Here is a 42,597-nt window from a genome sequence, read left to right as displayed (position 1 = left end):
TATTATCTTCCCCGGCATGGCGCCGATATACGTACGGCGATGGCCTTTTATCTCCGCCTCATCGCGCATGCCGCCGAGCGAGAAACGGAAGAATTTGCGGTTAAGCGATCCCGCTATCGATTTCCCCATCGAAGTCTTCCCCACGCCGGGGGGGCCGACGAGACAGATGATGGAACCCTTTGTCCCCGGCTTGAGCTTGCGGACGGCGAGGAATTCCAGGATGCGTTCTTTCACATCATCGAGGCCGTAATGGTCGGCGTCAAGTATCTTTTTCGCTTTTTTGAGATCGATGGATTCCGTGCTTTCCGTATTCCACGGCAAGGTGAGCGCCGTTTCGAGATAATTGCGCGTGATGGCGAATTCCGGCGAGTGACTGTCGGTCATCTCGAATTTCTCTATTTCCTGCGTCATCTTCTCGAGCACTTCCTCGTTGACCTTGAGCTCGGAGATTATCTTCTTGAAGCGTTCGAGCGTTTTTGTGCGTTCGTCGGTGGCCACCCCGAGCTCTTTCTGTATCTCCTTCAGCTGTTCGCGGAGAAAATAATCGCGCTGCTGCTTCTGCACCGTCTCGTTTATCTTGCCCTGAATCTTGTGCTGTATCTTGACTATCTCTTTCTCTTTTCTGACAAGGTCAAGCACTTTGTGCATGCGTTCGCGCACGTCGTATGTCTCAAGTATCTCCTGCTGCTTCGAGCGCTCGACATTGAGCATGGAAGTGATGAAGTCGGCGAGCTTGCCCGGCTCGTCCACATTCACCATGGTCAATCGCATCTCCTCGGTAAAGAGCGGGTTGTCCTCGGATACTTCCTTCACCTCGGCGATGAGCGCGCGGGTGAACGCTTTCATTTCAAGCGCATCGTCATCGGTCTTGATCGTGGTCACATCCGGGATGTAGAGCGGTTCGACGCGTATGAAGGGGGAGAACGATTCGAATTTAAGTATCTTGTAGCGGCGTATCGAATTGATAAGTATGTTGACGCCATTGTCGGGAAGATTGAGCTTCTTGAATATCTTGGCTACAACCCCGGTCTTGTAGAGCGACGATTCGGCGAGATCGGTCTCTTCGTTGGTGCTCTCGTCCATAAGGAGATTGAGCCCGAGGAAACCGTGATTATTATCGATGGCATCGTTGATCGCTTCGATGTACCGCCCCGGGCCGACGACGAGCGGGGTGTAAAGCCCGGGGAATATCGGCTTCGTTTTTATGGGGATGACGTTTATCCGCGCCGGCAGCCTCTCCTCAACGAGCACGAGGGGCTGGGGTTCATCTTGCTTTTCTTCCATGGAAAGGGCCGACCTCAATAGAGTGATTCGTATCTCACACGATACAGTAACCGTGCCGCTCAAGCCATAGTCAAAACCGGCGTTTCGAGCGGTTTTGGTACTATATTATAAATACGGCCTTTGTCAATAAATCCAGGCGCCCCAAATCCATGCAAAAGGATGAAGAGAAACCACGAAGTTCACGGAGAAAAGGCAGAGAAAGAGCAGAAGGGGAGCCGAACATTTTCATTCGAAATGTGAAATCTGCGTATCATCCTCCGCGCAAATGGAAAGAGAAAACCACGAAACACACGAAAAGTACGAAAGCGGATACGATTTTCGGTATTCGATTTCCTTGCATTTTTTCGTGTCTTTCGTGATTTTCGCGGTTCGTTATTTCTCCCGCTCGGTATTTGTTTTTGATCCCGTACACGCGAATGCATGCCGTATGATTATACGTTCGCTTTCTGTTCTATCTCGATTTGAAAGGGAGGGGCTCCTTCCTCCACAGATAAAAACAATTCCTTTTCAGGCAATGGAATCCCGATAAAGCGGCATTATCATAGTGCAAGGAGATACCAATGATGACCATTTCGGAAAAGTTCCCGCGATATACCGAGCATGACCCGCTTGTGCCGACCTGGTGCGTAACCCCGGATGCCGGCGGGTCGATACACCGCTTTTTTGATACATCGCCGATAAGCCCATCGGGGCGATATCTCGCGGTGTTCCGCATGCCCTTCGAGGACAGGCAGCCGGGGCCGGGCGACGCGGGCGAGGTGTGCATCATCGATCTCGCCGAGGGAACGGAGAAGATAGTCGCGAAGAGTTGCGGTTGGGAGCCGCAGATGGGTGCAAATATCAATTGGGGCGCCGATGACCATACGCTTTTTTTCAACGATGTCGATACGACGACCTGGAAGCCGTTCGCATGGAAGCTCGATCCCGTGAGCGGAAGCCGTGTGCGGATGGATGGAACGGTATACCACGCATCACCGGACGGACGCTGGCTCATATCGGCGAACATGTCCACCATGCGGAAGACCCAGCCCGGCTACGGCGTCCGCATACCCGATGAGCAGGTACGGTGGAACAAAGGGCCTTCGGCCGATGATGGGTTTTTTATCACGGACACATCGAGCGGCCGCTCACGGCTCCTTATCTCGATACGCGATATGCTTGAGCGCGCAGCACCGCGCGTGAACATCGGTGATGCATCGCAGTATGAGATATACGGCTTTCACAGTAAATTCAATCCGCAGGGGACGAGGCTCATGCTGAGCCTCCGCTGGTTCCCGTTCCACGACACACCGCGTTTCAATATGTTCGCAGAGGCGTACAAAGAAGTTCGTTATGCCTGGGTGACCATCGGTGTTGACGGCAGTGAGCCGCATTGTGCTGTCGGTCCCGAGCAGTGGGAGAAGGGAGGGCATCATGCCACTTGGTTCCCGGACGGCAGACATATTTCCATGAACTTGAACATCGACCGCGATGTGCTCCGATTTGTGCAGGTCCATGAGGACGGGACGGCTCTCAGGAAGATACGCGATGACCTGATCGGATCGGGGCATCCCACGATACATCCGAACGGACGCCACCTGCTTACCGATACTTACACGAAGGAAAAGACGGCATTCGGCGACGGTACGATACCCCTGCGCTGGATAGAGCTTGCCACGGGAAATGAGGTATGCGCGGTTCGTATCAATGCCGCACAGCCGTGTCCCGATGCGGTGATGCGCATCGACCCGCACCCGGCCTGGGACCGCACGTGGCGATATGTGACGTTCAATGCATTCGTCGGCGGAACGAGGCGTGTGTTCGTGGCGGACTTCGGCGATATGCTGAAACAGTAAGCGCGGTTCTGTTCGCTTGCTTTCCGGCATGCTTTGGGATATTATGTATACATGGAGATATCGCTCAATCGACTGCGGTTGACCTCCGCACCGGATAATGGCCGCCCGCGGCAAGCGGTGCGCGAGAAGGAGTTCACGCTTACCGGTGTCGATAAACAGCTCCTTGAGAAACTGAACCGCGAAGAGATAGCGCGTGTGGAGAAAAGCGCCGATGAGCAGCGGAGCTATCTCAAGTCGCTCGGGTTCGATACGTATCTTGTCGGTTATGTGAACGGCTACGGCGCCGTTACCGTCGATCTGAGTTCCACAAGCTACGGCTTTGTCAATGTGAACAAACAGGCGTAACGTGCGTTCGCGATGTTACCGCGGCCGCGCGATGACGACACGGAATCCGTTCTCGAAACTAGCCGTGCTCGGTGCTACATAATTCCTCGCAGCAGTACGCAGCGTATTGTTCTGTTCGGATATGCATCCGCCGCGCATGACGCGGTATTCTCCGGCGAAAGGGCCGCTCGGGTCCTTTATAGTTTTCGCATCATAATATCCGTAAAAGTCGAAGCACCATTCATAGACATTGCCGGCCGTATCATACAGTCCGAACGGATTGGGCTTTTTCGTACCGACGGGATGCGTGCGTCCCGTGCAGTTCGCATAATTCCAGGCATAGTCGCCGTTGATAGCGGCGCCCCAGAAGAAGTGCGTTGTCGTTCCGGCGCGTGCGGCATATTCCCATTCCGCCTCGAAGGGAAGGCGATATCCGCCCGCCCGCGGCAGCACTGAGGTGCCGGTAAGTTCGATGCGTCCCGTGCGGTAGATGGTACTCCGCGCACTCGTCGTATAATAGCATACCGGTCGCTTTTCCATTTCAGACGCGGCATTGCACCACTTTATCGCATCGTACCAGCTGACGCCGGTCACCGGTTCGTTGTCCGTGTGTTCGCTCGTGTCGAGGAAGTGGCCGCCCTTAGTGCCGGTATTGTCAAAACGATAGCCGCGGGAGAGTGCCCAGGAGTATACGCGCTGCCACTCGCTGTATGTCACCTCATGCGCACCGATGGAAAATGGACCGACCGTTACCGTACGTATCGGTTTCTCAGTGTACTCGATGGGAGAGCCCATGGTGAATGTACCGCCCGGCAATGGTATCATGATCATTTCGTTCGACGCGGGCGTAAGGAGCGTTGGAACGATGATGCATGCGGTCACGAAGCGGCGCATCGTCGTCATAGAAGCTTGCCCGATATGTATTTTGCCAGACGCGCCCGCGCCACGAGCGTGAACCGCGATGAACGCACTGCCGGTATGTTCACATCGAACGGCAGGAACTCGAATTCCTTCGCCAGATTGACGGTGAAGCCGTAGAAGATATGTTCATGCGTCTGCAGCACCGATACGGTACCGTCCTTCCGGAGCGGCTTCATGCGCATCGGTGTCCCTTCGCTGAACGTGAACTCTTCATCGCGCAGGCGGTCGTAATCGAGCCATATGAAATCGAACGGCCTGTCCTTCGGCGCACGGCGCAGCGCATAGAGGGCGGTGATGACGTCCATGGCCCGCGGCGGCAGATGTATCTTCTTGCCGCTCGGATTGCGGCGATCGGTATAGACGCCGATGCGTTTCTCGACATCGATATCGAAGGTGATGTCGTTCGACCATTTCCCCTGACGCACCTGGTAGACCACGCGATGCGGCGTGAACGTGGATGCATCGAACCAGGATTGAAAGACATTATTGAACGGGAATATCGGCCGTATGATGTCGGCTGCCCTGATGCGGACGACGGCATGATGGAGGAGCGTGCCGCGCATATTGGTCGTGCCGATCATCTCAAGTTCTATGGTGCCGACCTTGCCGGAAAGGCCGAATTCAGGAAGCTCTATGGCCAGGTCATAGAAGCATTTTTCACCGGGGGTGAAGGCAGCGAGCGTGAACGATGCCACTGCGAAGAGCACAATGGTTCTCTGCATCACTCCCTCCGGAACATCACTTCGGGAATACGCCGCTGTCAGACCACTTCTTCCTGAGCGCGTTCATGAATGCATCGCCGCGCGCAAGTTTGTCGGGGTATTCGCGGACGTCGGCCTCGTTCTTCCATTTCCGCGTGGCGTCGACGCCGAGCTTTCCGCCCACTGCGGCGCGCGGGGCTGCGTGATCAAGCTCGTCAAGCGGTCCCTCGCCGAACACAAGATCGCGTTTCGGGTCTATGTTGTTCAGCATCACCCAAAGCGCTTCGCGATCGTTCTCCACATCCACATCCGAATCGACGACGACGATGACCTTTGTGAGCATCATCATCCCGAGGCCCCAGAGGCCGTAGATGACCTTCTTTGCATGCGAGGGGAATTCCTTTTTTATCGATACGAACACGAAGTTGTGGAACACGCCCCACGACGGCATCGAATAGTTCACTATCTCCGGGAGCATCATCTGTATCACCGGAAGGAAAATGCGCTCGGTCATGTAGCCGAGATAGTAATCCTCCATCGGCGGTACGCCCACGACCGTGGCGGGGTATATCGGTTTTTTGCAGGATGTTATCGCTTCGAGATGGAAGACGGGATAGTCGTCGGCGAGTGAGTAATAGCCGGTGTGATCGCCGAACGGGCCTTCGCGTCGGAGCGGCTCTGTCGTGTCGACATAGCCTTCGAGAATGATCTCGCAATCAGCGGGGATGAGGAGGTCGTTCGTCACGGCTTTTGTGACACGGACGTTCTCGCTGCGGAGGAATCCGGTGAACGCGTATTCATCTATCTGCGGGGGGAGCGGGGCAGTGGATGCGTATACGAGCGCGGGCGAGCCTCCCAAGGCGACGCAGACGGGCATTTTCTGTATGCCCATTTCCTGATGTTCGCGATAATGACGCGCGCCGACCTTATGTCGATGCCAATGCATGCCCGTAGTACGCGCATCGAATTTCTGCATGCGGTACATGCCGATGTTGTACGTCCCATCCTTGGGGCTTTTTGTTATCACCATGGGGAGCGTTATGAACGGTCCACCGTCGCCCTCCCAGCAATGGAGTATCGGGAGCGTATCGAGCGAGGCCTCCTTCGTATGGACGACTTCCTGCGCATAACCGCCGTTCACTTTCTTCGGGGGGAGCGCAAGGAGGTCCTTCGCCTCACCGATGAGGGAGAGCATGTTCGAGAGGCCGCCGCGCATTTTCACGATATCAAAAAGCGAGCGTATGCGTGCCGGTATCGCGGCGAGATCGTCGACGCCGAAGGCGAGTTTCAGGCGCTCGAACGAACCGAAGAGATTGACCGCGAGTGGCTGTGATGAGCCTTCGACATGTGTGAAAAGCATCGCCTTTCCGCCGTTGGGCTCTTTCATCATGCGTTCAGCGAGCGCAGGTATCTCAAGGCGGGCGGAGGCCTCTTTCTCGATGGTGATAAGTTCGTTCCTGTCCCGAAGGAGCTCGATGAATTCTCGTATCGTCTGGGGAGAAGTGCTCATGACCTGTCCAATAATTACTGTTCGCCAAGTATACTATGCCCCGTGGGCGTGTCAATAAATAGGAACGCCGCGGTCGCCCGCGGCGTTCCAAGCGGCATGCGCCTATTTCTTTTTCGCTTCTTTCGTAAGGTCTATCTCACCCGCGCATTTTATCTCACCGAGATTATACTCTTTGCGGTTCCCATAGAACTCTTCGAATATCCCTTTCTCTGTGACCAATTCGAATGCATCGGCAGAAAAGAGTCTCGGCCGAACGACAACGAAGGCGTCCTCGCTCGCATTGACCGTTATTTCCTTCGTGAATTCAAGCGTCTTGTCCGCCTGTTTCGTCTTTATCGTGTATTTGTGCGCGCCTGCTTTCAGGTATATGGCACCGTACTGCAGCTTGTATGTTGCGACCTCTTTGCCGTCGACCTCGATCTTTGAGCCAAGTGCGGTGAGCGTCATGATGTAGATGGCGGCGCTTTCCTTCGGGCGATTGCTGAAATCGTCCTTGAAATTGTCGCCGAACAATCCCGCCATGAGAAGTGCACTCGATACAAAGCACAGTGCCGACACGATCACGATCGATCTTCCAGGGTTCTTCATCGTCAGTCCTCCTGCCATTCGAATGGGCATGGAATGCGGTCTTCCATGGTCACGAGCACGAAGCGATATCTGTCGGTACATAACCATTGGCCCGTGGTAGAGTGATATTACCATTCTGCGCCGAATTTGCAATGTATCGGCGTGCTTTGGTCCGTCGCTGCCTTATATTGATGCGAGCACTCGTACGCCGAACGGCTCAAGATCGAGCGTCCCGCGAACGGTGCCGCCGGCGAGCATATCGGTGAATTCCTTGCCGAGAGCGACCTGCTTGTTCGTATCGGTGAAATTCATGACGAACACGAAGCGGCTCTTTCCGTCGGTGCGATAATGCGCGGTCACCCCCTCTGGAAGCTCGGTGTCGAGCGAGCGTGTGAGCGATGATCCATCGCTTATGCCGCGGTAGAAGTCGTCGAGGAAGCGCTGCTCCATGCGTGCGGCGAGATAATATGCTTTCCCTTTGCCGATCGAGTTCACGGTAAGCGCCGGGTTGCCCGCATAGAAGTCCTTTTCGTAGGTGCCGATCACCTGTGCGCCTTCGGCATGGACTTGATCGCAGAAGAGGCGCGCTTCGTAGGTGCCGGAGAGACCAAGATCGTTCTTTCCCATGACGATGCCGTTCTTCTCGCCGGCGCTTATCGCATCGATCTCCTCGCTCCAGATGCCGAGCGTCTTTCTGAGCGGTCCGGGCCAGCCGCCGAGAAAGCACAGGTCATGCTCATCGACGATGCCGGAGAGATACGTCGTTACGAAGGCGCCTCCCTTCTCGACGAATGAAGCGATGCGTTCGCCGACGCCGGGCTTCACCATGTAGAGCATAGGCGCGATGATGAGCTTGTATCTGCCGAGGTCTTCGTTCATATCGATGACGTCGACGGGAATGCCGCGGCGCCAGAACGAGCGATAGTGATCGACGCATTCATCGGGATATTTCCGTTCGCCGTCATTGCGCACGCCGCAGAAGTCGTCGATGGCCCAGCGATTCTCCCAATCGTAGATGATGGCGGTCTCCGCCGGTGTTGTCGTGCCGACGACAGCATCGAGTTTCGTGAGCGCCTCGCCGACCGATGTCACATCGCGGAATACTCGTGTGTTCTCGTGTCCGACATGGTCGACCACGGCGCCGTGGAATTTCTCCCACGAACCGCGGCTCTTCCGGTATTGGAAATACTGTACCGTATCGGACCCGTGCGCTACCGCCTGGAGCGATGCAAGCTTGTGCATGCCGGGCCTGCGGAGCTTCGCCGCACGCTGACCGTTCGTCGGACTTGGTGCGCTTTCCATGAGCATGAAGGGTTTTCCCTGCTTGAGAGAGCGATTGAGATTGTGCACGAAAGCGAAATATTCAGCGATCGTCTGTTCGCTCTGCCCGCTCTCATGCCACGGCGGATACTCGTCCCAGGAAACGATGTCCAGATGCGGCGCGAGCTTCCAGTAGTCCAGACCGGTGTAGAACCCCATGAGATTCGTCGTCACCGGGACGTCAGTGGTTATGCCCTTCAGCGAGTCTATCTCCATCTTCATGAAATCGACGGTCTGATGCGTCACGAAGCGTTTCCAGTCGAGATTATGGCAGTGTACGGACTTTTCGCCGATCGGCGAGGGCGATTCTATCTGCGACCAGTCCGTATAGATGTGGCTCCAGAACGTTGTCCACCACGCTTTGTTGAGTGCATCAATATCGTTATGGTAGCGCGTCTTAAGCCAGGAACGAAATGCTTCCTGGCAGAGCTCGCAATGGCATTCACCGCCGTATTCGTTGGACAGATGCCAGACAAGGAGCGCCTTGTGATCCTTATATCGCTTTGCCATGCGCGTATTCATCTCGCGCACCTTTTTTCGGTATATCGGCGAGGTGTAGCAGTGATTATGCCTGAGCCCGTGCAGATTGCGCCTGCGCTCGCCCGTTACGCGGAGCACTTCGGGGTATTTCTGCGAGAGCCACGCGGGGCGCGCGCCGGACGGCGTGGCGAGCACGGCGTACATGCCGTTCTTCTCGAGCGTGTCCATGATGCGGTCAAGCCAGTCGAACGTGTACTTGCCATCGCTCGGTTCAAGCGCCGTCCAGGCGAATATGGCTATGCTCATCGCATTGATATGAGCGAGTTTCGCCAGCCGGAAGTCCTCGTGTATTATCTCCGGCAGGTGAAGCCATTGGTCGGGATTGTAATCCCCGCCATGCAGCATGTGCGGATAGCGCGGGTTTATAGACGGGTAACGGTCCATGGGGAACTCCTTGGCGGATATTGTAGTGATGGTTCGGACAAAAGACAAGAAGCGGCGTTCGTTTTTTTTCTGGACAATAGTGCGCAGAACAGGGACAATCGTGCGATTACTTGCGCTTGCCCCGTGCATCATATTTTGTGCGGATGCTGTGGTAGTCCTTGGTGGGGTCGTAGGTGCAGAACCGGTCCTTGCCGGCGAGCTTTGCGTCGTAGAGGGCGTCATCGACCTCGCGCTGCAGCGTGAGGTATTTTTCCTTCATAGTGCTGTCGCTTATTTCCTTGAGGCTCATCGACGGTATCTTCATCATACTGACACCGCCGCTTATCGTCGGGCGTATCGTGTCGCCGTTGAAATCGTACTTGAGCTGACGCATGGCGCCGTAGATACGGTCGAGGTAGACGCCGGCACCGGCGAGATCGGTGGCGGGGAGGAGCACATCGAATTCCTCGCCGCCGAAACGGATGGGATAATCCGTCGGGCGCGACGCGGTGCGCAGTATCTTCGCCACATCGATGAGGACGATATCGCCTTTATCGTGGCCGTACTTGTTGTTGAGGTGCGAGAAGTTATCGATGTCGAAGCGTATGTACGATATCTTGAAATCATCGTTGAGGGTAGGGCGGTCGAGCACACGCGATGCGGTCTTGACGATCATCGTGATGTAATCGTCCTTGTATTTGAGCAGGTTGGTCTTTTCATCGATGTTCACGCGCTCTTCGAGCACGGCGATCTTATCGAGCAAAGAGTAGTATTCGAGTTCCATGACGCGAAGAGCATCGATCGTGGTCTCTTCGACGACATCGTGCTCAAGCAGATGCCGCATGACCTCGATCGCTTTCAGACTGAATTTACTTAATTCCTTCATGCGTCCGTTCCCCGCTGTATAACCGGTCCGGTATTATGTTAATGATGATGGTATATTATTTTCATATTTTTGCAATCCCCTTGCGGAAACGGCGGCATCCGCTATAATATCGCCGCTTCATCGATGCAAGGATACAATGATATGCTCATCGTCCGGTGCGCGGCACTTCTTTTCGTCATCCAATCCTGTTTTGCGGCAAGCAATACGGTGTTCATCCTCTGCTATCATTCATTCATAGGGCAGGCGAGCAAGTCCTATACCGATATACCGCTTGCGGACTTTCGGGCGCAGATGAACGAGATCGCATCCGCTGGTTTCCGATTCGTATCGTATCCTGATATCACCAACGGTTCGGTCTCCGGCAGGACGAATGTGCTTATCACGATAGACGACGGCTACCGTACGCTCATTACGGCATATACCAATGTGCTTCGGCCGCTCGGCGTCCGCCCGGTGCTGGCCATATACCCGGGGATAATCGGTGTCGGGAGCGCGTTCCTCACCTGGGGCGAGCTCAAAGCGCTCGCTGACGATGGGTGTACCATAGCGTCGCATGGTTATGATCATGAGCGCGTGAACAATGACCTCTTCATCACGCTCCCGCAGGTGTTCTCGAACGAGATATTCCGCTCAAAACGCGTGCTTGAAAAGCGTCTCGGCGTCCCCGTGGAGCTCTTCGTCTACCCCTACGGCATACGATCGCCGGTGACCGTATCGCATGTGCGCGCCGCCGGATATAAGAACGCCTTCACCATCATCCGCGGCCCGGTGAAGATACCGCTCAGCAGCAATCCGGATAATCTGCAGATATACCGCTACATGATAATCCGCGACAAGAAGGACTGGGCGTGGATAATGTCGTTCATGAAAGGCTATTCATACGAGCAGCAGCAAAGGAAAGAAGCATGATATCCCATTCACGGCCGACCATTCAGAAAAAGGACCTTGAGGAGGCGCTCGCCGTCCTTATCAGCGATAAGCTCGCCACCGGCGATGTTATCTATGACTTCGAGCGCGCGTTCGCGAACTATTTCGGGAAATCGTATTCGGCGGTGTTCGTATCGACCGGTACCGCCGCGCTCACTCTCATACTCGATCAGCTCGGTATTGCGGAGGGCGATGAGATAATCCTCTCGGCGTACCTCAATGCGTCGCCGCTCTCGGCGATACTGCAGTGCAAGGCGAAACCGGTGCTCGTCGACATCGGCGATAATACCTACAATATGGATATGGACGAGGTGCATGCGAAGATCACCGATCGCACCAAGGCGATAATCGTATCGCATATGTTCGGGAGTGTGGCCCTCATCGATGAGCTCTCCGAAGTGAAGGTGCCCATCATCGAGGACTGCGGTCATTCCCTCGGGGCGCGCTTCAAGGATACGCAGCCGGGCAGCTTCGGGGATTTCGCCTACTTTTCGTTCGCGGCGACCCGCATGATAACGAGCGGCGGCGCCGGCGGGATGATACTCACGCGCAAGAAAGGCGTTGAGGGCATCCGCGACATGCGCCATTATGACAAGAAGGACGATTTCAAGAAGCGATACAATTTCTTCCCGACGGACCTGCAGGCCGCCATCGGTCTTGCGGAGCTTCGCGAGCTTGACAAGGACAACCCCGTGCGCAACAAGGGCATGCTTCAGCTCCGAAAAGAGATCGCCGCTATCTATACCGCCTCGGCCATGCAGGCGAAATGTTCGCGCCCTATCGTGCATGATGCCGAAGTGCCCAACAATTACCGCTATGTGGTCAAGTTGAACGGCGAGATGAGCGTGCAGGAGACCATCGATATGTTCAAGCGGCAGGAAGTGGAGGTCGCGCGCCCCGTCTACAAGCCCCTCTATCATTATCTCGGCATATCACGGAGCGAATTCCCCAAGGCCGAGGATGCGCATCGAAAGTCGGTGTCGCTGCCGATATATCCCTCGCTCCTGAAAAAGCAGGTCGAGCTCATATCCAAACTGATAAAGCGGATACGCTGACATGTTCCGGCTGACGATCATGGGCGAATTCGAGAGCGCGCACTATCTGCGCGGATACAAGGGCAAATGCGAGAACATGCACGGGCATAACTATAAGGTGGAGATAGCCGTGACCGCCGAGGATGTGATGAGCGACGGGCTTGCCATTGATTTTGTCGAGTTGAAGAAACATCTCCGCGAGGTGACCGAAAGTCTCGACCACAAAATGCTGAACGATATCCCCTATTTCAAGACGATAAATCCGTCAGCGGAAATGCTCGCTCGTTACGTGTTCGGCAGACTGAAGGAACTGCTGCCGGCGCACATCACCCTCGAGCGTGTGCGCATATGGGAGAATGACCGCCAGTGGGCGGAATATTTCGTCTAAGTCCGTTCCTGCAGGATCACTTCGCCGATTTTTTCTCGGCCTTTTTTTCAGCCGGCGCAGGAGCTGCCGCTTCAACCGGTTTTTCGGCAGGTTTTTCAGCCGGTGCAGGAGCCGTTGCTTCTGTTTCGGCGTTCTCGACCGCGGTGACCTTTAATCCGAGCTTCTCGACGAGACGCGATTTCTTGCCGGATTTGTTGCGCAGGAAGTAGAGTTTCGCGCGGCGTACTTTCCCGCTGCGTACGATCTCTATCTTCTCGATGCGCGGCGAGTGTAGAAGGAACGTGCGCTCAACGCCGATGCCGTATGAGATCTTCCGCACTTTTACCGTGCGTCCGGGGCCGCTGCCCTTCAGCGACATGACAACACCTTCGAAGGGCTGCACGCGCTCTTTGTCGCCTTCGATGATCTTTACGTGCATACGCACCGTGTCCCCGGGGCTTACCGCAGGGACTTCCTTCTTCTGTGCGTTGTTCACTACCATCATTTTATCCATTGTCTTTCTCCTTTATCTTCAAATGTTCGAATATATACCGTATATCTTCCGCGGTAAGCTTCGCTTTCGCCAGAAGATCGCTTCGGTACTCAAATGTGCGCAGGACGCTCCTTCTGCGCCGCCACGCTTCAATGTCCCGGTGATTCCCGCCCTTAAGCACCGCATCCACGTCGCCGCTTTCGCATGACGGGGGACGCGTGTACTGCTCGTGCTCTAAAAGGCCATGCATGCGTTCTTCGAACGTATCGCCGGGCACTGACGCATCGTTGCCGATAACGCCGAAATAGCGCACCATCGCATCCACGATGACAAGGGCCGCCGCTTCTCCGCCGGAAAGGACATAATCGCCGATAGATATCGCCTCGTCGGCATACCGCGATTCGACACGCCCATCGACGCCCTCGTAGTGTCCGCAGATGAACGTCAGCCGTTCTTTCTCCGCCAATCGCTTTACGATCGGCTGCGTGAGGGGTGTTCCGGTCGGCGTCAACAGTACGACATGCTCGCCCTTCTTTTTCGGGTTCGCACGGTAGTACTTCTCGAACGGCTCTACGCTCATCACCATGCCGGGTCCGCCGCCGTACGGGTAATCGTCGCATTTTCTGTGACGGGTAAGGCCGTACTCACGCAGATTCACCAGGTCAGTCTGTAAAAGATCGCCTTCCCGTGCTCCGTCTATCACGCCCGTCGCGAACGGCGAGGTGAAGAAGTCCGGGAACAATGTCAGTATCGTCAGGTGCATCCTCATGCGAAGAACCCCGAAGCGCGCACCGTCATGCGCCTCGCGGCCGTATCGACCGTGACTATCGCCTTCACGAACGGTATGTTCACCGTTCTTTCCGGCCCTGTCACCTCAAGCACATCATGCGCTTTCGTGCGGATGATACCCGCCACCGTTCCGCGCACAATGCCCTTTTCATCGACCACCGTCATTCCGATGAGATCATCGATATGATAGCTGTCCGCCGGGAGGGGAGGGAAATCTCCTTCTCCTACCGAGACCGTGCTGCCGGTCAGTTTTCCGGCGGCATTCATATCGTCGATGCCCGTTACTTTGATAACCGCTGCATCAGTGAGGAATTTCACCGATACAACGTCGTACGCGTTCGATCGCTCATCGCGTACCAGGTATATCCTCCGCACATTCGCCAGAAAACGTATATCGTCAAGCGAGCCGTACGGCGTTACCTTCAGTTCACCGCGGACCCCTTGCGGCCGCACCACGGTGCCGACCGCAACAAAGCCGTCCATCGTCAATTGTCGATGATATCGAGCGCCACGCGCCGCCCGGTCTTAATGCCCGAGGCGGAGAGCAGTGTTCTAAGCGCATGTGCAATGCGCCCGCGCTTTCCGATGACCTTGCCCACATCGTCCGGGGCTACCGTTAGTTCGAGCACGGTACCCTTGTCATCCTCGACAACGTTCACCGAAACGGCATCCGGTTTATCGACAAGCCGTTTCGCAAGGTATTCTACCAGTTCTTTCTCTTCCATCGATTTCTCCATGCGCACACGGACCGGACATTCCCGAGCGCGTTATGCCTTTACTTCTTCTTTCTTTTCTTCTGCCGCTGGCGCTGCAGGTGCCGCTTCCGGCGATGCTGCTGCCGCGGCGGCCTCTTTCGGGCGCGTCGAGCGGCGCTTTTCCGGTTTGCGCACCTTGAGCGGCGGGCGAGTGGATGTCTGCGGCGTTTTTTCTATGACGCCGGCAGTGGCCAGTATGCCCCATACCGTGTCGCTCGGCTGTGCGCCTTTGGCTATCCACGACTTGGCGAGTTCGCCGTCGATCTTGATCTGTTCCGTTGCCGAGCGCGGGTCGAACCAGCCGAGTTCCGCGATGAAGCGTCCGTCCCGAGGGCTCCGGGAGTCGGTCACTACGATGCGGTAATGCGGCTGATGTTTGCGCCCGATGCGTTTGAGTCTGATTCTTACCACGAAAGTTCCTCCGTTGGAATATCTCTATGAAAAATCACTTCATAGTCCTTTCAAATGCGTTCGCGTCCATGCTGTTCATATCGACGCCCATGCGCTCGAGCCCCGCCATCATGCGGTCCATTTTCTTCCTGCTGCCCATCATGCTGCGCATGGTGTTGAATTGCTTGAGCAGGCGGTTCACTTCATACACCGATGTGCCGCTTCCCTTGGCGATGCGTACGACGCGGGAATTGTTGAGCGGAAAAATGGCAAGCCGCTCTTTTTTCGTCATCGATTGTATTATCGCCTTGAAACGGCGTATCTGCTTTTCCTGTTCGCCCATCATGTCGTCGGGGAGGTCATGCGTGCCGGGGAGCATGGCCATTATCTTCGAAAGTCCGCCCATGGACATCGTCGAATCGATCTGTGTGAGATAATCATTGAAGCTGAAATTGTTCTCGATGATGTTCTTCATCATCTCTTCGGCTTTTTTCTGATCGATGGCCGCTTCCGCTTTCTTCACGAGCTTGACGACGTCGCCCATGCCGAGCATGCGCGATGCGACACGTTCGGCGTCGAATTCGTCGAAGTCCTCGAGGTGCTCGCCGGTGCCGATGAATTTCACACGCGTGCCGGCGGCATATTTAAGCGAGAGCGCGCTCCCGCCCCTGGCATCCGAATCGTATTTTGTCATAATGACGCCGGTAATGCCGACCGCATCGCGGAACGCTTTCGCGGTATTGAATACGCTCTGTCCTGCCGTCGAATCGACGACGAGGAGCTTTTCCGTGCTTTCCACGGTGTTCGCCACGCGTTTCAGTTCCTGCATCATCGCATCGTCAAGTTCGAGGCGTCCGGCGGTATCGACGATGAGCAGATTGATAGTTTCTTTCTTTGCGACAAAGAGCGATTTTTTCAATATCTTATGTGCCTTGTCTTCCTGCTTTTCAATATGACAGCGGACGCCCGCCTGTTCTGCGAGCGTGGCAAGCTGTTCCATGGCGGCGGGGCGATGCACATCGAGACCGACGAGCATGACGCGTTTGCTTTTCTTATAGTGTGCGGCGAGCTTTGCCGCCGTCGTTGTTTTCCCTGAGCCCTGCAGCCCGAAAAGGAGCACTATGGAAAGTTTTTCATCGGGAAGGAGCGAGAGGCCGGGCTTTTCTTCGGAGCCGCCTATCATTGCAGCAAGCTCTTCGTGGACAATGGCGATGAACTGCTCGCTCGGGTTGACGCCTTCGAGCACATCGGTGCCGACAGCACGCTTGAGCACGGATGCGGTGAACTTTTCGGCCACTTCGGTGTTCACGTCGGAGGCGATGAGCGCGTCCTTTATGAGCGCGACAGCATCAGTAAGCTGCTTCTCAGTCAGCCTTTTCCTGCCGCCGAGCGCGGAAAGCGCGCCGGTTATACTTTTTGTCAGTCCTTCAAGCATGCGTTCTTCTAATGCACCTGAGAGTATTTAGGCCTGCGATTATATGCGGAAATAGGCGAAAAGTCAAGCGAATTTCCTAACCCACATCCTTACGTAAGGGTAAAGAAAAGCCACAGAGATCACCGAGAAAAAGCTGAGAAAAGACAGAGAGAAGATAAAAAGACACCCGTTGGGTGAAAACCAATTCCCGCTCTATCTCTGTGTTCTCCTGCTTTTTCTCTGTGGTTGCATTTCTCTTGCATGATGAATTCGACCCGGCTATTCGTTTCTCCGCCTTTTTGATTGTGACGGGCTAAGATCGGTGAACACGGCATCAATCCATGATAATACCTGCGTGAGCGCGTTGATGGATGGGTCGGCGAGTCCGGCGCGAACGGTCGATGCGACCGTTCGGTCCTGTGTCATCGCGGCGCTTATGGCAAGTGTCATGAGCTTGCCGCGCGCCGCCTGCGCCCCGAGCGCTGCATCGACGGTGCCGCCGCTGATGAACGCATCCAGCAGGGCATCGATATTCAGTGCGATGTGGACGCTGTTCTCCGTCATGGCATGCATCGATCCCGGGGAGGGGAGGTCCTTCGGTTCTGCTCCGAAGAGAACGTCCTTTCTGCCCGGTGTGGAGATGAAAAGGATGTCGCCGCGGACGATGAAATACACGAGCTCGAAACCCGGCTCCTCGGATACGAGCATGTAGTAGCCGGTGTTGTTCGTCGTCATGTGTTCCAGCACGCCCTTATCCGCGATGAGGTTAAGGAGCTTTGTCATGCCAGGAGCATCACAGGTGAATGCTGCAAAAAATTCGTAGTGTTTCCTGTCAAGATCGAGCTTGGTGATGGATGCGAGGCAGTCGCCTTTGAGGAGCTTTACTGCATCCGTGAAAGGGTAGTTGAGATCGTGGTCAAAACGTTCGGCGATGCCGTTCAGGGTGTTATTTGATATTTTTCGGACCATCTGCGAAGCGGCGGTGCTGTCGAAAGCGGCTGTTACGAGCGCCAGTGGTTTTTCGCCGGCATAGCGGGCGATGCGCGCATCGAGCTTTCTTGGAAGTTTTCGGAGCTCCTCGTCCGCCTTGATGCGGTAGATGTCGATCGAACACTCCACGCGTCCGGGGAAGAACTCAAATCCCGCGCTGACAAAGCGCTTGCTTTCCGGACGAATGTTCGGCATCGCCTTGCCGGGACTGAACAAGAGCTGCGTGACGAAGGCAAGGTGTGAATAGATGGCGATATCCGTTCTTCGATCCGCTGCTGTTCGGAAACGCTGATCGGCGAGCAGGGAATTTTTCTCCGAAGCTGCCGCGATGTGGGCATCGAGCGTGAACGCGAGTTCGACCTCGAGCGCCCGGTCGGAGTACAGAAGAATGAAGGCATCGTCGGTGAATCCCGCGGCGATCCCCTTTCCCGTGCCTGCGATGAGCGAATATCCGCGGCGCGGCAGTATGCGCATGCCGTTCTGCCCGGCGAACGAAGCGAACGCCATTTTTGCCCGGGCACTGTCTGCCAATCGCAGGACGAGCCCGACCTCGGCGACCTTTGCCGCATTGGTTGCGACGGTGATAAAGATATATGCATTCGCATGGGCATCGATGCCGTATGCCGCGGGATTGGTGACAATGGAAATGATGCGAAGCTTTTCGATCTCCTCGAACGCTTTTCGAATGAAGTTATTGGTAAGGGCGCTTTCCCCCGCTTTCTCGGCGCATCGTGAGGGGGAGAACATCGCGACAAGGGGCGCATCGATCGGGATGAAACGCTCGTGACGCATCTCCCCAAAGAGCGTGGCGGAGAGAATAACGAACGATAGTATGATGCCGATCGGGAACGATCTCATCTGCCGTAACCGCCTGTGCATGGAGTATATAATCCATCGGGCATCTGTCAATCGTCCGGTTCGGAAAGAGGGGAAGCGGCGATAGAACAGAAAGCGAACGCAAAGCGATCAGGGTGCGAAGCTTTTTTGGCCGCCGTGCCATCGTTACGGGTGGCCGTGTGTGCTTGATGGCGGAAGCGCAGAGAACAAGCATGCATTGTCATCTGTCTTATTTGCGATTCTGACGGGTGTATGAGTCGGCATATGGTCGATTTTGTTGAATACTTGACGTCATCATTGACTTTTATGCCCCCTGTGCTAGAATAGCCTGCCTTAAAAAACATGCACGGGAGCGATTTGACTTGTGAAAAAAGAATGCTATTGTTGCTCTCCGATGAAATTTGTATTTCTTCTTTGTGCGGCGTCCGCGCTTTTCGCCCAGAATTACGGCAATGATTCGTCCTATCAGCGCATGGTGGATGAGAAGGGCGTGCGTTTGACGAAAGAGCAGGAAATGCTCTCCCGTGCCGACATAACCAATTGGGCCATGAAGGTGAAGGGGATGAACCCCGCGTATCAGCAGTCGATACGTCTTCCGCATCCGAAGAAAAAGGACCTTGTCACGTATTCCATCGACTGCTCGGGGTATACGCTCGCCGCCTATACTTCGGCGAATGTCATGGTGTTCGAGAAGCAGGCGAAGATAATTTCGGGGACCACGGGCGTGAAGATAATGTACGACACGCTTAAGGGGTACAAGAAGATATACCGTCGCACACGCCCGAAGACCGGGGACATCGTGTTCTTCGATAACACCTGGGATGCGAACGGCAACGGCGCATATGATGATCCGCTCACGCATACGGGCATCGTGCTCGATGTTGACAGCATGGGCGTGATACGGTATCTTCACAGCTATGCGAAGGGCGTCGTGATAAGCCATGCGAATCTCTATTATAAAGATAAATACATGATGGAAGGCCGCGAGTTCAATACCTTTCTGAGGCGCAAGCTCTCCGGCGATTCGTCATCGGTAAAATATCTTTCCGGGGAATTGATCCGTGCGTTCGGTACGGTGTTCGACATCCCCGCCGACGGCGAAGAATTCTAAGTATCATACGGAGAAGTAGATGAGTCAGAAGAACGGGATGAAAAAACTGCTGCCGAAGAAAAAGCCTATCGGCCCCGGGGACGGGAGCGGCGGCAGTCAGATACTGCTCCTCCTTGTCGTCCTCGTCGTCCTTCTCTGGTTCATCGTGCCGAGCATCTGGAAATCCACGACGCATGAACCCAAGGTCTGGACGTACTCGCAGTTCATTGAGAATATCACGAACGACCGTGTCGTCGAAGTGAAGATCGTCGACAATGACATCAACGGCGTCTTCGCCGAATCGTTCAACGGTTCGGCCACCAATTTCCCTTTCAAGACGTATATACCGTATACCGACCCCGAGCTCATACCGCTTCTCACCAAACATCGGGTGAAATTCAGCGGCGAGGCGAAGAAGCAGGACTGGCTGCTCCTCCTTATCATGAACGTGGCCCCTATCCTTGTGCTTGCGTTCATCTTCTGGTTCTTCATGTTCAGGAATATCCAGGGCGCAAATAATCGCGCCATGTCGTTCGGCAAGAGCCGTGCCCGCATGCTCCGGAAAGAGGACGTCAATATCACGTTCAAGGATGTCGAGGGCTGCGAAGAGGCGAAGGTGGAACTGCAGGAAGTCGTCGAATTCCTGAAAGAGCCCGGCAAATTCACCAAGCTCGGGGCGAAGATACCGAAGGGCGTTCTCCTTGTAGGGCCTCCGGGCACCGGGAAAACGCTCCTTGCGAAAGCGGTGGCGGGCGAAGCGAGCCGGCCGTTTTTCAGCATGAGCGGCAGCGAATTCGTTGAGATGTTCGTCGGCGTCGGCGCGAGCCGCGTACGCGATCTCTTTGAACAGGGCAAGCGCAACGCACCGTGCATCATCTTCATCGATGAGCTCGATGCCGTCGGGCGCACACGCGGCGCCGGTTACGGCGGCGGTCACGACGAGCGCGAACAGACGCTCAATCAGATGCTCGTAGAGATGGACGGATTCTCCACCGATCTCGGCGTCATTATCCTCGCGGCGACCAACAGACCGGACGTTCTCGATCCCGCATTGCTCCGCCCCGGCCGATTCGACAGGCAGGTCGTCGTCGATATCCCCGACGTGCGGGGGCGCGAGGGCATTCTGCGCATCCATGCTGCGAAAGTGCAGATGGAGCCGGATGTCGATCTCAAGATCATCGCAAAAGCGACGCCCGGATTTTCCGGTGCCGATCTGGCGAATCTCATCAACGAAGCGGCACTCCTTGCGGCGAGACGGAACAAGAAACTTGTTTCGACCTCCGAGCTTGAGGAAGCGAAAGACAAAGTGATGATGGGCCCCGAGCGGCGCAGCCTTGTCATAAGCGAACGCGAGAAGGAAAATACCGCATATCACGAGTCGGGCCATACGCTTGTGGCGATAATGCTCCGAGAACACGCGGACTCGCTTCACAAGGTGACCATCATCCCGCGCGGGAGATCGCTCGGTTCGACATGGAAGCTTCCCACGGACGGCCGATACACCGCCGATGTACTGAAGATACGTGCCGAGATAGCCATGCTCCTCGGCGGCCGTGCGGCGGAAGAGCATAAGTACGGTAATTTCACGACGGGTGCATCGAACGATATCGAGCGCGCTACCGATCTCGCACGGCGCATGGTCTGCGAATGGGGCATGAGCTCGCTCGGACCGCTCTCCTTCGGGCAGAAGGAGATGCCGATATTCCTCGGTAAAGAAATAGCGCGCCATAAGGACTACAGCGAACAGACGGCGCAGAAAATAGATGCCGAGATAGAGAAGATCGTGATGGAGCAGTACGCGCTCGCCAAGCGCTTCATCGCGGAGCATAACGATAAGCTCGAACTGCTCGCCAAGGCGCTTCTTGAACGCGAGGTGCTCGATCTCGAGGACATGGAAAAACTGCTCGGCATGACGATACGCAAGGAAGAGGAAAAGCTTACCTCGGTATCCTCGTCCGGCAAGCCGGCACCGGCTGAGAACGAGGCGGGCGGTACGGAAGAAAAGAAGCCGCCGCGGAAGAAGAAATAGGGGGATCCCATGGGTCCGCTCGACACTATACGATCATTGTTCGTCGGCATCGACCGCGATGCACGGAAACGCAACCGCGCGATACTTTTCGTCGTGTTCGTAGCCGGCGTGGCGCTATTCTTCCTGTGGATGCTCATGCGTTCCGTGTTCACGCCGTATTCCGTACGGACGATATATTTCTATGACGAGCGCGCCCGGCGCGTGAAAAGCGAACGGCAGGAAGTGCTGAATGCGTCCACGGATGCCGGCCGCATACAGGCGGTCATTGAGGCGATGCGTAACGGTCCCGTGAGCCCGTCGCTCATGCGGCTTATCCCCTATGAGACGGATGTGCGCAATATTTTCTACACGGATCATTCGCTCATCATCGATCTCAGCGAGGGGTTCTTTCTCAAGCTCGAGGAAGGCCGCGAGGTGTCAGCCGTGGAAAGCGTGCTCTCTACCGTGTTCGCGAATTTTCCCTCCGTGCATGAGATACGCATCGTCGTGAACGGCACGCCGATAGGCGTTCTGGGCGGCACGGTCAACTGCAATCGTTCTTTCATCAGGGAAGACCTGAAGAAAGAGCCGTTCAGGCCTGCGAGAAAGTAGCGTGCGTTATTTCAATCTCGGGCTGGAACTCGCCGTTGCGGTCGCATTGTTCACGGTCGGGGGCGTATTCCTTGACCGATGGATGAAGACGCTGCCGCTTTTCACTGTCATCGGTTCATGTATCGGAATCGTCGTGGGCGGCTATCTTGTCTATAAAGAAACGATGCGGCTTATCAGGGGGAGCAATGGGCGACGCGATAATAAAAAGACTGATACCTTATAGCATTGCGCTCGGGGCCGCCGCCGTTGCGGCGTTCGTCGTCAATGCCGTGTTCATACCGCCGATGCTCCGCGTGTCGGTCGCAGCCGCGGTGGCGTACAGCATGATCGTCATCGGGGCGATGTTCTTTCTGAAATTCAAGGCGCTTTCGAGCGATCCGCAGACGGCGTTCTTTCTCGTGTTCGCGAGCGTGTTCCTCAATATTCTATCGGTGTTCATGCTGCTCGGTCTCGGCACCGTGTTCGCGCTCAATCATCCGGCGCTGCTCCTTGCATTCGCGGCGTTCTATCCATTGTTCTATATGGGGCTTGCGCTCTTTGTGTTCGGCGTCAGGAAGAACGCGGAATGATGCTTAACGCGATAACGCCCGTTTTCTGAACGCCGATGGGGTGATATTCGTATGCCGCTTGAAGATGCGTGAGAAATATGCAACGTCGTCGAATCCGCATTCCTCTGCAATTGACTCCACACTGCCTCTCTTCGTGCAGAGCATTGCGCGCGCATGGAAAAGCCGCTGGTCGATGATATGCTTTACCGGTGACGTTCTCATACGCCGCTGATAGAGGTCGCGCAGCTGCCGTTGTGTCACCCCGAGCGTTCGCGTGAGCTCACGGACGCTTATCATGCCGTGCCGTTCGCTTATTATCGAGAGCGAGCGCTGGAGCACGGCGCCGTCGCTGCGCATGGACGATCTCCCTTCGACGGTCCGCTTGATATGACCGATCAATTCGTACGCGTATCCCATGCGTATATCGTCAGCGCCCGGCCCGCTGTCCTTTTCCGAAAGGAGCCGTTCCCCGGCAAGCCGTATCAGCCCCGAGGTATCATGCCAGAGGCCTGTGAAGCGTTCCAGTCCGCTCCCGTCAAGCTCGATGCAGACGGAGACGAGATCGGTATCATTGGTCTGGTCATGGGCGATGCCGCCGGGGGTGATGGTGAGATCGTTCTCGCGCACGGGAAAATGCCTGCCGCCGATGATGGTGCCGCCGCTGCCGCGGACATAGATGACGACCTCGAGCCATCCGTGCGTATGCGGGGCGACATGCTTCCCGCGGACAGCATGCACCGTGCGTATGTTCCTGAACGTCATGACGCGAGTATATAACCGCCGGTCGAAAAGTGCAAAACGGTCGTTCCATCCATTGCCCCTCATTCTCATTGATCGTATATTAACGCGCAAGGAGCGGTTATGACCATTGCGCCGGTTCGCACGGAGATAGAGATGGTACGCGGTCTTGCCCGCGAATATGCGGAGGCGGCGGGCGATGCGTCCCTGGAAGAGCGCAGACAGCGTTGGCGCGATCTGCATGCGTTCGCCATGACGCGTCCCCCGGTGCAGGTGATGGGGAACGGCTTCCATGAAACGCAGATGCATACCGTTGCGGCAGAAGATCCGTTCCTTCGCGGCCTTGAGATATCTCTGCGGTATCAGCTCTATCAGCATTCCCTCGGGGATGACACCGTGCTGAAACCGTATCATCTCGTTCATGCGGTCTACGCCGACGGCGGCATCCCGTGGGGTGAGGGCAACACGGAACTATGGGGTGTGAGCCTCAAGGTCAAGTCGCTCGCGGGCGGGGGCAGGGATTTTTTTCATGATGTACCGCTGCGATCGTATGCCGATATCGCGAAGCTTTCCCTGCCGGACCATGCGTTCGATGAAGAGGCGACGAATGAACGAGTATACCGTGCACAGGATGCTATCGGCGATATCATACCCGTCGTCGTTTCGCGTGCGCCGTTCTACCGGAACTTTCACGGCGATATCTGCAGCGATCTGATAAAGCTTCGCGGTCAGGAACAGGTGCTGCTCGACATGTACGATGCCCCGGCATGGCTCCATGAGCTCCTTGCATTCATGCGCGACGGCGTGCTCGCGGATCAGTTGTCAGGCGAAGCCGCCGGTGACCTCCATGCATACGACGCATACTGTCAGGGCGAGCCGTACGGCGGCGGCTGTATCGAGCCTTCGGCAAGCGATGCGCCGGTGCTTCGGAGCGATCTCTGGGGATTCGGTGCATCGCAGGAATTCACCATGGTGTCGCCTGCCATGTTCGATGAGTTCATGCTTGCCTATCAGATACCGATACTTGAAAAATACGGTGCGGTCGGCTACGGTTGCTGCGAGGACTTGACGGCGAAGATACCGCTTCTCAGGAAGATCCCGAACCTGAAACGCATAGCCGTGACGCCGTATGCGAACGTGGCGAAATGTGCCGAAGCCATCGGTAATGATTATATCATCTCCTATCGCCCGAACCCTACGGATATGGTGAGTGTCGGCTTCGATGAGGATCGCATACGCCGTATCCTCCGCCGTGACCTCTTGTCGCTGCGCGACTGCCATTTTGATATCACGCTCAAGGATGTTTCGACGGTTGGCAATGACCCGCGCAGGATACCTGCATGGGTGCGTATAGCGAAAGAGATTATCAGGGAGATGTTCGAATGAACGTGCGTGAACGTTTTCAACGGGTGATGAACTTCAAGCCTGTCGATACATTACCCGCGATGGAATGGATATGCTGGTGGGACAAAACGCTTGCCCGCTGGCATGACGAAGGCCTCCCGAAGGACCTCTCTCGTGAGGATGTGCTGCGCCACTTTTCAATGGATGTCCATGAATGGATATGGCTTTCACCGCGCGGGAACATCACGCGTCCGGATGGAAAGACCAGGAGCGAGGGCGTCATCGATACCGAGGCTGATTATGACAATCTTGTCGCTCCGGTGCTCGCACGAGGGCCAGTGATAGACCGTGATCGGTTGAAGCGTATCGCCGACATGCACGCGAAGGGCGATGTTGTCGTGTGGCTGCAGCTTGACGGCTTCTTCTGGTATCCCCGCGAGATATTCGGCGTGGAGCGGCATCTCTATGCCTTCTTCGATCAGCCGGTGCTTATGAAGCGCATGAACGATGACCTCTGCCGATATAATGCCGCATGTCTCAACATTGTGCTCGAATACCTTACGCCTGATGTCATGACGTTCGCGGAAGACCTGTCGTATAACAGCGGGCCGATGCTGAGCCGCGAGCAGTTCGATGAATTCATCGCGCCGTGCTATCACCGCATCATCCCCCTCGCGAAAACGCGCGGCATCATTCCCATGGTGGATACCGACGGCGACGTGACATCCGTCGTGCCGTGGTTCATCGACGCGGGTATTGAAGGGTGCCTGCCGCTCGAGCGGATGGCCGGTGTCGATGTGGCAAAGCTCAGGCATGATCACCCGTCGTGGCGCATGATCGGCGGTTTTGATAAGACCGTCATGCATCGCGGAGAGGATGCGATACGCACCGAGTTCGAGCGCCTTCTGCCGGTGATGCGTTCCGGCGGGTATATCCCCACGACCGATCATCAGACGCCGCCCGATGTGAGCGTGGAGATGTTCCGCTGTTACACGCGGCTTCTCCGTGAATATTGCGCAAAAGCAGCGATATGAGATGATATGAAAATACAGCGGAATGGAGTTTCACCAATGAAAAAAATACCGGTCATCCTCGACACTGACATCGGCGACGATATCGACGATTCGTGGGCTGTCGCAATGCTTCTGAACTCGCCCGAGCTTGACGTGAAACTCATTACCACCGTGCGGGGCGACCCCGAACCGCGTGCGCGCATCGTCGCGAAAATGCTCGCCGCCGCCGGGCGTACGGATATACCCGTCGGCATCGGCGTGCCGTGCGGGAAGAACACGGTGCAGATAATGCCGTGGATAGACAGTTTCGATCCGAAAGCCGCCGGCATCACCATGTATCCCGACGGTGTCAACGAGATGATCCGCGTCATTATGTCATCATCAGAAATGGTGACGTTGATCGCTATCGGGCAGGTGACGAATATCGCCGAGGCGCTGCGCCGTGAGCCACGTATCGCCGAGCGAGCGCGTATCGTGGCCATGTTCGGCTCCATTGCGAAGCATCACAAGACGAATCGCGAGGAGGGCATATTCGACGGCATCATCCCTGAATGGAACGTTAAGCAGGATGTGGCTGCGGCACAGGCGATGTTCCGCGCGTCGTGGCCCATTACGATAACCCCGCTCGATACCTGCGCTGATATCGTTCTGAGCGGTGAGCATTACAAACGCGCCGCGGCATCGACGCTGCCGGTCACACGCACCGTCATGGAGTCCTATGCGATGTGGCGTCACGGCCCGGACACCGGAAAGAGCTCGATACTGTTCGATACGGTGGCGGTCTATCTCGCATTCAGCGAAGATCTTCTCGAAATGGAAGAGATGATGCTTGCTGTGGACGATGAAGGATACACGAGAAAAAGCGACAGCGGTCGTCCGGTGCGCACTGCGATACGATGGAAGGACAGGGAGCGCTTGTCGCATGCGTTCAAGGAGCTCCTGGTGAGCCGGCTCTGAAAAGAATGGAGGCTGTCGCGAAAATACTGATCATCTGTCACGATAGGATTGCGAACAACATAACGTCATCAGCATCGCTGAGAACAAGGGGGCATGGTTCCCGAGCGGAGTCGAGGGATGTCCCCTTGTTCTCTCTTTTCGCGACGATCTCGAAAGGTATGTAGCGGCAATCGCGATAACGTGCTATACTGAACATATGATACTGAACTACGGCTCCATCAATGCCGACCACGTTTATGCGGTCGATCATTTCGTTCGCCCCGGGGAGACGATAGCGAGCGCTTCGCTTACTACTACGCTCGGCGGCAAGGGTGCGAATCAGAGCATTGCCCTCGCGCGTGCCGGGACGACTGTCGCTCACGCCGGCAGTATAGGGCGCGATGGGGAATGGCTTCGGAACATACTGGCAAAGGAAAGTATCGACCTTCGTTTTCTGGGAACTTCAGAGTGTCCGAGCGGCCATGCGGTAATACAGGTCAGTGCCAAGGGAGAGAATGCGATAATCCTTTTCCCCGGCGCCAATTTCGATAATACGCCTGCGGCCATGGATACTGCGCTCGCTGCCGCGGACGGTGTCGTCCTCCTGCAGAATGAGGTGAACGATATTCCGCTTCTCATGCAGAAAGCCGCGGCGATTGAGCGCCGCATATGGTTCAACGCCGCGCCGTACACGCCCGCGGTGCGCGATTATCCGCTTCATCTAGTCGATACGCTCATTGTCAATGAGACGGAGGCTGAGGGAATTTCCGGTGTGTCCGGCCCCGATGCGGTCATTGAAGGTCTTCTCTCACGATACGAAGGGCTTAATGTACTGCTTACGCTCGGTGCCGACGGTGCGATCTACGCGAACCGTCAGGGGCGCACTGCGGTATCCGCTGAGCGCGTTCCCGTCGTCGATACGACGGCCGCTGGCGATACCTTCATCGGATATTTCCTTGCCGCATCGGAAAGCGGCGCATCCGTTTCCGAATGCCTTTCACGGGCGACGATAGCCGCCGGCATATCAGTTGGACGCAAAGGCGCATCCGATTCAATACCGTTCAAGCGCGAAGTAGACGCGTTGCTCTAGCGCCGTCGGCTGCATCCGCTGGTAAATATTCCCGCGCATTGTATACTATGACCGAAGGATCGATATATTTTCGTCTGGAGGATATCCATGCGGGCAATACGGATCATGGTGTTTGCGATCTTCTGCATGGCGATCGCCGTGCCGCAGGAAAAAACCGTTATACTTGAGAATGGCGATGTCATTCACGGTCTGGTGAAAGAGACCGAGTCGACCGTGCGTATCAAGACGAAGCATATGGGTGTCGTCGAGGTGCAGAAGTCCGCCGTCAAGAAAATAAACGATACTGAATCGAATGCGGCACTCGCTGATGAACGGGATATCACTGCAGGCGGCATGGGCGTGTCGACCCCCGGCGAGAACAAGATAGCCATCAATGACTTTAAGGTAAGCTCCGATAATCCCGAGCATAAATATATCGGTAAAGGTTTCTCCGAGCTCATCGCCTTTGAAGTGAAAAAATCGCCCCGTGTGCGGCTTGTCGAACGCGAGAAGCGCTCCGAGCTCTTCAAGGAGATGGAACTATCGCTTACCGGCGCTGTCGATGAAAAGGATTCCGTCAAGGCGGGGAAGATACTCGCCTGCGATTTCATCGTCTTCGGGGATATCGTAAGCATGCCGGGCTCGCTCATCGTGAGCCTTCGCATGACGAAGGTGGAAACGGGCGAGGTCGTCTGGCGTAAGCAGATAACCGAGCCGGGAAAGAACTACCCGTACATAAGCGCTTTCTTCGCGAAGGACATTCTCACGACGTTGAAGCTCGGTGTCGATCGCTCCATCAATGATGCGCTCGCATCGAAGACGGCGATGAACGAGGATGCGGTCGTAAAGCTGTCGAAAGGTATCGATGCGTACGATAACAAGGATATGTCGAAGGCAAAAGCCGAACTGTATGCGGCGAAACAGCTCGATCCGAACAACAAGGTCGTGCAGGCGTTCCTCAATAAGCTTTCCGGGGCCACATCGAAATTCAAGGTCGTTCCCGAACGTTATACCACGATGGTGAACCCGGCGTATCTCGGTGCGGCGAAGCAGGATAGGATATACGCATCCCTGTCGATCCAGAACTTTCCGATCATGATCGTGCCGGACAATGCATTCATGGCATGGGTGCAGCAGCCGTCGGGTCCCTTGACTGGGAACGGGTACGGTGCGCTGGAGATGGGAGGTCAAGGCATTATCGGATACAGCATTCCTGTGACAAAAGGATGGGGGCTGACGCTTGAGTATAATTTCAGCGGCTTCAGCGACCCGATCACCGGCGGGCTCATACCGAAGAACCCCGGGAACCCGAATTTCATGAACTATAGTACCTTTCAGAACAACGGTGGTTCCTATCATCGCGGCATGCTCGCTTCGGGATTCTCTTTAGGTGAGTGTGTGGGTTTCGGCGCGGGCATTGCCATTGCGTACCGAGAAATTGGGATCTATGATTCATCCCCGAATTGGACAAATGGGACGCATGTATTCATGGCAAAGGGCAGTGCTATCGGAAAGGACAGGAAGGACCCTGCGCAGGCGAATTACGATTTCGACCAGAAAATCGTCTGGGGTGCCGAGTTCGGGATCTTGATCAAGGACCCGTCCGATTCGGTTATGTTCGATACGCTTGTCAGTTACTATATGGATAATGCCTGGTATTATGATACAACGGTCTCGAATTTCATCAGTTACCGGACGCCGATATTCATCGAGAATACGATAACGTTCGCGCTCAACGAGAAGCGGACGTTCATCGTCGGCAAGCAGATGAACGAGATCTACTACGATCATGGCATGTACATGGGCAAGCTCATGCCGGCGATCGAACACTGGTTATTCGATTGGCTCTCCGTGCGCGCCGGGATCGAAGGCACGATGATAATCTTCTCAGGAAAACCGCCCGTCTACGGTCTTGGCGGGCTTGCCGGTATAACGCCGCGGATCAAGCTCGGCAACGCGAATCTTGACATCGATATCAATTACACCTACCGTCAGCGGCCTTCGCGCGCAGTGAAAGACCTTGTGGTGAACGAGCACCTGGCGTTCGTAACGTTCTCGCTGAGCGGGCTTTTCGTCAATCGCGACTGAGCAGGGCAGGCAAGGTGCTGACGATCATTTTGTCAGCATCGTTTCAAGTGCCGATGCGTTACCCTTCGCAGAGACATACATGACGGCAGGTCCGATGCGCACCCCCTGCCGCCAGGTGTTCCCGAAAATATCATAACAGCGTATGTCATCCCGTGCCGGCGGTATGTACTCTTCGCGCTCAGATGTCCACGTTGAGATGACAGCGGCCGATCGCCCGTCACCGTCGAAGAGGTATGCGTATACGCCGCGAGCGAGCGTTACGGTCTTTACGAAGCGCATGTCCTCGATGAGCCAGGTGAACGTGTTCGCAGCAACGCCGGCGGGGTGCATGGTGCCGTCCTCGTTCACAAGGAAACGGTATGCATTGCCGCGATAGAAGTGATTGAAGCAATGCATGGAATAGAGGAACATGCGCTGGACGTCGTTGACGAGCAAAGAAGTCATGTATCGTATGAGCATGTTCGCGGTTCGCATGCAGTCCTCATTGTCCTCTACCGGAAGGGTATGTTTATACAGGCCGCCGCCGATGGAGCTCATTATCGATGATCCCTCGCTCATAATGACGGGTTTCTGATGTCGGCCGTCAGTCCTGAACACATCGAGCGATTCCGCGCCGCCTTTTTCCACGCCGTCGCTTGGGAAGCCGTTCACTGTTGTGATATAGTGATGGTATGAGACGGCATCGCAGTAGGCGAGCCCGCCGGCGTCACTCACCCCGCGGCTCCATACCGGGCCATTGAATCGGCGCTGCGTCGATGCGGGGTCTTCGGTATTATTCGCCGTCGTATTGACGCCGACAACGGTTATGGAAGGGTCGACCTTCTTTGCCGCAGCGTATGCTGCCGCCATGAGCTTCACGTAGTCGGCCTGGGCGTTCTTGCTGGTGATATATCCGTCACGCTCGCCTTTCGCGGTATCGAAGCCGACGCCCCACCATGCGTGTATCCACGGCTCGTTCCACACTTCATATGTATCGATGATGCCGCGGTATCGTTCGCTTACAACGCGCACATAGTTCGCATAATCGTTCAGATCGCGCGGCTGATAGAAGCGGTCAAAGTATTCCGACTGGGGCTTTATGTCCCTGCCGTAGCTCGCCCATCGCGGGGCTGTCGAGTATTCACCCATCACCTTCATGCTGTGCGTTCGATAGCGCTGTATATCCGCATCGCTGAACATCCATGTCCCTTTCTGCGGTTCCAGATGGTACCAGCCGATATAGTTGAGACCGGCATCGTGCAGGCGCGTCCAATTGAATCCCATCGCCTTTGCCATGAGTATATGACGAGTCGTTGCGATGGTGTGTATGCCGAAGGGTGAGCGCGGAGCGTCCGCTTTCCAATAGCGCGGTGTACGCATGCGGTGCAGTACGATCTCGGCGAATGGGCTTATGCGTTTTCCGCCGGCGTCAGCGACCCATGTTTCTATCCTCTGCGACCCGTATACGTTCCTGCCGGGAGGGATGCTGATGTTCCCATTCTGCATCGTTTTACCGGAGAGCGCTACCCTGGAAAGACCGCTCTCTTCGCGGTAGACATTGATAGTCCTTGCGTGCAGGAATGAACCTGCCGGTGCCCCGGTGACGCAATAATCCGCGGTGGGCGGACCGTCGAAGAAGATGTTATTATACTGAGGCGATGCCAGCGACACCTCGGCAGTCGATTGCGGCGCATATGGCCGCGGTGTCTCTCCGCGCTCGACCTGCATGGCATCAATGCGAAGGGAACCGCTCCAGGACAGCATGAGCGCATGGCCGCGGCTGTTGGGGATCGGTTTGAAAGGAACGGCAACGCGCGTCCATGCGCCTGTCCGCGTCTCAGCGTCGTTGAGCATATCGGTGCCGTTAAGCGGCGCGCTTGCATTCGCGGCCCTGATCGCTTCGTCGGGGACCATCGTTCGGCGCAGATCCATGCAGCGTATATTCGCTATCTCCACTTCCTGGCGGTTCGCCCCGAGCTGAAATGTCACGCGGCATTTTCCTGCTTCGTATGGTATCGGTGCGGAGCCTGCGAACACGAAGCGCTTCCATTCTGTTTCGGGCCTGAATTTCTGCGACAGCACGGAGCGATAGGGTGCGCTGCTCTGTTCGATCTTGATGTAATTATTATCAGCACCGGAACTGTCGGCGGATAGCGCTCGGGCATTGAAGACGATAAGAACAGTATCTCCAAGTGCGATGTCGTATCGCGATACCGCATCAAGCCGAACGTCCCACGGGTTCGCCCCTGCTTTGGGGATACTGATACGGTATCCGCGTGAATTGTCGGGGAGCGATATATTCGTCACTGCTGCGGATGCCCCCGAGAACGTGAAAACGTCCGAAGGAACATCGCCGAGATCGAATGTCTTCGTCGCGAGCGTTTTCCCCTCGCCGAGTACGGCAAGTGATCCTTTCCCGCGTCCGTTCACATACATGCTCGCGATGTGTGTTCCGCTCAGCGGCACGAAGAACGGTTCGCTGTAGAGCTGCGATGTGGCGCCGGGATTCTCGAGTGTAAGCGGCGGATATCCGCTCGGCCCTTTCTCCGACGTGTCCGCGGCAATGACGATATCATCGCCGTCGGAGCGGTTACGGTCAAGCATCCAGCCGCTCTGTAATCCGAGGGGAAGCCGTGTTGTCCGGAGCAGATTCCCGTTCTCAGCATAGGGGTAGCGCAGACGGAATCGCTTATCCATTGATGCTTCATCGCTTTCTTCCAGGACGAATGAGGCGATATCGATCTCGCCCCTGTCCTCGATGAGCGCGTACAGAGCCGTCGGCTGCGTATGGGCCGGGAGCGTGCATTCGAACAGATGTTCCCTGAATTCACGGGTAAGCGAGAATCGGGCGAGTGCAAGGAATTTGTATTTCGGACCAGTTTCCCGAACACCGACAGTGAGCGTGAGGAGGTCGGCGGAACGGGCACGGACGCGAAGGCGCCAGATGCCGTTCTTCTGCGGGATATCGTGGGTGAATTGACATTTGCCGTCAACGATATTCGTCACGGAGATGCGGAGGGAATTTTCGCCGCGCTCCGATACGACGGTATAGTTCACCCAGGTCTTTGCCCAAGCGGAATCCTCCCGCCATCCGTCGGGCAGTACGCCGCTCACGCGGTCATTGCCTTTCAGCGGCACGGATGCAGATCCGAACGCTGTCGTGAATACCGGCGTATAACCGGCATCGAGCTCATCGTCCGCGCCGGTCAACGCGGCAAAAGAGAATAGCATGACGAGAAGGTGTTTTCGCATCATCGAACTCCTGATAGTGATCGTACGGTATCGCCGTGAACAAGTGTCGGTGTCAATACGATATGTTCGGGGGCATAGGCATCGTATGGCGAAGCGATGCGCCGAAAGAGAAGCCGTGCGGCATGACGGCCCATCTCTTCCTTGTGCGGGTCCATGGTCGATAGTCTCGGTGTCGGCAGCGAACGCGCATTGTCGAACCCGACGATAGAGATGTCATCGGGCACCGATATGTTCTGCATTCGGCAGTACGCAATGAGCCAATGAGCATAGAGATCGTTATAACAGAAAAAAGCCGTTATCGTCTGCGATGCGATGAGATCGCGAAGCGATGCATCTGCAAGGGACAGGTCGTCCTCGGAGCGCTGGATATCGAATTCGTTCGGTGCCGTTATGCCGTGCGCAGCGAGGGCCGCACAGTAGCCGCGGTATCGGTCCGCTTCTACCGATGAGCGCACCTGCGTCGGCTCCCTGAAAAACCCTATGCGCGTATGCCCGTTCTCGATGAGGTGCTCGACCGCCCGGCGCGCACCGGTGATATTGTCGACGGTGATGCTGTCGGTGTTCACTTCCGCAAGGTCGCTGTCGATGAACACTATCGGCACACCCTGCGATATCGTATGCATGAATGGCGTTGTATCGGAAAATCCGTCCGGGATGCGCATGATGATGCCGGCGGTCCTGCTCAACCCGCCCAGTTCGGCGATGATCGGCGATACATCGCGGTAGCCCCATCCGGAAGTCTGGAATATGATACGGAGATTGCGCTTGTCAGCCTCCGCTTCGATGACCCCGAGGACCTCGTCATAATAGTAGCCGAACGCATTGACAATGACCGCAATGTTGTCCTTCGGGATGAGATATCGTGAACAGAGATCGATAGCGTTGATGAAGACGCCTCGTTTTTCCGAGGTTATCAGTACGCCTTCGCCGGTAAGCTCGGCGACGATGCGCATGATCGTCGTCGGGCTTACGCGGTACTTTTTTGCAAGGACCCGCACTGACGGGATCTTATCGCCGTTGCCCTTTTTCGCTCGAATGATCTCGTTCTGAACTATCTCTCGCTTAACGCTTGAGACGGTGGTGATGAAGCTGGTGCTTTCAATGTTCATCGCGTTCTCAGCCCCCGCCATGTGCCGGTGCTCAGCGCATCCCGAGCCGTGCGCGCGCGATGGCGCTGTAGTCGAAAGCGGGCGATACCGTATTCTTCGCGGCCACACGGGTAAGGAGCGATCGCTCATAGCTTACATCGACCTCGCGGTTGAGCCGGAGGAGCACGTATCGGTATTTTGCCGAATATTCGGCGCGCTTCTGCTCATTGGTCGCTGCGAACGATTTTACCCGGAGCATGGTCGCGAGCTTTTCATCGTTCACGATGCTTCGCCGCCAGTTCTTGTTCACGGTGATATAATCGTTGTACCCGCGTTCAAGGTAGTACGGGATGAAATCCCTGCACATGTCATCATAGGAGAGCTGACCTACCTGGTACATCGCATACACCTGCTGCCATTTTATTATCGACTCGCCGCCGAGATTGATGTTCCATCCGCCCATAACACCATCGGTGTGCGGCTGAAAGAATTTGAGAACGCCGGATGTGGCGGCTCCGCGTATCGACGGTATCCAGCCGATCAGTTCATTGAGCTTGTAATTGTTCTCTTTCGATGCCATGAACAGAAGAAAGTCTATGGCGTAGCGTTTGCGTTCTGACGCGCTTTCCGGCGTGGGGCAGCCGAATGGGAAACCCATGGACGGGTCCTCGAATGACGGGCCGACGAAATCCCTGTATAGATCGGGGCTGTTCCTGTCCGGGTAGGGGAAATCCATCACGCCGACGGCAAAGCCGTTGTCTTTCGCCTGTTCCGCGAGCGTAAGCGCGTCCCAAGTCCCGGTGACGATGAACACCGAACGGCCCTGCACGAACATGAGCACCGCATCGTCGCGCTTGAGCCCGGTGAATCCCTGCATGGAATTACTCGACATCTGTGCCACAAGCGTGAATCGCGAGCGGTAGGGGGAGTAGTTCATATCGATGAGCCCGGTCTTGAAACCGATGTACTGTTCAACAGCGCTGACGGTACAGTCATGATTGAAATCGATCCTGTCGCGGGCCTTTGATGTGATGACGTTGAAGAACGATCCTTCAAGCATTCCCATGTGATAGCTCGAATTCGCTATCGGAACATACGGCGTCACCGTCATTTCGTACGCGGCGAGTTTTTTCTGTGCGTCGGCGTTGATGCGTTCCGCACGGGCCGTCTTCGATGCCGCACTGCTCCGCGCTTTCAATTCGCTGAGATGTGCGGCTGCATTGGAAGCGGCCTTGCGGAGCCGCGCGAGATCTTCCGCGGTCTTTTTGTTCATATATTTATGCTTTTTTATCGTATCGCATATCACAAGGAATTCCTGCCACGATGTCGGGGCGTTCGTACTGCCGGTCAATTTCAACAGCAGGTCTTTGTTGTAGTAGATGCGTACCATATGCATTGAAAGGCCGATGGTCATATATTCCTGAACGTCCGGGACATAGCAGTTCTTGAAGCCGTCCTTCGCCGTATCGCGGAGGGCCATCCCTTCGAATTCATTGCCTTTGTTGTATGGATTGGGGCTCATCATCTGGTCGGTGAGCGGCGTGAAGTACCTCATGTAGTAACCGATGAGGAGATTATACGGCACGCCGAGCGCGCACTCGATGAGGTCGGGCGCCGTGCCCCCGAGCATCTGGGTGATGAACCATTGACCGTACGTTGATTCAGGGACGGTGTTTTGTAGTATCTTCACGTTCGGATGGAGTTTCTGATATTCCTTTATCATGTAATTGATGCCCTCGCGGCAGCCGGGTTCAAGCTGCCAGTGGGCTAAGCGGACAGTGATCGTGCTTGCAAGCGCACTTTTCGGGAGCTTTATTTTCATGCCGACGGTTATTCTGTCATTGGCCTGCACATCGGGATAATTCTCGCTGCAGATCGTATCGACCGATACGTGATATGACTTGGCTATCGACTCGAGCGTTTCGCCCGTCTTGACGATGTGAAATGCATCTTCATCGATGCGTTGATTAAGAAAGACCGCGATAGCAGCAACGATAAAGGCAGCACAGATGGCGATGACGCCGAAGTATTTCCCGAACATCCCGAATATGTTTTTCATACACTGATCTCCCCGCCTTCCAGCGTTGTTACAATGTGCTTAACTGTACCAAGCAGCAGTACAGATAGTATAATGCCATACTGCGCTCCTGTCAAGGAATGATATGGACATTATTTCCGATAGTACCCGGGGCTATATCCTATTTTTTGCTTGAATATCCTGGAAAAATGATATCTATCAAAAAACCCAAGACGATTCGCAATGACATCGATGGGAATATCCGTTGTCGTGAGCAGCGTCGCCGCTTCGCGCAGCCGGAGATTGATGAGGTATTGCCTCGGCGAAACGCCTCGCGCCTTTTTGAATCGTGCGAACATCCGTGTCGGCGATATCGGCAGTGTCGAGAGCGAGCGGCGAATATTGAAATTCGGCGCATGAATATGTTCAATGATGATGTCTTCGAACCGAGATACCGCTTCATCGTCGACAACGGCGCACCGGTTGAGTAACTGTATCGATTGCATACAGGCAAGGATCGACTCGCATGACTCTCTCCAGCCGCGATGCTTTCGGTGGAATTCCCTGTAGAGCAGATGCGCCATCCCCGTTATGGTGCCGTTATCGTGTGCATGTACAAGATTGTGCACCCCCGGAAAATCGCGGGCGCCTATCACATAACATCCGTACGCGCCGCGCAGACGGTCGGCATGCCGATACTTTGGCGGAAAGGCGATGATAGTGCGCGGTTTTAGCGGATACTCCGTTTCTTCGGCAACGGTTATCCCACTTCCCTTAAGGACGATTACCGTTTCCCAATACGCATGCCCATGGGGTGGATTGTCCTCTGCGATGAAAGGGTAATATGAAATGTGAATAAAATTACTCATCGCTGGTCAGTATACACGGCAACATTTCGCTGTCAATGAACGGTACGATTATACATTTATTCTGTACCATTATACATTGACGGCTCTGTTGTTCTATAATACAGTAATATGGCAATTGTTCCGGGGCGGACAGCATTGCTTTGGCTTGAAACATTGCTTTGTGCGGAGGAGATCGATGATAAAATTCGTTCTGTTAGGTGCGATCGTATGGGCGGCGGCAGCGTATCCCCGCGAGGGCGTAAAACCCATCGCATGGTGGTCGTTCGAGGAAGGGGGCGGCTCTTCGATACGGGATTCGATCGGTGGGATGGAGGGTGTGCTCAAGGGCGCCGAGTTCGTTCCCGGAAAAAAAGGCGGATGCCTTTCCTTCAATGGATCGACGTCGGCGGAGGTGCCTTCGTCTGAAAAGTTCAATCTCGGAGACGCATGTACCATCGAGTTGCTTGTGAAACTACCGGGTACCAACGGGCAATGGCAAAACCTGGCGTCCAAATGGGGGAAAACTCGAGGCATCGGACTCTACGTCCATATGCGCAACGGCACCACCGGATTCAGCGCAACATTCTCTGGTGCGAAGGAGGCGTTCAACCAGGTGAACGGGAAAATGTCCGTAGTTGACGGAGCATGGCATCACCTTGTCGCGGCATTCGACGGACGGACGAAAATCGTCCGCATGTTCGTCGACGGCGTTCCGTGCGGAAATCAGGAAATGCCTTCGGGCGAAATTGTTGTCAACGAAGCCCCGCTTGTATTCGGTACCGGGGTGACCGGTTTCATCGACGAAGTCAAAATATACGATCGCGCGCTTACCACGGAAGAAGTGACTGCCGCTGCCGAAGACGCGGGGCTTTCATCGGCGATCAAGGTGAAAGGAAGCCGACGAAGCGGGCCGCCATCCGATGATTATCAACTGGTCTGGCAGGACGAGTTCAACGGCACCGCATTGGATATGTCGAAATGGATGTTCCGCGTAGAGGGGCCGCGCCTTCGCGGATTCGCGACAAACACCATGGTCCGGCTTGACGGGAGTGGGAATGCGGTGCTGTCGGTAAAGCGCGACGGCGATAAAATACTCATCGCTCATGTAGCGTCACAGAACAAGTTCGAAACGGTATATGGCTATTTCGAATGCAGCGTGCGATACGAGAATTCACATGGCGCACATTGGTCGGCGTTCTGGCTGCAGTCCCCAACGACGGGAAAGTTCATCGGCGACCCCGGACGTTCCGGAGTGGAAGTGGACATCTACGAATGCTGGGATCCGGAAATGGGCATCACGACGCACAATATACACTGGGACGGTTACGGCAAGGATCACAAATTCCTGGGTTCGCAGACTCGTTACATTCCCGATCTTATGAACGGATACCACACGGTCGGACTCGAATGGACTCCGACGGAGTGGACTTTTTTTCTTGACGGGGTGAAAAGCTATACCACCGCAACGGCGCTATCGCACACGAACGAATTCATCATACTGGCCACGGAAGTCAGCGACGCGCAGGTGAAGATCATCGAGCGGATTTCCGACTTCAGTTATAATGTTTACTTCGATTACGTACGGGTGTACAAGAGGAAAACGAAGTAGACGACGTCCGGACGGTGCCGTCTTGACGATAAATATAAAATCGCATGGTATCGATCACGCATCAGCTATTTTTGATCGGCATGATGCGCGCGGCAGGCGGATGGCGGCACGCCGAAGTTTGATTTGAACTGCTTTGAGAAAACGTACTGATCGGTGTAGTGAAGCGTTCTGGCTACCGAAGCGATACTCTCCTCGGTCTGCTCGATGAGATAGCGCGCATAGCGCATGCGTGCGTTCATGGCATATGCTTTCGGTGAGGTGCCGAACTGCCGCAGGAAAGAGCGGGTGAACCGCTTCCTTGAGCATCCAGCTTTCTTCGCCAATGCGGCGATAGATATGCGCTCAGCAGGATTCCTATCGATGTAGCGCTTTGCAGTGAGAATTGCTTTTCCGGCGTCCTCGGACGTGAATGCATCGCGGGTTATCATCGATATAAGTATGTGCATGAGCGTGCCGGCCATGCCCGCAGCATGCTCCGAGGTGCGCGCATTGACGAAATTCGTGTGTATCGACTCAAAAAGCTCCTGATAGGCGAATCGCCGCGTCGGTGTGAATACGACGGGCGGCAGCCGTGCCGGGAATCTGTTCTTGCCGGTTCTGTCCAGGAGCGTGAAGCGAATGGGTATTATCGATGGGCGGTGTTTTAGATCAGGATACGCGCTGTAGGGTGTATGCGGGAATATCAGTATCACCTTACCCGGCGTGAGGGCTATTACCTTCCCGCCGGCAATATATCTGCCGTTCCCGCTCCGAACGAAAAGGATATGCCCTTCATCGACAACACGATCGATTATGAGCCAATCCTTCGGGACCGTGAGGTCATAGGCGTGGGTGACCGCGAAGTATGCCTTGGATGGGACGGGAGCGAGCGCGGCAAGGAGCCGTTCTTTGATGTCCTTTTTTGACATCATCCTTCCTTTTTGCTATTTACATTTTACCCGGACTGGGACATTATAGACGGAGTATTGCGCATTGCAAGATGCTTCGATGGAGATATCATCATGCGAATTCAGGTGCTTGCTGCTTTTGCCGTTACCGCCATGCTTGGTGCGAACACGGAGCTTCTACGCAACGGCGGTTTCGAGTCCGAGGGGTTCTCCGATAAAGGCTGGGCGAATGGCTGGAACGACAACTGCCTTCATTGGGCGAAACTCTCGCTCACGTATTCCGACGATACCGAAACGCCGCGCTCGGGCAGCCATGCGCAGAAGATGGATTGCACGGAATTCCGTTCGGGTGCCGTGCAGATGCTCAACGGTACCAATATAAACGTCGTAAAGGGACAACGGTATCGGATGTCATTCTGGATGAAGGGGACCGATGGGCTTTCTGCCGAGGTGCGTGTGTTCAGAACAAAGGCTCCCTATACGGTGTATCTGAGCAAGACCGTACAGGTGACCGACGCATGGCGTGAGTACAAACATGAGGAAACTGCGAACGATAATGATCCGAATGCAATGCTCGTCATACGCTTTACCAGTAAGGGATTGCTTTTCGTCGATGATATCAGCATGACGACGGTCGAGGGCACGGGTGCGGAAGGCATAGTGCTATCGCCGCCGAAGACAGCCATACCGCCGCAATTGTTCGGGATGCACATACACGGTCATTGGCCGTCGACATCGACTGAATTCCCCGATATCCCGTTCAAAGCGATACGCCTCTGGGATTCGCGGACGATGTGGCCGTATCTTGAGCCGACGAAAGGGAATTGGGATTTCAAGAAGCTTGATTGGTATGTGGAAGCGGCAAGAAAGCATGGGGCGGAGGTGCTGCTCGTGCTCGGGCTGACACCGACGTGGGCGTCGTCAAAGCCGGATGAACCGTCGGCGTACAATAAAGGTGTGGCGAAAGAGACCGGATGGGCTGCGCCCCCGAAGAACATCGAGGACTGGAAGAACTACGTCCGCACGGTGGCGACGCGGTATAAGGGCGTGATACGTCATTATGAGATATGGAACGAAGTGAACCATGAAACATTCTTTTCCGGAACTCAGGATGAGATCGTCATGCTCAATCGCGAAGCGGCGGCCGTGCTCAAAGAGATAGACCCCGCGAATGTCATGGTCGCATCATCTACGGTCGGCAATACCGGGTTCATGCGGACACTTCTCGAAAAAGGTATGGCGCGGAATGCGAATGCGCTCGGGTATCATTTCTATACCTGGGATAAACCCGAGATAATGATACGCGGTGCACAGGAGATAGATGAAGCGCGATCGGCGCTTGGGGTGAAACTCCCGGTGTGGAACACCGAAGCGGGGTGGCGCATTGAATCGAAGGAAGCCGTCGCATTCAAGAAGGTGCTCGGCACGGAGAAGGATACGCTCTTCTCATACCGCGCGGCAGGCGATTTCGTAGCGCGCTGCTATATCCTGACATGGGCCCTCGGGATAGAACGGTACTATTATTATTCGATGGATAATAACGCGATGGGACTTATCGAGAAGGACGGAACATTTAAGGATACGGCGTCTGCGTATGCTTCCGCAGCGAAATGGCTTGTCGGTTCGGTGATGAGGTCCTGCGCACGCGACAAGGACGGTGTGTGGACGGTCGAGCTTGCACGCGGCGAGCGAAAAGCGCATATCGTCTGGAATGCGGACGGCGATTCATCGTTCGCACTGCCGGCGGAATGGAAAGCGTCGAAGACGGCGGGGCTCTACGGTGACGAGCATGAGTTGACCGGGGCGTCGATAATGGTCGGGCCGTCCCCCGTTCTCATCAAATAAGGAGCGCAGGAGAGCATCATGAAGAAGCCGAACGTACTTTTCATACTCACGGACGATCAGCGCTTCGATACGATACATGCGCTCGGCAACCCCCATATCCATACGCCGAATCTCGATACGCTTGCGAACGACGGCAGCGCGTTCTATCGCCATTTCTGCACGACACCGATATGTACCCCCGCTCGGGCGGAGATACTCACCGGCTGTAATACGTTCACGAATAAGGTGCCGTGGTTCGGTATGCCGATAAACCCCGAGCTCACGCTCATGCCGAAGGCGTTCCGCGATGCCGGATATCACACGATGCATTGCGGCAAATGGCATAATGACGGGCACCCGCGCGACAAGGGGTATGATGCGGTGCACTGTGCGTTCGGCACGAAGGATAATCTCAACGATTATCAGGAGCATGCCCATTACATGCGTTTCAAGGAGCCCTACGGCGAAGTGGAAGACCACGGTGATGCGCTCTTCGCTGATGCGGCGCTCTACGCTATCGACCATGCGCCAAGCGATATGCCATGGTTCTGCTATCTCGCTTTCCACGGCCCGCATGATCCGCATGTGAGCCCGGAGCCCTTTGCATCGATGTATAACGCGGCGGACATGCCGCTCTATCCGAACCATATGCCCGAGCATCCCTTCGACAACGGCGACATGGTCATACGCGACGAACTTATCGAGAACTGGCCGCGTGAGCAGGATGCGATGCGCCGCTACCGCGCACGGTATTACGGGATGATAAGTCATATCGATCATCAGATAGGGCGTGTGCTGGGACTTCTCAAAGCACGGGGCGAACTTGAGAATACCATCATCATGTTCACCGGCGATCAGGGCGTAGCCAACGGCAGTCACGGCCTTCTCGGTAAAGAGAACATGTATGATCACAGCATAGCATCGCCGTTCGTCATAAGGGGGCCGGGCATACCTGTCGGCGGGCGTTTCACCGCCATGTCACATCATGTCGATATTCTTCCGACGCTTTGCGATCTCGCCGAAATATCGCGCCCGTCATCAGCAAGCGATGGCTTTTCTCTCGTGCCTGTGCTTCGCGGCGAGAAAGAACGCGTCCGCGATGCCATTCTCTGCGAATTCTACAGCCCCGAGGAGCCCGGTGAGCCGATGCGCAATACCCAGCGATGCGTGCGCACCGAGAGATGGAAGCTTGCCTGGTATCCGCTCATCGGAAGATATCAGCTTTTCGATCTTGCGAACGATCAGTATGAACTCTGCGATCTGCTTACCGGCTGGCGAAAACGCCGGCGGGAGTTCGTGGTATCTGGCAAGGCAGGGTGGAGAAAGGATGCCTGGGCAGCGTACGATCCGCGTCCGCGATATACGCAGACAGAGATAGAACGGACGGCGAACGAGCTTCA

The 42,597-nt window shown here is 55.5% G+C and carries 38 protein-coding genes; 18 read left to right on the top strand and 20 right to left on the bottom strand.

The features are described from left to right. Positions 1–1,284, bottom strand: a 1,284-nt coding sequence (locus AABZ39_00850; protein MEK6793295.1) for an LON peptidase substrate-binding domain-containing protein, incomplete at its 3' end; no start/stop codon positions are given. A 560-nt stretch (positions 1,285–1,844) separates the two neighbouring features. Here AABZ39_00850 and AABZ39_00845 point away from each other — a divergent pair. Continuing rightward, positions 1,845–3,119: a hypothetical protein gene (locus AABZ39_00845; GenBank protein MEK6793294.1), complete on the top strand. Its 1,275-nt coding sequence runs from the start codon at positions 1,845–1,847 to the stop codon at positions 3,117–3,119. Between the two features lie 51 nt (positions 3,120–3,170). Continuing rightward, entirely contained in the window at positions 3,171–3,464 is a 294-nt protein-coding gene (locus tag AABZ39_00840) for a hypothetical protein (protein MEK6793293.1), read from the top strand. 15 nt (positions 3,465–3,479) lie between these two features. Here AABZ39_00840 and AABZ39_00835 read toward each other — a convergent pair whose 3' ends face one another. The 6 genes from AABZ39_00835 to AABZ39_00810 form a co-directional block, all read right to left on the bottom strand. After that, positions 3,480–4,346: an SUMF1/EgtB/PvdO family nonheme iron enzyme gene (locus AABZ39_00835; protein MEK6793292.1), complete on the bottom strand. Its 867-nt coding sequence runs from the start codon at positions 4,344–4,346 to the stop codon at positions 3,480–3,482. After that, positions 4,343–5,086: a DUF3108 domain-containing protein gene (locus AABZ39_00830; GenBank protein ID MEK6793291.1), complete on the bottom strand. Its 744-nt coding sequence runs from the start codon at positions 5,084–5,086 to the stop codon at positions 4,343–4,345. Before AABZ39_00830 ends, AABZ39_00835 begins: the two co-directional genes overlap by 4 nt. 16 nt (positions 5,087–5,102) lie before the next feature. Further along, positions 5,103–6,575, bottom strand: coding sequence for a menaquinone biosynthesis decarboxylase (locus tag AABZ39_00825; protein ID MEK6793290.1), 1,473 nt, complete (start codon positions 6,573–6,575; stop codon positions 5,103–5,105). Between the two features lie 102 nt (positions 6,576–6,677). Then, positions 6,678–7,163 (bottom strand): hypothetical protein, encoded by a 486-nt coding sequence (locus AABZ39_00820; protein MEK6793289.1) that lies wholly within the window; start codon positions 7,161–7,163, stop codon positions 6,678–6,680. 162 nt (positions 7,164–7,325) lie between these two features. After that, positions 7,326–9,386, bottom strand: coding sequence for a beta-galactosidase (locus AABZ39_00815; protein MEK6793288.1), 2,061 nt, complete (start codon positions 9,384–9,386; stop codon positions 7,326–7,328). Positions 9,387–9,492: 106 nt separating this feature from the next. Beyond that, on the bottom strand, positions 9,493–10,251 hold the full coding sequence (locus tag AABZ39_00810) for a GGDEF domain-containing protein (GenBank protein ID MEK6793287.1): 759 nt from the start codon (positions 10,249–10,251) through the stop codon (positions 9,493–9,495). Positions 10,252–10,392: 141 nt separating this feature from the next. Between AABZ39_00810 and AABZ39_00805 the strand changes: the two genes are divergently transcribed. Genes AABZ39_00805 through queD form a run of 3 tightly spaced genes read left to right on the top strand, consistent with a single transcriptional unit; the run spans position 10,393 to position 12,600 of the window. Further along, positions 10,393–11,160, top strand: a complete 768-nt coding sequence (locus tag AABZ39_00805; protein MEK6793286.1) for a polysaccharide deacetylase family protein — start codon at positions 10,393–10,395, stop codon at positions 11,158–11,160. Next, entirely contained in the window at positions 11,157–12,233 is a 1,077-nt protein-coding gene (locus tag AABZ39_00800) for an aminotransferase class I/II-fold pyridoxal phosphate-dependent enzyme (protein MEK6793285.1), read from the top strand. The genes AABZ39_00805 and AABZ39_00800 overlap by 4 nt, the downstream gene beginning before the upstream one ends. Before the next feature lies 1 nt (position 12,234). Continuing rightward, positions 12,235–12,600, top strand: a complete 366-nt coding sequence (gene queD / locus AABZ39_00795; protein MEK6793284.1) for a 6-carboxytetrahydropterin synthase QueD — start codon at positions 12,235–12,237, stop codon at positions 12,598–12,600. Between the two features lie 16 nt (positions 12,601–12,616). Here queD and rplS read toward each other — a convergent pair whose 3' ends face one another. The 7 genes from rplS to AABZ39_00760 form a co-directional block, all read right to left on the bottom strand. Then, positions 12,617–13,093: a 50S ribosomal protein L19 gene (gene rplS, locus AABZ39_00790; protein MEK6793283.1), complete on the bottom strand. Its 477-nt coding sequence runs from the start codon at positions 13,091–13,093 to the stop codon at positions 12,617–12,619. After that, on the bottom strand, positions 13,086–13,841 hold the full coding sequence (gene trmD / locus AABZ39_00785; protein ID MEK6793282.1) for a tRNA (guanosine(37)-N1)-methyltransferase TrmD: 756 nt from the start codon (positions 13,839–13,841) through the stop codon (positions 13,086–13,088). The genes rplS and trmD overlap by 8 nt, the downstream gene beginning before the upstream one ends. After that, the gene (gene rimM, locus AABZ39_00780; GenBank protein MEK6793281.1) at positions 13,838–14,344 is read right to left on the bottom strand and encodes a ribosome maturation factor RimM; all 507 of its coding nucleotides are present in this window, start codon (positions 14,342–14,344) and stop codon (positions 13,838–13,840) included. The genes trmD and rimM overlap by 4 nt, the downstream gene beginning before the upstream one ends. A 2-nt stretch (positions 14,345–14,346) precedes the next feature. Further along, complete coding sequence (locus AABZ39_00775) at positions 14,347–14,586, bottom strand: KH domain-containing protein (protein ID MEK6793280.1); 240 nt, start codon at positions 14,584–14,586, stop codon at positions 14,347–14,349. A gap of 42 nt (positions 14,587–14,628) precedes the next feature. Next, a complete protein-coding gene (gene rpsP / locus AABZ39_00770; GenBank protein MEK6793279.1) occupies positions 14,629–15,027 on the bottom strand; it encodes a 30S ribosomal protein S16 in 399 nt (132 codons plus the stop codon). 34 nt (positions 15,028–15,061) lie between these two features. Continuing rightward, positions 15,062–16,441 (bottom strand): signal recognition particle receptor subunit alpha, encoded by a 1,380-nt coding sequence (locus AABZ39_00765; GenBank protein MEK6793278.1) that lies wholly within the window; start codon positions 16,439–16,441, stop codon positions 15,062–15,064. Positions 16,442–16,699: 258 nt separating this feature from the next. Further along, positions 16,700–18,268: a DUF4836 family protein gene (locus AABZ39_00760; GenBank protein ID MEK6793277.1), complete on the bottom strand. Its 1,569-nt coding sequence runs from the start codon at positions 18,266–18,268 to the stop codon at positions 16,700–16,702. 373 nt (positions 18,269–18,641) lie between these two features. Here AABZ39_00760 and AABZ39_00755 point away from each other — a divergent pair, with 373 nt between their 5' ends. The 5 genes from AABZ39_00755 to AABZ39_00735 are packed head-to-tail and all read left to right on the top strand — an operon-like array spanning position 18,642 to position 22,526. Next, entirely contained in the window at positions 18,642–19,358 is a 717-nt protein-coding gene (locus AABZ39_00755) for an NlpC/P60 family protein (protein MEK6793276.1), read from the top strand. Positions 19,359–19,395: 37 nt separating this feature from the next. Further along, positions 19,396–21,366 carry an ATP-dependent zinc metalloprotease FtsH gene (ftsH, locus tag AABZ39_00750; protein ID MEK6793275.1) on the top strand — a complete coding sequence of 657 codons (1,971 nt, stop codon included), beginning with the start codon at positions 19,396–19,398 and terminating at the stop codon, positions 21,364–21,366. 9 nt (positions 21,367–21,375) lie between these two features. After that, complete coding sequence (locus tag AABZ39_00745) at positions 21,376–21,957, top strand: GerMN domain-containing protein (GenBank protein MEK6793274.1); 582 nt, start codon at positions 21,376–21,378, stop codon at positions 21,955–21,957. Position 21,958: 1 nt separating this feature from the next. Next, entirely contained in the window at positions 21,959–22,180 is a 222-nt protein-coding gene (locus tag AABZ39_00740; GenBank protein ID MEK6793273.1) for an AtpZ/AtpI family protein, read from the top strand. Continuing rightward, positions 22,143–22,526, top strand: a complete 384-nt coding sequence (locus AABZ39_00735; GenBank protein ID MEK6793272.1) for a hypothetical protein — start codon at positions 22,143–22,145, stop codon at positions 22,524–22,526. Before AABZ39_00740 ends, AABZ39_00735 begins: the two co-directional genes overlap by 38 nt. Before the next feature lie 3 nt (positions 22,527–22,529). Here AABZ39_00735 and AABZ39_00730 read toward each other — a convergent pair whose 3' ends face one another. Beyond that, a complete protein-coding gene (locus AABZ39_00730; GenBank protein ID MEK6793271.1) occupies positions 22,530–23,336 on the bottom strand; it encodes a helix-turn-helix domain-containing protein in 807 nt (268 codons plus the stop codon). Positions 23,337–23,366: 30 nt separating this feature from the next. On the opposite strand from AABZ39_00730, the gene AABZ39_00725 reads away from it, so the two are divergent. The 5 genes from AABZ39_00725 (at position 23,367) to AABZ39_00705 (ending at position 29,693) form a co-directional block, all read left to right on the top strand. Next, on the top strand, positions 23,367–24,629 hold the full coding sequence (locus AABZ39_00725) for a hypothetical protein (GenBank protein MEK6793270.1): 1,263 nt from the start codon (positions 23,367–23,369) through the stop codon (positions 24,627–24,629). Then, on the top strand, positions 24,626–25,621 hold the full coding sequence (locus tag AABZ39_00720; GenBank protein ID MEK6793269.1) for a uroporphyrinogen decarboxylase family protein: 996 nt from the start codon (positions 24,626–24,628) through the stop codon (positions 25,619–25,621). The genes AABZ39_00725 and AABZ39_00720 overlap by 4 nt, the downstream gene beginning before the upstream one ends. Before the next feature lie 36 nt (positions 25,622–25,657). Continuing rightward, positions 25,658–26,557 (top strand): nucleoside hydrolase, encoded by a 900-nt coding sequence (locus AABZ39_00715; protein MEK6793268.1) that lies wholly within the window; start codon positions 25,658–25,660, stop codon positions 26,555–26,557. A 196-nt stretch (positions 26,558–26,753) separates the two neighbouring features. Next, a complete protein-coding gene (locus AABZ39_00710) occupies positions 26,754–27,626 on the top strand; it encodes a ribokinase (protein ID MEK6793267.1) in 873 nt (290 codons plus the stop codon). Between the two features lie 87 nt (positions 27,627–27,713). Continuing rightward, on the top strand, positions 27,714–29,693 hold the full coding sequence (locus tag AABZ39_00705; protein ID MEK6793266.1) for a hypothetical protein: 1,980 nt from the start codon (positions 27,714–27,716) through the stop codon (positions 29,691–29,693). A 24-nt stretch (positions 29,694–29,717) separates the two neighbouring features. Here the strand turns inward: AABZ39_00705 and AABZ39_00700 are convergent, their stop codons facing one another. From AABZ39_00700 to AABZ39_00685, 4 genes are all read right to left on the bottom strand, one after another. Beyond that, positions 29,718–32,927 (bottom strand): hypothetical protein, encoded by a 3,210-nt coding sequence (locus tag AABZ39_00700; GenBank protein MEK6793265.1) that lies wholly within the window; start codon positions 32,925–32,927, stop codon positions 29,718–29,720. After that, positions 32,924–34,033 carry a substrate-binding domain-containing protein gene (locus AABZ39_00695; protein ID MEK6793264.1) on the bottom strand — a complete coding sequence of 370 codons (1,110 nt, stop codon included), beginning with the start codon at positions 34,031–34,033 and terminating at the stop codon, positions 32,924–32,926. Before AABZ39_00695 ends, AABZ39_00700 begins: the two co-directional genes overlap by 4 nt. 31 nt (positions 34,034–34,064) lie before the next feature. After that, positions 34,065–36,071: an extracellular solute-binding protein gene (locus AABZ39_00690; GenBank protein ID MEK6793263.1), complete on the bottom strand. Its 2,007-nt coding sequence runs from the start codon at positions 36,069–36,071 to the stop codon at positions 34,065–34,067. A gap of 110 nt (positions 36,072–36,181) precedes the next feature. After that, positions 36,182–36,898, bottom strand: a complete 717-nt coding sequence (locus AABZ39_00685; protein ID MEK6793262.1) for an AraC family transcriptional regulator — start codon at positions 36,896–36,898, stop codon at positions 36,182–36,184. 175 nt (positions 36,899–37,073) lie between these two features. On the opposite strand from AABZ39_00685, the gene AABZ39_00680 reads away from it, so the two are divergent. Then, a complete protein-coding gene (locus AABZ39_00680; protein MEK6793261.1) occupies positions 37,074–38,486 on the top strand; it encodes a LamG-like jellyroll fold domain-containing protein in 1,413 nt (470 codons plus the stop codon). A gap of 65 nt (positions 38,487–38,551) precedes the next feature. On the opposite strand, the gene AABZ39_00675 is transcribed toward AABZ39_00680, so the two are convergent. Then, positions 38,552–39,394: an AraC family transcriptional regulator gene (locus AABZ39_00675; protein MEK6793260.1), complete on the bottom strand. Its 843-nt coding sequence runs from the start codon at positions 39,392–39,394 to the stop codon at positions 38,552–38,554. 93 nt (positions 39,395–39,487) lie between these two features. Between AABZ39_00675 and AABZ39_00670 the strand changes: the two genes are divergently transcribed. Together AABZ39_00670 and AABZ39_00665 are read left to right on the top strand one after the other, a co-directional pair. Then, positions 39,488–41,218, top strand: coding sequence for a carbohydrate binding domain-containing protein (locus AABZ39_00670; GenBank protein ID MEK6793259.1), 1,731 nt, complete (start codon positions 39,488–39,490; stop codon positions 41,216–41,218). 18 nt (positions 41,219–41,236) lie between these two features. Further along, a partial coding sequence (locus AABZ39_00665) for a sulfatase-like hydrolase/transferase (GenBank protein MEK6793258.1) occupies positions 41,237–42,597 on the top strand: 1,361 nt, incomplete at its 3' end.

It is taken from the genome of Spirochaetota bacterium, assembly GCA_038043445.1.
Taxonomy (GTDB): Bacteria; Spirochaetota; Brachyspiria; order Brachyspirales; family JACRPF01; genus JBBTBY01.
Note: the sequence above shows the minus strand (reverse complement) of the source record. Positions and strands in the feature narration are given on the sequence as shown.

Coding starts and splice junctions, on each gene's coding strand:
- AABZ39_00735 (MEK6793272.1), top strand. CDS start 22,143: ATGGGCGACGCGATAATAAAAAGACTGATACCTTATAGCATTGCGCTC.
- AABZ39_00700 (MEK6793265.1), bottom strand. CDS start 32,927: ATGATGCGAAAACACCTTCTCGTCATGCTATTCTCTTTTGCCGCGTTG.
- queD (MEK6793284.1), top strand. CDS start 12,235: ATGTTCCGGCTGACGATCATGGGCGAATTCGAGAGCGCGCACTATCTG.
- AABZ39_00690 (MEK6793263.1), bottom strand. CDS start 36,071: ATGAAAAACATATTCGGGATGTTCGGGAAATACTTCGGCGTCATCGCC.
- AABZ39_00755 (MEK6793276.1), top strand. CDS start 18,642: ATGAAATTTGTATTTCTTCTTTGTGCGGCGTCCGCGCTTTTCGCCCAG.
- AABZ39_00685 (MEK6793262.1), bottom strand. CDS start 36,898: ATGAGTAATTTTATTCACATTTCATATTACCCTTTCATCGCAGAGGAC.
- AABZ39_00710 (MEK6793267.1), top strand. CDS start 26,754: ATGATACTGAACTACGGCTCCATCAATGCCGACCACGTTTATGCGGTC.
- AABZ39_00840 (MEK6793293.1), top strand. CDS start 3,171: ATGGAGATATCGCTCAATCGACTGCGGTTGACCTCCGCACCGGATAAT.
- AABZ39_00695 (MEK6793264.1), bottom strand. CDS start 34,033: ATGAACATTGAAAGCACCAGCTTCATCACCACCGTCTCAAGCGTTAAG.
- AABZ39_00765 (MEK6793278.1), bottom strand. CDS start 16,441: ATGCTTGAAGGACTGACAAAAAGTATAACCGGCGCGCTTTCCGCGCTC.
- AABZ39_00775 (MEK6793280.1), bottom strand. CDS start 14,586: ATGGAAGAGAAAGAACTGGTAGAATACCTTGCGAAACGGCTTGTCGAT.
- AABZ39_00675 (MEK6793260.1), bottom strand. CDS start 39,394: ATGTCAAAAAAGGACATCAAAGAACGGCTCCTTGCCGCGCTCGCTCCC.
- AABZ39_00805 (MEK6793286.1), top strand. CDS start 10,393: ATGCTCATCGTCCGGTGCGCGGCACTTCTTTTCGTCATCCAATCCTGT.
- AABZ39_00680 (MEK6793261.1), top strand. CDS start 37,074: ATGATAAAATTCGTTCTGTTAGGTGCGATCGTATGGGCGGCGGCAGCG.
- AABZ39_00725 (MEK6793270.1), top strand. CDS start 23,367: ATGACCATTGCGCCGGTTCGCACGGAGATAGAGATGGTACGCGGTCTT.
- AABZ39_00705 (MEK6793266.1), top strand. CDS start 27,714: ATGCGGGCAATACGGATCATGGTGTTTGCGATCTTCTGCATGGCGATC.
- AABZ39_00830 (MEK6793291.1), bottom strand. CDS start 5,086: ATGCAGAGAACCATTGTGCTCTTCGCAGTGGCATCGTTCACGCTCGCT.
- AABZ39_00720 (MEK6793269.1), top strand. CDS start 24,626: ATGAACGTGCGTGAACGTTTTCAACGGGTGATGAACTTCAAGCCTGTC.
- trmD (MEK6793282.1), bottom strand. CDS start 13,841: ATGAGGATGCACCTGACGATACTGACATTGTTCCCGGACTTCTTCACC.
- AABZ39_00835 (MEK6793292.1), bottom strand. CDS start 4,346: ATGACGACGATGCGCCGCTTCGTGACCGCATGCATCATCGTTCCAACG.
- AABZ39_00715 (MEK6793268.1), top strand. CDS start 25,658: ATGAAAAAAATACCGGTCATCCTCGACACTGACATCGGCGACGATATC.
- AABZ39_00670 (MEK6793259.1), top strand. CDS start 39,488: ATGCGAATTCAGGTGCTTGCTGCTTTTGCCGTTACCGCCATGCTTGGT.
- AABZ39_00810 (MEK6793287.1), bottom strand. CDS start 10,251: ATGAAGGAATTAAGTAAATTCAGTCTGAAAGCGATCGAGGTCATGCGG.
- AABZ39_00825 (MEK6793290.1), bottom strand. CDS start 6,575: ATGAGCACTTCTCCCCAGACGATACGAGAATTCATCGAGCTCCTTCGG.
- AABZ39_00745 (MEK6793274.1), top strand. CDS start 21,376: ATGGGTCCGCTCGACACTATACGATCATTGTTCGTCGGCATCGACCGC.
- rimM (MEK6793281.1), bottom strand. CDS start 14,344: ATGGACGGCTTTGTTGCGGTCGGCACCGTGGTGCGGCCGCAAGGGGTC.
- AABZ39_00845 (MEK6793294.1), top strand. CDS start 1,845: ATGATGACCATTTCGGAAAAGTTCCCGCGATATACCGAGCATGACCCG.
- AABZ39_00815 (MEK6793288.1), bottom strand. CDS start 9,386: ATGGACCGTTACCCGTCTATAAACCCGCGCTATCCGCACATGCTGCAT.
- ftsH (MEK6793275.1), top strand. CDS start 19,396: ATGAAAAAACTGCTGCCGAAGAAAAAGCCTATCGGCCCCGGGGACGGG.
- AABZ39_00730 (MEK6793271.1), bottom strand. CDS start 23,336: ATGAGAATGAGGGGCAATGGATGGAACGACCGTTTTGCACTTTTCGAC.
- AABZ39_00800 (MEK6793285.1), top strand. CDS start 11,157: ATGATATCCCATTCACGGCCGACCATTCAGAAAAAGGACCTTGAGGAG.
- AABZ39_00760 (MEK6793277.1), bottom strand. CDS start 18,268: ATGAGATCGTTCCCGATCGGCATCATACTATCGTTCGTTATTCTCTCC.
- rplS (MEK6793283.1), bottom strand. CDS start 13,093: ATGGATAAAATGATGGTAGTGAACAACGCACAGAAGAAGGAAGTCCCT.
- AABZ39_00820 (MEK6793289.1), bottom strand. CDS start 7,163: ATGAAGAACCCTGGAAGATCGATCGTGATCGTGTCGGCACTGTGCTTT.